The sequence below is a fragment of the Vibrio sp. C8 genome (assembly GCF_054051265.1).
Genome location: NZ_JBPAOE010000011.1, coordinates 1 through 57,671, shown reverse-complemented (window position 1 = coordinate 57,671; position 57,671 = coordinate 1). Strand labels below are relative to the sequence as shown.

General features: G+C 43.9%; 54 protein-coding genes (1 of these 54 running past the window's edge). 3 read left to right on the top strand and 51 right to left on the bottom strand.

All coding sequences use genetic code 11. From position 1 onward, the window contains the following. From ACRQQK_RS06300 to ACRQQK_RS06285, 4 genes are all read right to left on the bottom strand, one after another. Positions 1-190: the start of a hypothetical protein gene (locus ACRQQK_RS06300; protein ID WP_457510483.1), read on the bottom strand. 1,415 nt of this gene lie to the left of the window's left edge; the window shows 190 of its 1,605 coding nt (coding positions 1-190); the start codon lies at positions 188-190; its stop codon lies beyond the left edge, outside the window. After that, the gene (locus tag ACRQQK_RS06295; protein ID WP_457510482.1) at positions 180-980 is read right to left on the bottom strand and encodes a DUF4123 domain-containing protein; all 801 of its coding nucleotides are present in this window, start codon (positions 978-980) and stop codon (positions 180-182) included. The genes ACRQQK_RS06300 and ACRQQK_RS06295 overlap by 11 nt, the downstream gene beginning before the upstream one ends. Positions 981-989: 9 nt before the next feature. Further along, the gene (locus ACRQQK_RS06290; protein ID WP_457510481.1) at positions 990-2,963 is read right to left on the bottom strand and encodes a type VI secretion system Vgr family protein; all 1,974 of its coding nucleotides are present in this window, start codon (positions 2,961-2,963) and stop codon (positions 990-992) included. 123 nt (positions 2,964-3,086) lie between these two features. Then, positions 3,087-3,605: an Hcp family type VI secretion system effector gene (locus ACRQQK_RS06285; protein ID WP_457510480.1), complete on the bottom strand. Its 519-nt coding sequence runs from the start codon at positions 3,603-3,605 to the stop codon at positions 3,087-3,089. A 265-nt stretch (positions 3,606-3,870) separates the two neighbouring features. On the opposite strand from ACRQQK_RS06285, the gene ACRQQK_RS06280 reads away from it, so the two are divergent. Further along, positions 3,871-4,851, top strand: a complete 981-nt coding sequence (locus ACRQQK_RS06280) for a hypothetical protein (RefSeq protein ID WP_457510479.1) — start codon at positions 3,871-3,873, stop codon at positions 4,849-4,851. Between the two features lie 40 nt (positions 4,852-4,891). On the opposite strand, the gene ACRQQK_RS06275 is transcribed toward ACRQQK_RS06280, so the two are convergent. From ACRQQK_RS06275 to prmB, 20 genes are all read right to left on the bottom strand, one after another. After that, entirely contained in the window at positions 4,892-6,160 is a 1,269-nt protein-coding gene (locus ACRQQK_RS06275; protein WP_457510478.1) for a type VI secretion system ImpA family N-terminal domain-containing protein, read from the bottom strand. A gap of 53 nt (positions 6,161-6,213) precedes the next feature. After that, positions 6,214-9,762, bottom strand: coding sequence for a type VI secretion system membrane subunit TssM (gene tssM, locus ACRQQK_RS06270; protein WP_457510477.1), 3,549 nt, complete (start codon positions 9,760-9,762; stop codon positions 6,214-6,216). 15 nt (positions 9,763-9,777) lie between these two features. Then, the gene (tssA, locus tag ACRQQK_RS06265) at positions 9,778-11,181 is read right to left on the bottom strand and encodes a type VI secretion system protein TssA (RefSeq protein ID WP_457510476.1); all 1,404 of its coding nucleotides are present in this window, start codon (positions 11,179-11,181) and stop codon (positions 9,778-9,780) included. Between the two features lie 2 nt (positions 11,182-11,183). Next, positions 11,184-11,828: a type VI secretion system-associated protein VasI gene (gene vasI / locus ACRQQK_RS06260; RefSeq protein WP_457510475.1), complete on the bottom strand. Its 645-nt coding sequence runs from the start codon at positions 11,826-11,828 to the stop codon at positions 11,184-11,186. Next, positions 11,825-13,414: a sigma-54 interaction domain-containing protein gene (locus ACRQQK_RS06255; protein ID WP_457510474.1), complete on the bottom strand. Its 1,590-nt coding sequence runs from the start codon at positions 13,412-13,414 to the stop codon at positions 11,825-11,827. The genes vasI and ACRQQK_RS06255 overlap by 4 nt, the downstream gene beginning before the upstream one ends. Positions 13,415-13,416: 2 nt before the next feature. Continuing rightward, positions 13,417-16,026, bottom strand: a complete 2,610-nt coding sequence (gene tssH, locus ACRQQK_RS06250; protein WP_457510473.1) for a type VI secretion system ATPase TssH — start codon at positions 16,024-16,026, stop codon at positions 13,417-13,419. A gap of 25 nt (positions 16,027-16,051) precedes the next feature. Further along, positions 16,052-16,825 carry a type IVB secretion system protein IcmH/DotU gene (gene icmH / locus ACRQQK_RS06245; protein ID WP_457510472.1) on the bottom strand — a complete coding sequence of 258 codons (774 nt, stop codon included), beginning with the start codon at positions 16,823-16,825 and terminating at the stop codon, positions 16,052-16,054. A gap of 2 nt (positions 16,826-16,827) precedes the next feature. Further along, positions 16,828-18,162: a type VI secretion system baseplate subunit TssK gene (gene tssK, locus ACRQQK_RS06240; RefSeq protein ID WP_457510471.1), complete on the bottom strand. Its 1,335-nt coding sequence runs from the start codon at positions 18,160-18,162 to the stop codon at positions 16,828-16,830. A gap of 5 nt (positions 18,163-18,167) precedes the next feature. Further along, complete coding sequence (gene tssJ / locus ACRQQK_RS06235) at positions 18,168-18,647, bottom strand: type VI secretion system lipoprotein TssJ (protein ID WP_457510470.1); 480 nt, start codon at positions 18,645-18,647, stop codon at positions 18,168-18,170. A 2-nt stretch (positions 18,648-18,649) separates the two neighbouring features. Then, positions 18,650-20,122, bottom strand: a complete 1,473-nt coding sequence (gene tagH / locus ACRQQK_RS06230; RefSeq protein ID WP_457510469.1) for a type VI secretion system-associated FHA domain protein TagH — start codon at positions 20,120-20,122, stop codon at positions 18,650-18,652. Between the two features lie 2 nt (positions 20,123-20,124). Beyond that, the gene (gene tssG / locus ACRQQK_RS06225) at positions 20,125-21,141 is read right to left on the bottom strand and encodes a type VI secretion system baseplate subunit TssG (protein ID WP_457510468.1); all 1,017 of its coding nucleotides are present in this window, start codon (positions 21,139-21,141) and stop codon (positions 20,125-20,127) included. Next, positions 21,105-22,874, bottom strand: coding sequence for a type VI secretion system baseplate subunit TssF (gene tssF / locus ACRQQK_RS06220; protein WP_457510467.1), 1,770 nt, complete (start codon positions 22,872-22,874; stop codon positions 21,105-21,107). Before tssF ends, tssG begins: the two co-directional genes overlap by 37 nt. A gap of 5 nt (positions 22,875-22,879) precedes the next feature. Beyond that, on the bottom strand, positions 22,880-23,317 hold the full coding sequence (gene tssE, locus ACRQQK_RS06215; RefSeq protein WP_457510466.1) for a type VI secretion system baseplate subunit TssE: 438 nt from the start codon (positions 23,315-23,317) through the stop codon (positions 22,880-22,882). A 6-nt stretch (positions 23,318-23,323) separates the two neighbouring features. Then, complete coding sequence (gene tssC, locus ACRQQK_RS06210; RefSeq protein ID WP_457511092.1) at positions 23,324-24,799, bottom strand: type VI secretion system contractile sheath large subunit; 1,476 nt, start codon at positions 24,797-24,799, stop codon at positions 23,324-23,326. 45 nt (positions 24,800-24,844) lie between these two features. Next, positions 24,845-25,342 carry a type VI secretion system contractile sheath small subunit gene (tssB, locus tag ACRQQK_RS06205; RefSeq protein ID WP_457510465.1) on the bottom strand — a complete coding sequence of 166 codons (498 nt, stop codon included), beginning with the start codon at positions 25,340-25,342 and terminating at the stop codon, positions 24,845-24,847. 424 nt (positions 25,343-25,766) lie between these two features. Then, entirely contained in the window at positions 25,767-26,294 is a 528-nt protein-coding gene (locus tag ACRQQK_RS06200; RefSeq protein ID WP_112403863.1) for an NADPH-dependent FMN reductase, read from the bottom strand. Between the two features lie 219 nt (positions 26,295-26,513). Continuing rightward, entirely contained in the window at positions 26,514-26,777 is a 264-nt protein-coding gene (locus tag ACRQQK_RS06195) for a YfcL family protein (RefSeq protein ID WP_042483970.1), read from the bottom strand. A gap of 47 nt (positions 26,778-26,824) precedes the next feature. Further along, positions 26,825-27,355 (bottom strand): elongation factor P hydroxylase, encoded by a 531-nt coding sequence (locus tag ACRQQK_RS06190; RefSeq protein ID WP_457511091.1) that lies wholly within the window; start codon positions 27,353-27,355, stop codon positions 26,825-26,827. 186 nt (positions 27,356-27,541) lie between these two features. Continuing rightward, a complete protein-coding gene (gene aroC, locus ACRQQK_RS06185) occupies positions 27,542-28,627 on the bottom strand; it encodes a chorismate synthase (RefSeq protein WP_102952720.1) in 1,086 nt (361 codons plus the stop codon). Positions 28,628-28,819: 192 nt separating this feature from the next. Beyond that, a complete protein-coding gene (gene prmB, locus ACRQQK_RS06180) occupies positions 28,820-29,752 on the bottom strand; it encodes a 50S ribosomal protein L3 N(5)-glutamine methyltransferase (RefSeq protein WP_457510464.1) in 933 nt (310 codons plus the stop codon). A 63-nt stretch (positions 29,753-29,815) separates the two neighbouring features. On the opposite strand from prmB, the gene smrB reads away from it, so the two are divergent. After that, complete coding sequence (gene smrB, locus ACRQQK_RS06175; protein ID WP_457510463.1) at positions 29,816-30,370, top strand: endonuclease SmrB; 555 nt, start codon at positions 29,816-29,818, stop codon at positions 30,368-30,370. Between the two features lie 135 nt (positions 30,371-30,505). Here smrB and flhB read toward each other — a convergent pair whose 3' ends face one another. The 27 genes from flhB to ACRQQK_RS06040 form a co-directional block, all read right to left on the bottom strand. After that, positions 30,506-31,636: a flagellar biosynthesis protein FlhB gene (gene flhB, locus ACRQQK_RS06170; protein WP_457510462.1), complete on the bottom strand. Its 1,131-nt coding sequence runs from the start codon at positions 31,634-31,636 to the stop codon at positions 30,506-30,508. Positions 31,637-31,651: 15 nt separating this feature from the next. Beyond that, positions 31,652-32,434 carry a flagellar biosynthetic protein FliR gene (gene fliR / locus ACRQQK_RS06165; RefSeq protein ID WP_042483988.1) on the bottom strand — a complete coding sequence of 261 codons (783 nt, stop codon included), beginning with the start codon at positions 32,432-32,434 and terminating at the stop codon, positions 31,652-31,654. 8 nt (positions 32,435-32,442) lie between these two features. Then, positions 32,443-32,712, bottom strand: coding sequence for a flagellar biosynthesis protein FliQ (gene fliQ / locus ACRQQK_RS06160; RefSeq protein ID WP_042483989.1), 270 nt, complete (start codon positions 32,710-32,712; stop codon positions 32,443-32,445). Between the two features lie 12 nt (positions 32,713-32,724). Then, complete coding sequence (gene fliP / locus ACRQQK_RS06155) at positions 32,725-33,624, bottom strand: flagellar type III secretion system pore protein FliP (protein WP_102940846.1); 900 nt, start codon at positions 33,622-33,624, stop codon at positions 32,725-32,727. Continuing rightward, entirely contained in the window at positions 33,602-33,991 is a 390-nt protein-coding gene (gene fliO, locus ACRQQK_RS06150) for a flagellar biosynthetic protein FliO (RefSeq protein ID WP_102952718.1), read from the bottom strand. The genes fliP and fliO overlap by 23 nt, the downstream gene beginning before the upstream one ends. A 4-nt stretch (positions 33,992-33,995) precedes the next feature. Further along, a complete protein-coding gene (fliN, locus tag ACRQQK_RS06145) occupies positions 33,996-34,406 on the bottom strand; it encodes a flagellar motor switch protein FliN (RefSeq protein WP_102963102.1) in 411 nt (136 codons plus the stop codon). A 17-nt stretch (positions 34,407-34,423) separates the two neighbouring features. Beyond that, positions 34,424-35,485 carry a flagellar motor switch protein FliM gene (gene fliM, locus ACRQQK_RS06140; RefSeq protein WP_042484000.1) on the bottom strand — a complete coding sequence of 354 codons (1,062 nt, stop codon included), beginning with the start codon at positions 35,483-35,485 and terminating at the stop codon, positions 34,424-34,426. A 7-nt stretch (positions 35,486-35,492) separates the two neighbouring features. After that, complete coding sequence (fliL, locus tag ACRQQK_RS06135) at positions 35,493-35,987, bottom strand: flagellar basal body-associated protein FliL (RefSeq protein ID WP_457510461.1); 495 nt, start codon at positions 35,985-35,987, stop codon at positions 35,493-35,495. 43 nt (positions 35,988-36,030) lie between these two features. Then, positions 36,031-37,842 (bottom strand): flagellar hook-length control protein FliK, encoded by a 1,812-nt coding sequence (locus ACRQQK_RS06130; RefSeq protein WP_457510460.1) that lies wholly within the window; start codon positions 37,840-37,842, stop codon positions 36,031-36,033. 156 nt (positions 37,843-37,998) lie between these two features. Beyond that, positions 37,999-38,445, bottom strand: a complete 447-nt coding sequence (gene fliJ / locus ACRQQK_RS06125) for a flagellar export protein FliJ (protein WP_457510459.1) — start codon at positions 38,443-38,445, stop codon at positions 37,999-38,001. Positions 38,446-38,452: 7 nt separating this feature from the next. Next, the gene (gene fliI, locus ACRQQK_RS06120; protein WP_457510458.1) at positions 38,453-39,775 is read right to left on the bottom strand and encodes a flagellar protein export ATPase FliI; all 1,323 of its coding nucleotides are present in this window, start codon (positions 39,773-39,775) and stop codon (positions 38,453-38,455) included. After that, complete coding sequence (gene fliH / locus ACRQQK_RS06115; protein WP_457510457.1) at positions 39,775-40,578, bottom strand: flagellar assembly protein FliH; 804 nt, start codon at positions 40,576-40,578, stop codon at positions 39,775-39,777. Before fliH ends, fliI begins: the two co-directional genes overlap by 1 nt. 147 nt (positions 40,579-40,725) lie before the next feature. Then, complete coding sequence (gene fliG / locus ACRQQK_RS06110) at positions 40,726-41,778, bottom strand: flagellar motor switch protein FliG (protein ID WP_457510456.1); 1,053 nt, start codon at positions 41,776-41,778, stop codon at positions 40,726-40,728. Next, entirely contained in the window at positions 41,771-43,519 is a 1,749-nt protein-coding gene (fliF, locus tag ACRQQK_RS06105) for a flagellar basal-body MS-ring/collar protein FliF (RefSeq protein WP_457510455.1), read from the bottom strand. Before fliF ends, fliG begins: the two co-directional genes overlap by 8 nt. A 14-nt stretch (positions 43,520-43,533) precedes the next feature. Next, positions 43,534-43,845: a flagellar hook-basal body complex protein FliE gene (fliE, locus tag ACRQQK_RS06100; RefSeq protein ID WP_042484016.1), complete on the bottom strand. Its 312-nt coding sequence runs from the start codon at positions 43,843-43,845 to the stop codon at positions 43,534-43,536. A gap of 87 nt (positions 43,846-43,932) precedes the next feature. Continuing rightward, on the bottom strand, positions 43,933-45,342 hold the full coding sequence (locus tag ACRQQK_RS06095) for a sigma-54-dependent transcriptional regulator (RefSeq protein ID WP_457510454.1): 1,410 nt from the start codon (positions 45,340-45,342) through the stop codon (positions 43,933-43,935). A gap of 2 nt (positions 45,343-45,344) precedes the next feature. Further along, a complete protein-coding gene (locus ACRQQK_RS06090; protein WP_457510453.1) occupies positions 45,345-46,397 on the bottom strand; it encodes a sensor histidine kinase in 1,053 nt (350 codons plus the stop codon). A gap of 124 nt (positions 46,398-46,521) precedes the next feature. Next, entirely contained in the window at positions 46,522-47,985 is a 1,464-nt protein-coding gene (locus ACRQQK_RS06085) for a sigma-54 dependent transcriptional regulator (protein ID WP_457510452.1), read from the bottom strand. Positions 47,986-48,219: 234 nt separating this feature from the next. Continuing rightward, complete coding sequence (gene fliS / locus ACRQQK_RS06080; protein ID WP_457510451.1) at positions 48,220-48,630, bottom strand: flagellar export chaperone FliS; 411 nt, start codon at positions 48,628-48,630, stop codon at positions 48,220-48,222. An 11-nt stretch (positions 48,631-48,641) separates the two neighbouring features. Then, positions 48,642-48,947, bottom strand: a complete 306-nt coding sequence (locus ACRQQK_RS06075) for a flagellar protein FliT (RefSeq protein ID WP_457510450.1) — start codon at positions 48,945-48,947, stop codon at positions 48,642-48,644. 4 nt (positions 48,948-48,951) lie between these two features. Then, a complete protein-coding gene (gene fliD / locus ACRQQK_RS06070; protein ID WP_102967646.1) occupies positions 48,952-50,940 on the bottom strand; it encodes a flagellar filament capping protein FliD in 1,989 nt (662 codons plus the stop codon). Between the two features lie 21 nt (positions 50,941-50,961). Further along, positions 50,962-51,423: a flagellar protein FlaG gene (gene flaG, locus ACRQQK_RS06065; RefSeq protein WP_102963097.1), complete on the bottom strand. Its 462-nt coding sequence runs from the start codon at positions 51,421-51,423 to the stop codon at positions 50,962-50,964. A gap of 74 nt (positions 51,424-51,497) precedes the next feature. Further along, on the bottom strand, positions 51,498-52,628 hold the full coding sequence (locus ACRQQK_RS06060; RefSeq protein ID WP_102967645.1) for a flagellin: 1,131 nt from the start codon (positions 52,626-52,628) through the stop codon (positions 51,498-51,500). A gap of 226 nt (positions 52,629-52,854) precedes the next feature. Then, the gene (locus ACRQQK_RS06055; RefSeq protein ID WP_102963095.1) at positions 52,855-53,991 is read right to left on the bottom strand and encodes a flagellin; all 1,137 of its coding nucleotides are present in this window, start codon (positions 53,989-53,991) and stop codon (positions 52,855-52,857) included. A 261-nt stretch (positions 53,992-54,252) separates the two neighbouring features. Next, positions 54,253-55,386 (bottom strand): flagellin, encoded by a 1,134-nt coding sequence (locus ACRQQK_RS06050; protein ID WP_102963094.1) that lies wholly within the window; start codon positions 55,384-55,386, stop codon positions 54,253-54,255. A 143-nt stretch (positions 55,387-55,529) separates the two neighbouring features. Next, on the bottom strand, positions 55,530-56,435 hold the full coding sequence (locus tag ACRQQK_RS06045) for a Dyp-type peroxidase (RefSeq protein ID WP_457510449.1): 906 nt from the start codon (positions 56,433-56,435) through the stop codon (positions 55,530-55,532). 97 nt (positions 56,436-56,532) lie between these two features. Further along, positions 56,533-56,997, bottom strand: coding sequence for a DUF2919 domain-containing protein (locus tag ACRQQK_RS06040; RefSeq protein ID WP_457510448.1), 465 nt, complete (start codon positions 56,995-56,997; stop codon positions 56,533-56,535). Between the two features lie 255 nt (positions 56,998-57,252). On the opposite strand from ACRQQK_RS06040, the gene ACRQQK_RS06035 reads away from it, so the two are divergent. Next, positions 57,253-57,597, top strand: coding sequence for a DUF2956 domain-containing protein (locus tag ACRQQK_RS06035; RefSeq protein ID WP_457510447.1), 345 nt, complete (start codon positions 57,253-57,255; stop codon positions 57,595-57,597). Positions 57,598-57,671: the final 74 nt, after the last annotated feature.

Here is a 57,671-nt window from a genome sequence, read left to right as displayed (position 1 = left end):
AACTGCCTTCAACAGAAACCGTAACGTCCACGCCTTTTCCTTCATCCACTAGGTTGAGTTGGCGACTGCGCATCGACTGCCCAGACAAAAAAGAGAGACTTCCCGCATCACTGTCGACTTGATAGCTCATCAGGCAAGGTTCACCACGGTTACAATGACAGGTTTCGCCCGGCAAATGGTTACAACTCATTTGAGCCTCCCAAGTTCATTATCAATGCCTTTACTCGATATGGCGCTGGATAGTACTGATTGGACAACAGGGTTTTCCATGTCGCAGGGACACGCTCCCATTCGGTAATTTGACTATCGACACAGTATTGTGCGACCGATTTTATATCTAAGGCGACGGATATACCCCAATCAGATAAATGTTCGATTAATTGTTTAGCGAATACTTCAGCCACAGAGTTATCTTTCTTCCCCTGCACTTGATGTTGGTAAAAAAGAAACGCCAAATCCTGCTCTAAGTTTTTGTAACACTGAGCTAAGATAGCCGAGTACTGTTCACGATTGAGCGTGATGTGCTTTGGCGGCTGATGCATCAGAGGGTAAGATTCAAACTCAATCCCCCTTTTCTTAGGGTAAGACGTTTGAATCCGTGCCATTGGGCCCGCAAAAAAATACTGCTGTGATGGCGTCAAGCAATCCAATACACTCCAAAGTACTCGCGGATCATAAAAGCGAAAAAATGTTGGTACATCATTGTCTTCAATATAGACCGACAACAACCCTCGCAGGTGCTTAGTGAGAGCTTTGTTGTCAGCGCTTGAAGTGAAGATAAATCCCCATGGTCGCTCTAACTTAATCAAATATTGATTGAGCTCTGGAGTCAGCTTAACTAAGTAAGGAGCAACAAGTGCAAACTCCTCATCGACGGGTGCAGTAAATAAACACCAAGCATCACCATCATAGTGCTCAACTAAATCTAAAATATTGGGCTGTATTGCTCTGTCAACCAGCGCATAATCTTGTTCTTTCACACATAATCCTTACTGAGCGGGACAATTGCCTACAAATGCACTACCTTCCGCGGCGGCTGTATTCAATATTTCTGGACTCGATGGCATAAGTACCGAACCTGGGGAGCCACCAGATTTTATAAGAATTTTTGCACCATCAATCGCTACGCCACTGCTGTCTATCACAACAAAGCTTCCACCGACTTGCAGGGTGATTTTATTACCACTTTTGAGCGTAATATCTCCATCAGCATTAATGCCTACAGCTCCGGCTACTTTTTTGGCCCAATCACCCAGAACAGACTCGTGTTCATCGCCTTCAATTTTATTAAGGTAATCACCTACGGTTGTATGCTGTTGCTTTCCTTCGACTTTTAACGAACGATCTTGAGCAATCGTCCGTTGTTCATTGTGACCAATGCTGACAACATGATCATAATTGACGCGCGTATCAGAAGAATTTTCAACTTCGATCTGCATGTTTTTCTGCGCGTGGAAATAGATAAGTTCTTGGTCGGCTTGGTCTTCAAAGCTCAACTCGTTATATCCCTCCCCCTGATGAGTTTGGCTCCTCAATACTGTTTTTGTTTTGTGCTCTGGAAGTGAATAAGCAGGAGTATTCGTTACATGGTGTGTTCGACCCGTAATGATAGGTTGGTCAGGGTCACCATTTAAAAACGAGACTATCACCTCATGCCCAATGCGAGGTATAGCCATCATGCCATATTGATTTCCTGCCCACACTTGAGAAACACGAACCCAACAAGAACGATGCTCTGGATTGATATCGTTACGATCCCAGTGAAAATGTACTTTCACTCGGCCATACTCATCACAGAAAATTTCTTCACCTTTAGGACCAACAACCGTGGCTATCATCGGTCCATCTACCGTCGGTTTGGACTCCGGTACCGCCTGCCAATTAAGGTGGCCGGGGATGGCCATCCATTCATTCGAATAGGTTGTTACACCATGCCCCCCCTCTTCTTCCAGAGCTTGAAATTGCTCACCTTGATGATTCACTGTGACCAACAGCCAATCTCGATTGAAGTCCTTGTTCAGGTGTTCATGCAAATCAAATTTATATCCGGCACGGAGTAAAGGCTCATTGCTCTTGCCGTAGGCGACCTGCGCTTCACGTCTTAAGTAACCAAGCCGGGCTTGAGTAAATTCAGCACCACTCTTATCATCTTTATAGCGACCCGGAGCATCAAAATGAGAATAAGTCGGCTGTTGATAGGCAATTTCTGAACCTTGAGCAGTCTGAGTAAACGAATAGGACGGTTTTTTGAAACTATAATCTTTCAGCTCCACGTCACTAACCTGGACCTGAGACTGATAACTAAAGTTATTGATATAAGGGGTATCGTTCACACCACCAGCCAAGGCATTATAAGGCACTGGCTGCTCTAATTTCACAAAGGCGGCGCCTGAATCACTAAACACTAATGTATGCTTTCCGGCTTCGTGGACAAAGCTGTACACCATGCCCTCTTCAGCGGCCAAGCGATGAAGAAAGTCAATATCGCTTTCACGATATTGAACACAAAACTCACGTTGTGTCTTTTCACGATCCAAAGAGAAAGCGTAATCATGAATGCCCATTTCTTGTAAAAGTGTCGCTAGAATATCAGGGACCGATTGGTACTGGAAAATGCGGCTATTATGACGAAGAGACAAACGCTCAAGAGCTGGCACTAAGATCAATGAATAGAAGGTATGGTGATGACCAATATCCTTTTGAGTGAAAGCTCGAACAATCCCATGCACTCGTTGAACTAGTTTTTGGTTGCGGTACATTCTTAACTCAGCGTTACGATCCACCACTTGTTCAGCGTTTAAGTGAGAGAGACGGCTTGCTAAGTCAATATGGTAACGAAAACCGTAGCAAGAGCGATGTTTAAAACCACTGACAGAAAGGGATTCTTGCCCTTCAAATTTTGTTACGACCAGTGCGTCTTCACTCAGTCCTTCTACGTGAATGGTGTACGCCAATGTTGCCACGATACTCCTCCTTTCCTTACGTCAAACGAAAAACCTTAACGACAAGTGATCACCTAGAGGATAACTTGTCATTAAGGCTTTCAGGGGCTCACCCGCAGATGAGCCACAGAAAACGAAGCTGAATTATGCTTCAATAGGTTTACGCCAGTCGTCAGAACCTGACGTACCTGCGTTAACGTGGTCCCAAGTAATCTTACGGTAAGACATTGACACTGTTAGGTTTTGAGTAAAGTCTGACATTGATGGATCTTGGCAGTGTGGCATTTCACAACGAATATCTATGATAGACGCGTTTTCCAGCTTAGTGGTGAAGAAGTTCTCTTGTTTTCCTTCGATAGAAGTACGGTACCATTTTAGTTCAACCGTCTTCATCTTCTCTCCCGATGAAAGTGCGTTGTATAAAAGTGGTACTGCTTTGTTTAGAGAAACCGTGAATTGAAATGGTTTGTGGACGCGTTGACCAGAAGGCTGACCTGATTGTGGATCAGTAGGAACAGTCACAATGTGGTCAAACTTTTGAACCAGCATTTCGTCTTCATGACCTTCGACAAATGAATCACCGATAGAGTCTGCAGTACATGCACCAGCAGTGATAAGGCCCTGAGTTTCACCGTCAATGGAGATATAACATGGAGTTGGCATTGAAATTTCCTTCATTTATGTAGATGACAGTGACGATATAACAATATCCATGCCAACCACTAAGTGTTGAAAAATAAAGGGCTGCCAGTTAATCCCCCATCGGACCGAGCAATAAGTTGCCTAAATCGAGCAATAAGTTGCCCAATCCGGGCAACTTATTGCTCGAATGCCAAAAACGTGTTTACAAAGCGCATAAACACACGAACTGTAAATTGGAATGCTTTTTGCTTTAGCCATTATAAATAGAATAACTAGGACGTTTAATGTGAGTAAAATCCTCCTCCCGCTCTCTTTATGGTGCGTATTTACGCCTTTTTATCTACAGGCGAAAAATAATGAGCCTTTTAACCAAGGGTCAGTGGATGATGCTTTCCACAAAGGTTGTTTGCTCTACGCACAATATAAATTCACCGAAGCCGAAGAATGGCTCACCTACGCAGCAGATCAAGGAAATCAAGATGCGGCCTATCTAAGCGCAAGACTACTTGCCTTTCAAACACAGCCGAAAAACTTTCCTGAGCAAAGCAAAAAGTACCTAGAAAATGTTGCTAATCAAGGCCATTTAGAGTCAATGAGGTTTCTCTATGAAAAGGGCGAGTGGTTAACGAGACAGGAACGCTTACAATGGCAGCAGCACTACTACAACCAATTGATAAACTTAGGGGCTGAAAAACCAGCGCAAGCGTATTTTAGACTATCGCAGTATCACAACAGCATCGAACACAAAGCGTTGTCAGACTACGAATTGCAACAAGCAGTGAAACTTGAACTGCCAAATGCATATTTAGCGTACGCAGACCAGCTTCCTATAAAAGAAGCCAAGGCAATATATTTAACCGAAGCAAAAAAGGGCGTTATTCCTGCTATTAGGCACGTCATCACAATACTCGAACAAGAAGGAAAGTTTGACCAAGCTTTATACTGGCGTGAGACAAATGCAAAACTTGGAGATTTACCTTCGGTTGCAAGCTTGGGGCTCATTTATCAAGGCAATAGCGAAAGATACAACTTTGTGCCACAAGATTTAGCCAAAGCGTACGCCTATTACCTTAACTATCTTGAAAATGCTGGTACCGCGCGTTTCAGTCGTCTTTATAAAAAGATAGATCAAAACCTCAATACATTGTCCAGTGTTCTTTCTCCGGAGTTACTTACCGATGCTAATACTCTGGCTCAATCATGGAATTCAACCCAATACTATTACTACGATGCACTATGGGAACAGGCAAATTGCTCTACGAAATAATGGTTAGGTCCTATTAGGGATGCCTAATAGGACCTTAAGCTTAGTCCTGTAATGTAGATAGTTTAGAATCTAAAGCTGCCACCTTCCAACTAAGATTGTTCAGACGCCATTTTAGTTCTGCTAACTCTTGTTGTGCTTGTTGATAGTGTTGATCATCTATCAAACTTTCAATATAGCCAACACGACCGTAGATTGGCGATAAACTGACAGCAAACTGCTCTAAAGATTTCGTCTCATCTGATATCTGAGACCAACGGTGCTTTTTAGCTAACAAGGCAATATTGGCCATCTTCGTTCGTATTTCACCGAATTTGGCTACGAACTGATCCGTCTGTTCAAGAGCTAATTTCTGATCTTGATAAAGAATCTGACTGATCTGATTGACTTGCTCATTTCCAGCATAGAGCCTCTGTAAAACTTCGTGCTGCTCTATCGCCTTCAAGTACGGTTGCTCAATCGATGCTTGTATTTTCTCTTCAATAGAAGACTGATACATAGAAACCATCTCAGATTGAACCGAATCTATTCTATTCGGAGTGGTGTTTGTAACATAGCTATCAAGATTACTTGTCGTCAGAACGGGGACTTCAAGCGATTGCTTGAACGGATATTTGTTCCACAAGTTCGGATGGTAATAAAGCCATAAACCAGTAAGACTTAAGGCTGCGGTAACCAAACATGTTGTAGCTAAAGTATAGTAATGGCGTTTACGCGAAACACGATCTGCATTTTCATTAAGTTGCTTATCTTGGCGTTTTAACGCGGTGTAATAGCGAGTTTCAATCTTATCAATATGTTCAAAGAGTACAAAACCCACCCCTTCAAAATCGACACTAATGTCAGGTTGTTGAATAGACATCCAATGATGAATTGTTCCACACATCCTTTCACTACGATAAAGGTCACGTAGCTGATCTTGAGCTGGTTTCATCTTGTTTAGCTCAATAATCGCCTTACTATTAACCCAATCCAACACTTCCTTGCGCATTTTGGCTGACTTGGAATCCGGCTTAGGTAGCAAGCTTAAACAATGCATCAATAGCTCTAATCCATTTGCGTAGCCGGAAAGACCTTCGATTTTAAGCTTAGCAATTGTGAGATAACTACTCATCAGTAAATCAACACCAGCCCCTTGGGCTAGTTGCTCACTCGAGTGATAAACCTCTTGCCAATTGGTGCCTCCAGACAAAGGATTAAAACGACTATTAATTTCATCCCTCACCTTTTGGTAACTATCTAGATGTCTGATTGAGTCTGAATCAGACGTTATATGATAAATCACTTGATCCAGTAAAACTGTATTGGACATAGATACTGCGTCCTGATAAGAAAGGAGCGAGCCACCTCGCTCCTTAACATGTTTTAGTAAAGAGTCTTAGATAACTTAAACGACTTAAATAATCGTTCCGTAAATGGATTGGCATCAGATTCCGCATTGATTCGGTACACCATATCTCCACCATCAACGACAAATCGGTAATCAACCGAAGTTTTACTCGCTGACATAACATTACCTTTGTCCAGTAATCGGAAAAATGCCCAAGGCCCTTTCATGTTGATGCTTCTCGGAGACAAATTCGATTTAGTTGGCACTAATGTGACTTTCGATACCGCAGAATTACGCAGTGTGTTTGGCCAAATCAGCTCCACCCCTTCTCGAGTACCATGACTATAAGTCAGGTACTGTCCATCAACGTTGAGAACACTTCTGCGCTTGTTGCCACTCAACTGCAACGGTTCAACAGAAAAGTCTACATCTAGAATTCCTTTACGGTTGAAAAAAGCTTGGCGAATTCTCTGTGCTTGCTCAATTTGCGCCAAAACTTCAGGGCGAATAAGCGACTGTGCCGTATCGTATTCATCAACCGCAATGTTCTCTTCAATAAAGACTTTCAACTGATTATTATAGAAATTGTCCAATGTTCCTTTTGGTGCAAAGAAGGATTCAAAATCTTCCAATGCGACATCTTTTCCCGATTCCGCATTGAACGGATAACGACTCGCTAGCTTGGTGTAATAAGGCTGGTAAACGTCCTCATACCAGCGAACTTCCAAATGTTTAATTGCTTCTTGCTTGACCACATACCAACTTTCATCAGCAAGCTTGGCGATCATGCTATCAAGAGGTCTTGGCAAACCAGACGAAATACGCTTTAGAGTGTAAATAGGATCGGCACTCACCAATTTGACACGCGCTTTGGTCGCATCCAATGCAGCCATTCCTACATCAGGTGATTCTTGAATTGACTTAAGGTAATTTTTCAATTCATCGACGGAAGACAAAACTTCATTGATATATGCTGGTTGATCACCCACTGGTTTAAGCATCAAATTCAGCTCAGCAAAAGGAGACTGAATGTTAGACGCCACCTTGTACTTAGCACTTTTCAATAGTTCTTCACCAGCTTCACTATCTGGGTTTAGTCCAGAGATGACTTGAGTGTTGTTCTCTAGCGTTCTTAGCAGTCTTTGGAGTGGCTCAACGTGTCCAGTTAAATTCTCTAAAACCATCACGCCTTCATTGATATCGCTAAAATATTTCATATCGATTTCATTCAACGCCGTACGCCAAGTATTTACGTAATCGGCAACATAGAGATTACGTATTTTCTCTCGCAACACTTGTTTGTCAGCTTCACTGAACTGTGCCGTTTTTGACTGGCCGAGAACCCAACTGTCGATAAGAGCAAGCTCAGAAACCGACTCAGAACGTGGCATAAAATAGTTCTCAAAACCTTCCTTCGTCAGCATTTGTGGGATATACATAGATAAGTTTTTGTTAGACACTCGTTCTTCGAATACGATATCAAAGATGGGCCCGACTAAATTACGAATACTGATAGAAGGCCCAAGTACCGTTTGCGCATTCAGTTTTAAATTTCGATAAACACGCTGATCATTTGGCATACTACTAAGTTCAGCTTGAACACGAGCAATCGTTTGGTCATACGGTTTCATTGCACGCTCTGCGAACTGATCTCCTTTCGCTCTCTCTCCAGCCAAATCAGTATGTCTCATGGCATAATCTAAGTGGTCAAGCAGTTCACCTTGAACTTGCTTTTGTCCTGCATATGCGCTTTGCCAATACTTACCAAAGTAGTCAAGAACATAATCCTTATAACGACCACTTTTATCAACCATCATCCTATAAACTCGCAGAACCGCCAGTTTTTCTTCTTCAGTTTCAGCTTTCTCAAGTGCTACAACAACATCGGCCATTAATAACGGTAAAAAGCGGCTCTCTAGCAAATTCAAGTACGTATTTTCAACCATTGGCCCAATGGTATGACCTTGATAGAGACCTAGATCCGAGATGTAGTGTGGTTTATCGCGAAAGAAGCCAAACTCCAACGTCGCTTGACGGATCTTGTTCAGCGGTCCCAATATATCCTTTTGCGATGCCAATTCTAGGTTTGAGGGATACTTCGCTTTATATTCATTTACCTTCGCTAACACCGCGTCGGAATGATTGACGTTAATAATGTAGTTACGATGCCAAGCTCCCAACAGCAGTACTAATGCAACCAAACAAGCGGTAAACGACAATCCCATTAAACGGCGTTTATGTTTTGCAACGCGGAAATTGTCCGATGCAAGTCCTGCTTCAGGGTAAATGATGTTACTAAATAACTGCTGAGTAAAATAAACCGTTGAATTTTTGGCATTTTGAGCTTTGTTAACAGCATGAGATAGACCATACCGGCGTGAAGCTGAATCACCAAAAGCATTACACGGTACACCTTGTTGATAAACAGACGTAAAGTATGCACCACGGACCAGTGCTGATGTTGAAAATTGATCACTAGAAAGTGCATCTTGGAAGAACTGTTTCAAGATACTTTGTAAACCCGACATTTGACGCGTAAAGCTATAAATAGCATCACGCTCTTCTTGTTCGATGGATTCAGCGACAGCGTGAGGAAAGAGCTCATTAATGCTTAAAACAAATTGACTGTAATCACGAGAAAACTCTTCCAACCAATGATCGAGGTTATCGACCGACTCAAGTGAAAAGGTAAAGCCCAGTACCTCATCTCGTTGCGATTTCGAATAATGCTTAAAGAAGGGTTCAAAACCATAAAGAAGATCAAGTTTAGTTAAAGTAATGTACACGGGTAAACGGGTAGCCAGCGTTTCCGTTAGTTCGCGAATACGCGCACGCAATAAATTGGCGTAAGCTTTGCGTTCAGTCACCGTAGAAGTTGCCAAATGTGACACGTCTAATGCGAGAACCACTCCATTTAATGGCCTACGACTACGGGTTTTCTCTAACCAGTTAACAAAGTGAAGCCACAAACGGCGCTCAAGTTCACTATCATCATCTTCGTTGCGATTACCTTGGGTCAACAATTCACCATCAGGATCAATAAGTACTGATTCATTACCAATCCACCAGTCAAATGAATATGGATTTTCACTCTTTTGGCCAGAAGCGCGCATGACGGAAGATAAAGCAAAATTCTGCCCAGAACGGTTAATCAAACTGGTTTTACCTGCATTTTCCAAGCCAAGCACTAAGTACCAAGGTAACGCATAAAGATAATTACGAGTGTTGAGACTTTGTTTCATCTCCTTCATTACGCCATTAAGTTCTGCTTCTTGGCGTTTTTCATATATCTGTATCGGGTCTTGTCTTAATTGCTCTTCGTGCTTTTGCTGATTTTTAAAACTTTGCAGCCTACGCGATTGCAAAAGCCCCCAACCGGATAAGGAAAAAAGAATAAACAACGCGCTCGCTAAACCTCGAGCAAATACAGTCTCTAATGGTTTATTGCCTTGAATCTCTAACCAAGGACCGGCCCACCAAATAGCGACATTTAATAAAATAAAGAGTGTAAACAACAGAATTGGAAGCGCTGCTGCTATACCCGGCTTACATTTTTTAACGATCCCAATGATACTTTTCCACATGGATAGTCCCTTAGCTTAATCTGACGCAGTGTTTCGTTCTAGTTGCTCAATAAGTGACGGCTCCCATTCGGTAACGCTCGTCTGTGTAATTTCTTGTTTTAAAGTTTGATATTGTTCTTTAGCCATAGCATCTAGGTGATTGTGTTTAAGTAGATCAGCACTCAATAAGCGCCAGTAAAAGCGATCGCGAGGCTCCGTTGCAGCCACTAAACCATCATTGAGCATTGACATCGCCACGGCGATGCCCCCTTCTTTCGCCAGAGTGAACGCTTCTTCGCGTTGATCCTGCCAACAACCCGAATTGGACGCGGTAGCATCGCCGCCTTGACGAGTCATTAACCACTCTCGAGCCGCATCAGTGACAAATGGCGCTCCTCCTTTAAACTTTAGATCTAGCACTGTGGGGAAACGTTCAATAAACGATTGATTTTCTTCTAGAATAGCTTTACACCATCCATCTTGACCTAACGCCTTAGCAATATCATGACTCATTAACTGACCTTCAAACCAATAAGGTGAGATAGTTAAGCTGTTTTCAACGCGCCGCCACAACGCCAGATCAGGGGAATGCAACTGATCTTGATACTCTTTGACTCGCTCGATTTGCATTCCTCTTAGTAAGGTTTGACCTAAATGGTCGTGATCAGGAAGCGTGGCAATCGCTCCCCATAACGCATGACGTCGCACACGAATAGCCAACGCGCCAGAAGATTCTTGTTCCGACAGATATTCAGCGACTTTGAGCAATGTTTGTTTCGCCGCTTTGTCACTCGAGTTATCGATCGCTAAAGAAGGCGCCAGACTTGAAGATATACTGGCCGAATCAGCTGGCTTTTGATCTGCAGCTTGCGCCACTTTCTCACGTTCTTGCGCTTTCTTAAGTTGACTAAAAGTCGCCATCGCGACTGACTCTGCTACATCAGACGATAATTCATTCGCCTCTATCACGGCTTGCCATTCTTGCACCACTTGCTGCAGTTCATCTCGGTCTTGGCTATCGAGCACCGAAAAATCAAACTTATTAACTGCCAGTGCAAAGCGTTGACAGATTTGGCTGAAAAACTTTCGTCTAGGAAGGTTGCCGCGCTTACCTGGCGCGGGAAAACTGTCTTGCCAATAGTGCGCAATAAAATCACTCATAACGCCAAAAGAAGTAATCAAACGTTTGGCAGTCAATTGATGATGTAAGCACTGCAAAAGATAAACCAATAACTTGATATCTTTACTTTTTTCATTCAACAAAGTGACAACGCTATGCTCAACCTCCTGCCACTGCACAGCCGCATGAGATAGCGAGCCTACCTTCATCATTTGATCTTCAATAAAGTCAAATAACGGCTCATCTAACAGTCGTTCACCAGTTGGTGACGCTGCACAAATTGGACGAACGATACTCGTTCGATATTGAGTAATATCCATCGTTACCATCCACACCGTTGCCGTAATGGGACTAAAGCTTTACTTAACTGTCCCGCGTCAAATTGTAATCCATCAATCTGAGGCGAGTTTGAGCGTAGAATTAACCGAGAGTTTTTCGTCATGGCTTTCATCATTGAAATAGCAGGCAACCCTCTTGCTGAAGAGAACAGCACTCCAACATCGTCACTACGCCAATATTGTTTAGGGCCATAAGCGACAGAGACGTTAATGCGCGCATCTTCCAACGGAACGGGTAGCGCTAATTCAATACGGCTAATATTATTAATACAGCTCATCATCAACACTGGTGAGGGCTGCTCTTGTGTTTGCGGCACGGATAGCGTTAGCCATGCATCGCCATTCTCTTTGTCGCCCTGCTCAATAACATTGATTGGCTGAGCTTTCAGAGCCGTAGCAAACGCGGTATACCACGCTTGAGGTTTATCATCATTCATCGTTGAAGACGACAATAGGGCTGGCGTATCCATCACTTGATCAAAGCAACTTAGCCGATCTAAGCGCTCAAGAATTAAGGTGCACTGCTGCGCACGATCCAGCTGTGACACTACAGAATCATTCGCCATAGTCTGAATGCTGAACAGTATGCCGCTCATCAATACGGGCAGTATGTAAGTTGAAGTATTCATAACAATTTGATTTCCAGCTTCCGACATTTATAGGCGAAAGTGCGCTTTGGGATGCCTAAACTCACCGCAGCCTTACTACGATCACCTGAAAATAACGCCAAGCGTTCACGAATAATCTGCTCTTCATATTCATTAAGCGCTTGTTTCAAATCATTGATGGTCGATAGATTACCTTGTGAGAGTGCAGGAGGATGCTCACTTATCAACGTGGATACAGCCTTTTGCTGAATTGCGGGCTCGGCACTTTTAAGCTCAAGATTCAAACAAGCAATGCGATTCTTAAAACAGCTTTCATCGATTTCAGATTCATTGCGGCATTGGGCACAACCAAATTCCACTAAATGCTTCAATTCACGGACATTGCCAGGGAAGGTATACTGCTTTAAACAATCCAAAGCACGATAATGTAAACCGCGTATTTGAGTACCATGCTGTTGATTGAACTCACTAACAAAGTGTTGGCTTAGTTGAGCGATATCTTCAAGACGTTCAGATAAGCGCGGCAGTGTTAGGGGATATTGAAACAGGCGGTAATATAAATCCTGACGAAATTGATTTTTACGTACTTGCTCAAGTAAGTTGACATGAGTGGCCGAAACCAAACGAAAATCAGAGCTCAATTCCTGCTTTCCCCCAATAGGGCGAAATTGTTTGGTTTCTAAAACGCGCAGCAACTTTGCCTGTAAAGAGAGTGGCATATCACCAATTTCGTCAAGAAATAGAGTCCCACCATTCGCTTGAGCAATCAGACCTTTACGGTCAGATTCTGCACCAGAAAATGCCCCTTTACAGTATCCAAATAACTCACTTTCAAGCAGGTTTTCTGGAATGGCGGCGCAATTTATAGCAACCAATGGCTCTGCATTGCAATTGGATAGTTGATGAATAGCCTGAGCAACTAACTCTTTACCAGTTCCTGTGTCACCTTGAACCATCACCGACAATTTTGACTCTGCTGCACTAACAATTTGTTGGCGAAGCTTTTGCATAGCATTACTTTTTCCTATCAAGGATAGAGAAAGTTTATCCGCCATATCTCGTTGCTTTGTATCTCGTTGAATGTCGCTGAGAGATTCAGACAACGCCTTGATATCCCGCTGTTCACGTTCCATTTTCTCAAGTAAGTGCCATTGTTTAGTAAATACATCAACAAACTTAATACATACCTGACTTGTAAAAGCTCGACTTACTGCGTGCTCGTCGCCCAACATGAATAATATTAACTGTACTTGTTTCGAGTTAATCGGCAGAGGATAAATACAAACGCTTTCAAACATACCAACACCAGCAACTAACTCATTAAACGCACGGTCAGATTGCCAAAACAGCAACTCATCCGAAGAAAGCGTCATTGGTAATGAACTCTGCAAAACATGACTAAATGGATGGTTAAGGTCATCTACCTGCCAGGAAAAGTTATTATTTCCATTGTAAGGAATGAGACGACGTCCCTCTGCGTTAGGCATGAGCACCATGCAATTAGACAGGTTCAACTCAGCAACAATAATTTCTACAAACCGATCTATCAATTCACTCTTGATCTTGATTCCAATAAGATCAGTGATTCGCTCTAACCAGTTAGACATCACTACTCAACCTCTCCAATAAACTCTCCTTCTTGTGCCGCCAGATAGATGCGAACCACAGGCTGCTGTTCAGAAAGTTTGTTCAATAACGCCAAGGAAATTGGAGGAAGTAATTGACCGTCAATAATCGCTTCCAGCATACGTGCACCATTTTCAGAACGAGTCGCACGCGACAAGATTTCATCAATTAACGAATCGTCAATCACAACTTCAGCTGCGTAACGCTCATGGAAGAGTGTTTCTAAACGTGAAAGCTTGAAGCGGACGATAGACTCAAGCACTTCCGGATTCAGTGGCATATAAGGAACAATTTCTATCCTTGCCAGTAGCGCAGGTTTGAAGAAAGCAGCCAACTGTGGATAGAGAGCATCATCCAATTGTTCAACTCGATCGGCGTAATCAACTATCGTTTCGAAGCCTAAATTTGAAGTTAAGAAAAACACAATATTCTGACAATCGATGACTCGACCTTCACCATCCGCAATCTCCCCCTTATCAAACGCTTGATAAAAAAGATTCAATACTTCTGGGTGTGCTTTTTCTACTTCATCAAGCAAAACCACTGAATATGGCATCTTACGAATAGCTTCCGTCAATATGCCGCCTTCACCGTAGCCAACATAACCCGGAGGCGAACCAATCAAACGCGATACTGTATGTTTTTCTTGATACTCAGACATATTGATCGTGGTTAGGAATTGTTTGCCGCCATATAGGTGATTAGCAAGTTGAACCACGGTTTCTGTTTTACCTACACCACTTGGTCCTACAAGCAAAAAAGCGCCTTTGGGACGACCAGGCCGACGTAAGTCTGCGCGAGCGGTCAGAAGGTGCTTATGGATACGTTCAATCGCAACCCCCTGTCCCTTAATTGACCGACTTAAAATGCTCGTTAGATGAGTGATCTTATGCAACTCATCACTGTTCATTTGATCAACGGGTACCCCCGTCCAATCCGCTATCACCTCCGCAACTTGCTGAGCATCCACTTGGGGGTGAATCAAACGTTCAGAATGCGGTATGATTTCTAGCTGCTGATATTTTTCTCGGATAGTAGCCAGCGCTTGCTCACGCTGCTCGGAAGAAAGTGGCTCTTGTTGAGCCGAAGTGAGTGATGCTCTTAGATCTATAATGTCTTCAACCAGCAATTTTTGCTGCTGCCACTGAGCGGTCAATCTATCTCTCTCTTGCTCATCTTTCGCTTCTTGAGCTGTTAGCTCTTCAAGGCGTTCATGATCAACATTTTTACCCAATAGCTGGGCGCGCTCTAACATATCAATTTCAAGTTGTCGTTGATGACAAGCCGTTTCGATAAACGCTATCCGTTTCGGTGGTGCCGTCAGGTTAATCGCAATGCGAGCACAAGCAGTATCAAGTACATCTATCGCTTTATCCGGTAGTTGTCTGCCCGATATGTAGCGCACCGACAATTCGGCCGCCGCTTTCAGCGCGTCATCGGTGATCAGAACGTTATGATTTTTTTCATACACAGAATTCAATCCACGCAGAATATCAACGGCCTGCTCAACACTCGGCTCATCCAATTTTACAAGTTGAAAACGGCGCGTTAATGCCGGATCTTTCTCGAAGTATTTTTTGTACTCTTTCCAAGTCGTCGCGGCAATAGTGCTTAATTCACCACGAGCAAGAGCAGGTTTTAACAAGTTAGCCGCATCTCCGCCGCCTTCTTGATTACCAGCCCCAATCAAGGTATGCGCTTCATCAATAAACAGAATGATTGGTTTGGGTGAGTGTTTAATCGCATCTATCACACCTTTGAGGCGTTTCTCAAACTCACCTTTCACAGATGCGCCAGCTTGAAGTAGGCCTAAATCGAGTGAATAAAGTTCAACACCTTGCAATTTTAATGGCACTGAGCAAGCAACCACACGAAGCGCCAAACCTTCAATCATGGCACTTTTACCGACACCTGCATCACCGACGACAATAGGATTGTTCTTACGTCGACGACATAAGATATCAATCATAAGATTGATTTCGTTCTCACGGCACAGAACGGGGTCGAGTTCATTTTTTCGTGCCTGCTGGGTAACATTGGTACAATATTTATCCAAAATAGACGTATCACTGCCGTCTTTTGTTAACGCCTTTCCCCCTTGTAAGGCTGACTCGATTTGAGTTTCTGACGAGTCCGCAAGAATAATATCGAAATGCTTTTTCAAACTCTCTCGATTGATGGTATCGACAATACGTACCAGCTTGTGGTCCATGTATCGATCCGCGCGGGTTAGAGCAGTCAATAAAATAGCCCCTGAACGAAGTTCACTTTGATTCAGTTCAGTGGTCGACAACAGCCAAGCTTCTTGAAGTAGTTCGACCAACAAAGGTGAAAATGCAGGGTAACTATCAAGTACTTGCTCGCGAGAAAAATGAATCATTATCGCTTGCTTAATGTCATTAATAGATACATCTGACTGTTTAAAAATAACGCGGACATCCGAAAGAGGATTGTCTAGCAACACTTCAAGATAGTGTTCAAAAGTAATTTCACTCTGCTGACGTTCAATACACAGAGAAGCAGCCTGCTCTAGGGCAAGTTTGCTTTGTTGATTTAATTTGGCAATAAGAATTGGTAGTTCAATACGTATCACGACAAGTACCTAGCCTTAATTATATTTATAGAATTTGATTGAGTTGTTCAATTACGTCACTGGTTTTGACATGCAGCAAATAGCTGTAGCCAATAAACACGCCAATCGATATCACGATAAAGCCTGCAAATATCGACCACAAAGGTAGTTGCTTACTTAATTGATATTTGGATCGCACGACATGCTCAGTCGCACTGGTAAGTTGGACGATATCCGCCTCATGATCTCGATTCAGTAGTTTGTGCAACTGGCTAATGACTTTTTCGCGCTCGATTTTTCCTGATTCAATCACGCGATATTTACCTTCAAAACCCAGAACCAGACATTGGTAGATAAATTCGAGCAACGACTTGTATTGTTTGGGTTCAGATTCAAGGCGTTTAAGGATGGTAAACACTTTTTCCCCACCCCAAGTTTCGTTATGAAAACGTGATAACATCGAATGTTCCGCCCAAACCGTTGAAGCGCCCCATGAAGTCCCCATCACGGATTCATCCAAAAAGGTACACAGAATATAACGATAAGCCATTAGAACAGCGTGCTCATAACCTAGCTCCGTTAATTCGATTTCAATGGTTTTAATCTCTTCAACCGCTTGCTCGTAAATGGCTTCAATGTTTTCACATTCCGTCAACTGTCGAACTCGTAGCGCCAAACCAAGCAATGGCGTCGCAGCATCAATCAATGGATTATTCAAACTACCACGCAATTGGAACCAGTAATCTTGGTCATGATTTATCTTCTCGGCTCCATCAAATAACAAGCTACTGAGTTTGCTTTCTTTTTTATTGATATCCATGCTTAACTCCTAATCGCCCAGAATTGCAGATCCAGCTCTTGAAATGCCGCGGCAACGTGGAAAGCAAAACCACTAGAGTGCTGAAGCATGCTCCAGGCACTGCTGGTTTTATCCAATTGGTAATAGATATAGCCTGCGTGGTAAGGAAGTTGACGAGGTGCAACAGGTAGCACGACCAAAGGGATACCTGGCAATTGCAGAGAAATAAGTTCCCGAATTTTCTCAACCGATGAAACTTTGGTTTGCTGAGTAAATTGACGTCGTAGCTCATCCATCGGCATGCGAGCTTTAACAGCGACAATGAAGTCAGCACTTTCCATCAACTGCGGGTCTTGAATTGGCGCAACCATCAAGCCATATTTACGCTTATCCAGTTGAATGGAAACGGCTCTTGGTTCAAGCACAACACTCAGCGATTGACGTAAATTACGAATCAAAGGCCAGAAAGACTCCGTCGGCATATCATGGTTATAACTGAGGATTTTGGGCGGTAAGCGACTTTCATCAGTGAAGGTCGCTAGCTCGCCAGCAACCGTCGATAAACACTCAAACAAGCGCTCTGGATGCAGGCTACGTAGTTTCGCCAAATGTTGGAGTTGGGGCTGCAAACGGTTGAGAGCTTGAAGTAACATAAAATCGGAAACATCCGCGACGCCACCTTGTGATGGCGAACTAATCCTCTGAGCAATATTCTTGGCACGCTCATGCATCAGCCCCGAAATTTCATTAACAAAACGGTGCAGGGCCAAATTACCGACCACGTTGAGGTGACACGGAATAAATTCCGCATCCATCACCACACTCCCGTCAGGACGTTTTTCTAAAATTCGACCAATAGCCATCGAGGCGTAAGCACTACGGTCTTCTTTCTCTAGCATCAACTGAACCCGCACAGGAGACACATCAATAGTCGTCATATCACCCTGTACAGTATGCACATCACGGACTTCGAGACGGCGGTTTTCATAACGCCCCGTACCTTGAGCTTCTGGCCAGTTAACCTCCATCAAAGACTCACTGCGTAACGGAATCGCCAGGTACACCAATTGATTCGCTAGCGATGCATCGTCGATCTCTAGCGCGTCAGGTACTGCATCTTCTTGAGGAATGCGGAACGCGGTTCCATCAGGCATAATGCCAACAGCACGTTCAATCGCGATACGACCGAACGATAGGTACTCTGGATTTAAGGAAAACTCTGAAACACCATATAGATAACGGCTGATAGAACTCATTCGTTCGTCAATATAGTATTCGGTGTACCTTTGTTGTTGCTGGAAGTGTTGCGGCTTAATAAATAAACCTTCATTCCAAATAACACGATTGCGTGAAAACATCTTGTTTATTCCACCTTTTCCAACTTCACGTCGTATTCATCGAGAAGCATCAAAAGGTGATACTCCCTTCCTTTATTTAATACTTTGACGGCTTTCTTCCACTCACTGAGCTCGATGTCAGAAAAGTTAGCCATAATGCCGATATAATTCGTCTCTTCATCCACTTCCATCTGGGTGACAAACTTGAACTGTCCCGGCATCAATACGTAATCGTAACTTCTGACGAAATTGCTTTTCAGTGCTTTCTCGTAATCGGCTTTTAACTGGTCATAACTTGATGACATAAACATCGAATCATCCGTCAGCTCAAAGACCTGAATCTCGACAGGCGAGGCCTGTCCCCAAAGGCTCGGGTTAACGCCATCACCAGCGACAATACTGAACGTCACTTTAGTAGGTAACTCGGTAGGATCGTACCGTTCAGGCTCACTACTACATGCAGTGAGGATTAGTACAAAAAGGCTAATCCACAACAGATTCCTCACGACTAAAACTCCAGTTGTTTCTCTCGAATTTTCTTGTCATACGTTTGCTCGAAAATCTCCCAGAACAGTTTTTCAAAACCTTTTTGACGATGTGACGTTAACTCTTGGTAGTAATTGCAGTACATATTCCATGCCCAAGCGTCCGTGTTATGAGCTGTTTCTTGATGAGAGCGTTTATAATTTTGGAAACGACGTTGCAGCACTTGCGGCGAAAAGGCGCCGAGAATTTGTCTTAAGGCTTCACTGGTGGCGTATTGCATCGCTTCGTTATGCGCTTGAACATTACGCAAGCTTTCTGCGATGGCGGCGGGTGCCGATAAATGAACAGCACTTTTCTCAGCATCATATAAAGTTTTAATCGTTTCTTGATATGACAGTCCTAAACGTAGCGGGTTATCTTCTATCGGCTGCAAATTACGGTTCAACGTGCCAAATCGGCCGTCACAAACCTGTTGATGCAAGTCAAGCAAACCTTGAATACAAGCTTGCAGCGACTCGCCCATTTCTTGAGAGAGCATATGCATACGCTCGATGTCATCGGTCTGATCAACTTGTACGCCTAAACCAGTAAGCATTGGCCCAGTCAATAGATGACCACCAGTTGCTGATTGGGTTTTGGTCACACTTGCTTCTGGTTTAATACTTTTTGCTACTTCTTCCTCTAGCAAATCTAATGTCTGCTCGTCCATATGGAGGCCCTCTGAAACGTTGTCATGAGTTGTCTTTTGGTTTGGTTCAAGCTCATTAGCTTGATAAATATTTTGTTGATGCGTTGATTTGCTCTGAACTGCTGCTTTCTTACCAAAGCCAAAGCTAAGAATGCGTTTCAGCGTCATTGATGAGCCAATTTCATTGTCACTATCGGCTTGCACGGTAAAATTTGGTGTACGCAGCGTTAAGTCTTCATTAGGAACGATAGAGAGCTGGTTTTCCTCAGCCGTGACTTCAAGTTCATCATGAATGAAAGACTCTTCATCATTTACTTTCATAAGAACGTCTAAAGCACCCAACGGATCTGTGCTGACTTCATGTTCTTGTTTGACGACAGTGTCGATATCTATCTCATTATCCGCGAGTAAGTCTTCAGTAGTATCTTCAAACAGTTGGCTTAAAGGACCAGAAGTATGGTCATCTTCATAGTCACCCAGCATCACTCTAAGTTCGTAAGGACCAATTTTGATATGGTCTTTGTGGGCAAGTTTGGCTAGCTGTCCTGTACCTAGCGGCATTTCCGTTGCATTGATATATGTATCCCCACTTAAATCGCGGATACAAAATGCGCCATCCACCATCAGCACTTCGCAGTGCTCACTTTTGACTTGACCATCTGAGTCCTTGAGAACCCATTGGTTGCGATGTCCTGAACCGATGATGCCACCAGAACTTTGCCACTGAGTTACAGCAGAAAGACCAGATTCCAGTTGCTGTGCGTTGATCACCAACAGGGTTAAATTAGGTTGAGCCGAAGAACCCATTGTTATTGCCTCACTTGTATTAATACACTTTTCTCTCGTGAACTGGTGCCAAGAAAAGATGTCCAACCGAGTGCGATACCTGACTGTTCGCCCAAAACGAAATCGGGAGCCTCATCTTCATCCATCGTCAACTCCAAGTCGTAAGCCATTTGCTCGCGCAATATGAATTCAACCAGTTTGCATAGTGGTTCAAACTCTTGTCCTGAAGGTAAAAAGTCAGAAAATTTACTACGCGACAATTGGCGAATACAAATCGTAAACTTACCATTGCAGTCAACGATGGATTCTCCTATCAGAGAGGTTATACCCAATTGTGAATTTGGCCCCCCCAACATGGTTTGCTGAGCAACATCAATTAGCACTTTACGTCGAGTCCATTGACTAATTTCAACCTCTTCCAAGTCAAAACAATGGGCAATAATCCCTGACACCACTTGCGGTGAACGGCTACGTCCTGCCAAAGTGCCAGAGTAAGCCAACATCTTGCACCAATTGATCGGAGTCTCACCACGTAGATCCGGAGAGCCTAGGCCAACTAACGACAACAATTGAGCAGAAAAATCGTCTTGTGCATCAGGTTGAAAGCGTATGAAGTAGCGATACTTACGCCAAATTCGATACACAAGGTTGATTAATCGATTGTTAAAAAAATCGAAGAATGGCTGTTTCATCCCACCACGATCTTCATTCAACAACTGCTCGACCACAAATCCAGGCAATGGCGATTGGGCACCAGACAAGCCAAAGAAATTAGTCATCATTACCAAACGCTCGTCATCGCGCTTCTCTAACTGACTAACGTCACAAGGCGAGAAACCTAGGCTAGGGTTACCACTGAATACTAATTTACACTGACGCTCCCAATCATCGTTTTCTGGGTTTAGTTCGAATAACTTTTGTAGCAACTCAACAAGTTGATAAAAGTTGTAGTCATGAACGTCTTGTGGCAACACAGACTCAACGGTTTGCCTCAAGTCACCCATTAAATGAGTGGCTGCATCCCCGCCTGTGTACCCCATGTATATCTTTCCTGATTAGTAATATTGACTACATTAAGTTCATGAAATGAATTAATGCTTGCGTATAAAGCAAAGAAATGACTGAGCACAGTGCCAAATAGGAACAAGTCCCCCTCAGAACCAAAGCCAGACTGTTCAACATACAAGGTTGACTGTAACCCTCTCACTGGCAATCCCCGCAGTACCTTATCAACAGGTTTTGATTCTATTTTTTGAATCGCAGCGAGACGTTGCCGAGAGACTCGCTCAGCTTGGCGATCAACCAATGCTCGAAAATCATAAGCTCGTAGCACACTGCTAAGCGCATCTTTGGACAACAGCGATAAATAATTGAGTGATAAGTTAGAGATCAACGTCCACAGTAAACTTCCGTCCAAAACGGGGCGAAGTGATTGTGAAGGTACTGATACGTTAGCAAAGGTTGCAAATGGAGGAGAGGTATCTGTCGGCTGACAAATATCTCCAATCCCAAGCTCTAACGGCAATAGTCTATTGGTACAGTTGAGCTTAATCGAAACCGCTTCATCAACATCGAATGAGACCGTTTCATCACTTCGGACAAACGAGATAAAGGAATCAAATCCATCACCACGAATACTCTCTTTAACGCGAGTGCGGTAGTAAAGAGCATTTCGATTGCGTACCCGTTCGACTTCGTGCTGAAAACTTTCAAACGAGGAATAAACGCGTTTTGCACCACGAACTCGTCTACCTTCATTAGCTGAATTTTGCCAACCCGTTACCGACTCAACATTGAAAACTTCATAATGAGATGGATAACGACTAGATGGAGTAATACGATATTCAGATTGACGGCCGGATAACGCTATAGGGTCTGCATCGTGTTCGAATAAATTGATAATCGGAGTGCAATACAGCTGAAAATTATCTTTTCGGACCCTAACGTCAGCTGGTAGAGTCTTTGAAAAATACAACTGAATTGTAAATGCCCCGGTGACATTTTTTGGTATTGCTTTATCAAATCCGACCAAGTCAAAAAAATGAAATGCTTCAGGAAATGACAGGTATTCTTGAAGAACTCGATACCCTTCATAAACATTGGTTGGATAAGGAAGTAGAGCGTCATCACTGTTGAAACCAACCGTTTTAAAGCAACCTTCACCAAGTGAAAATTGAGTACCATTAACGTCGATGGTGACCTTTTCTAAGTAATGATTGAGCCACAAATAGATCATCTGTGAGCTGTATTTATCACCTCCCAGATAAAAGCGCAGGTTATCAAGTAGCGCACTGCCTACCGTGGTATCGCCCAACATCTCAAGTGACAGTTCAATCGTTGTTGCTTCGCGTGTATGTTGCGCTTTTACATCCTTACACGTTAATGGATAGAGATCGACAACACGACAAGTGCTGAAGTGACATTTAGTGCCAAATACTTGCTTGCTATCTACTTGAGTTCCTTTGCCAATCACCTGCTTTTCACTGACACTTTTATCTGGTGTGAACGCTAAGATCGTCATACTTGGGATTGGCCTTAAGTAGTTGGGCCAGAGCATATTGATCATTGAATGGGTAAGCTCAGGGAATTCATCCTCAACTTTTTCGCGTAAGCGCGCAGTAAGAAACGCAAAACCCTCCAGCAGCCTTTCTACATCGGGGTCCATCGTTCTTCCATGCAAGAATCGAGAGAGCTGAGGATGAATTTCAGTAAATTCACGCCCTTGCTCTTTGAGAAAAGCGAGCTCCTCTCTGAAGTATTTGTCTTGGGTCATAATCCCTAAATCACTCGATATTTTCTATTTTGATCCAGAAGCAAGCTGATTTGAACGCGGTCATGAATAGCATCACTGTTAATTTCTGCAGTAATTCTGAACTGTAACGACAGCGGATTGAAACTGTCCGTCTCGGCGATCACTTCAATGTTCTTTAGTCTCGGCTCAAAATTATGTAAACAGTCTTGAATCGCTAATTTAACCTTCAGCGATAGATCTAAGGTATCTAGCGTAGCGTCGTTGAAATCAATCAACCCTAGGCTTGGTGAACTTTGGGCACCACCGACACGTGTATTTAAAATCTTAGAGACGTTACTTTTAATTGAGTTGAGAACATCATTTGGCTCTGGACCTTGCGTTAAAGAAACGTTCTTAGTATTGGCTTCTAAGCGTTCAAAGAAGCCAACACCGAACGTACTTTCTTCTGGAGCAAAGTACGTCATGAATGGTTATGCCTGATCTAATCGGCCGACCAATGACAATTCAAAGTTTGCCCCCATGTACTTGAAATGAGGACGAACAGAAAGAGATACCTGGTACCAACCTGGATTACCGTCTACATCTGCCACTTCGATCTTCGCTGCACGCAATGGACGGCGACTACGCACGTCTGCTGGTGGGTTTTCTTGATCCGCCACAAATTGTTTTATCCAAGTATTCAATTCACGCTCTAAATCTTGACGCTCTTTCCATGAACCAATCTGTTCGCGCTGCAACACTTTAATATAATGAGCTAAGCGGTTAATGATCATCATGTAAGGTAATTGAGTACCCAACTTGTAATTAGTTTCCGCTTCTTTACCTTCTTTGGTATTTGGGAAAATCTTGGGTTTTTGGATTGAATTTGCTGAAAAGAACGCAGCATTATCACTGCCTTTACGCATTGTTAAGGCGATGAAGCCTTCTTCTGCTAATTCAAACTCTTTACGGTCAGTAATAAGGACTTCTGTAGGGATCTTCGCTTGAAGCGCTCCCATAGCCTCAAACACGTGGACTGGTAGGTCTTCAACGGCGCCACCACTTTGTGGACCGATGATGTTAGGGCACCAGCGGTATTTAGCAAAACTGTCTGTTAAACGTGTCGCAAACGCAAAAGCAGTATTACCCCAAAGATAATGTTCGTGAGATTGGGCGACACTCTCTTCGTAGTTAAATGACTTAATTGGGTTTTCGGTAGGGTCATAAGGAACACGCAATAGGAAACGAGGGGCTGTTAACCCTAGGTAACGAGCATCTTCAGACTCACGAAGTGAACGCCATTTGGTGTACTTCGGACTTTCAAAAATCGATTTTACATCTTTAATATTTGGTAGTTCTTCAAACGAATCAATACCGAAGAACTCAGGGCCAACGCTTGAAATAAATGGCGCATGAGCCATCGCACCTAATGCCCCCATATACTGAAGCAGTTTCATGTCAGGCGTCGATGGTGTAAAACAAAAATTACCGATAATCGCACCAGTAGGTTCACCACCAAACTGGCCATAACCTGATGAATATACGTGCTTGTACAAACCAGATTGTGTCGTTTCTGGCGCAAATTCGAAGTCGTCAAGTAACTCTTCTTTAGTAACATGAAGAAGATCAATTTTATTGTTTTCACCAAAATCGGTGCGATCGACCAACAGTTTTAGCCCACGCCATGAGGATTCCATTTGTTGAAACTTTTCGTTGTGAAGTATTTCATCCATTTGGGCACTAATTTTTTTATCTAACTCAACCAACATTTGGTCAACGAGAGATTTATTCACCGCTTCTCCCATTTGCTGAGAGCCGATGAGATTCTCAATAAACGCAGCAACACCTTTTTTGGCAATATCATAGCCTTCTTCACTTGGAGCTATTTTTGTTTGTGCCATGATTTGATCGAGTAAGCCGCCTTCAGCTAGCTGGGGTCTTTCTAGTACCGTTTCTGTAGACATCAGGTATTTCCTAATCCATTAAATGACGAATGTTTTAAGTCTATTATTTTATTTAGCTTCTTCACTAACTAAACTGAGCTCTTCAAGCAGTTTGTCGCGAGATTCCTGAGAGTGCAGTAATTCTTGCAAACGATCGCGAAAGGCTGGAATGTTGCCGAGAGGACCTTTCAATGCAACAAGAGCTTCACGAAGCTCAATCAACTTGTTTAACTCAGGAACTTGATTCGCAATAGAATCTGGTGAGAAATCAGCGAGTGAACTAAAACGCAGTTCAATAGGTAGATCTACATTTTCATCATCACTTAACTTGCTTCGTACAGACGTCGATAAACTAAGTTCACTTTCACGCATCACCGACTCGAAGTTATTTTTATCTACTGAAACGGTACTACGTTCCTCGACAAGGGTTTCTTCGGGATGACCTTTAAAGTCACCAACGACTAATGTTTTGAGTGGCAATTCAACTTCAGCCTGAGCATCACCTGTCGCAGGTACATACTTAATATTGATTCGCTCTTTAGGCGCGACACTTCCTTCTTTAGACATATCTATATCTCTCACTATCTATCTAAGTCACCAAATTATCACCGCATATATGCATCAAAACACTGTAAAATCAAAATTATATTCACCCGCGTGAATAAGAGTCACATTTTTTTACATTAAAATGGTGCAATAAATACTAATTGATGAGTTTTTAACCGCATAATGAAAGGTAATATCAATATAAATATTGACTTATCGTCAGTATCCTAATTTATAGTGATGAAAATATTACTATCTAGGTAAATCGTCATAATCTACACGCGCTGAGATGAGTTATTTTTCAGCCAAGTGATAGTAAGATGGGCCGGTAACCTTGTTATCTAAATCAACGCCATACATATACAAACTCAAGGCTTAATTAATTTCCCTCAGAAACAACAAAGCCTCGCAATAGCGAGGCTTTTATATCAATGCGATTTAAAGTTTAAGCAGCCAGTTTTGCTACCGCTTCTTTAAGTTGAGCCGCAATGCTTTCATTCGTCACGACACCGCTTTCCAAATCGAAGTTGTCGTAGAAGCTTGGTACTGAAACCGTCGCTTTCACATTACCGCCAAAGTAACCAGCAGAGCCGGAAGCTGCTGCTAATACAGATGTTGCACCACCAGGGCCTGGAGAAGTTGCTAGGTATACCGCTGGTTTGTTTTTAAATACTTCGCGGTCGATACGAGTCGCCCAATCAAACAAGTTTTTGTATGCTGCTGGGTAGTGACCGTTGTGCTCAGCAAAAGAGATCACAAATGCATCTGCCTGTGCTAGATCACGTAGAAAGCCTAACGCGCCTTCAGCCTGACCAATCTCTTTTTCAAGATCTTCACTGAACATAGGTACGTTGTAGTTGTTGATGTCCAGCACTTGAACTTCAGCACCATCAATCAAATTTGCTGTATAAGTTGCCAATGCTTTGTTAATAGAGGTTGAACTGGTGCTTGCACCGAATGCGATAACTTTCATGACGATAATCCTGTGTGCTGTTTCGATGTAATTAGATTAATCTTTGAACACCTTACCAACAAGCCGAATTATTGTATTAGGTCATTCAAAAATTTTGAATGACGCATTATTCGAGCAACTCGCGCCTCACCTATCGATGTTTCTAAATGAACAATCAACGCATAAAAAAATAGCAGCCTAATTGCTGCCATCTTTTATATTTTGTTCTACGCACCGTGACTAAGCTTGGTTCGATAACTCGTTCCACAAATCAGACACAATAATACGGTCTGCTGGCGTCAACTCAGAGCGAGCCTCTTCCAAACTTTTTTCAATACGTACTTTTAGCTCAGCGATGTCTTCAATGCCTTCTTCTTCACACGATGCTGCGGATAGTGAGATGTGCCCTCGTAAATAACCACCAGCAAACAGTTCATCATCCGATGCAGTGGCAATACGTGTATCAATCAGCTCTAAAAGTTTTTCTTCAAATTCAATAATCATGTTCTATGAATACCTAGTTTTATCAAGACTGTGCAGTTGCGTATGAGTTACTTAATCGCAAACTGATCAGCCGTTAGTTCTGGTGTCTGATAAAACGACTGCAATGCCTGAGAAAGCATTCTCACTCGTTCAGGTAATCCATGTTGCAAAATACTCAAGACTTCTTGATGGACTTTCGCCATGAATGACAGACGGTCTGGTTCAAAATCGCCGCTAAGGTTGTCACAACTTACCGTAAAAGGAAACCCTGCACTGAGCGACAATATCCACTCATAAGCTTGCGGACGAATTTCGACTTTCTCGAACTCTGCCTGCACTTGCTCAGAACGACCATCGGGATGATACCAGTAACCAAAATCTTCCAATAAACGACGCTCAGGACCAGCCACACACCAGTGCGCAATTTCATGCAAAGCAGAAGCATAGAAACCGCGAGCAAAGATAATTCGGTGATAATCCACCTTATCATCAGCAGGTAAGTAGACAGGCTCATCACAACCTAACTCCAACTTAGTGTTAAACGAGCTGAAGAAAGTTTGGTTAAAGATGTCGATCAAATCGGTGTATTGGTGAGACATAACAGCAAGTTCTTGGGTATGCGACATATGAAGTTAACAACGAGCTGCATTTTCGCGGCTTTTTGCTCTGAGGTAAAGCGTTGCGAGCTGTAGCTTGTCAATTTTAAAAGCATCCTTACACCAGAGTTTGAGTACGCAAAACAAAACGCCCTCAAGTGAGGGCGTTTTTCATTCATAAATCCGAGATTAGATGTGTGGTGTCTCTGTTGTTACACCGTGGTTTTGACCACGATGACGTAACAAATGATCCATCAACACAATCGCCAGCATAGCTTCAGCAATTGGTACCGCGCGAATACCAACACACGGATCATGACGACCTTTCGTAATCAGTTGCGTTGGTTCACCAGCACGAGTGATTGTGTCACCCGGAACCGTAATGCTTGATGTTGGTTTAAGTGCAATGTTCGCGACAATGTCCTGCCCCGTAGAAATGCCACCTAAGATACCGCCAGCGTGGTTGCTCTTAAAACCTTCTGGAGAAAGTGGGTCACGGTGCTCACTGCCACGTTGATTGACCACATCAAAACCATCACCGATTTCAACACCTTTCACCGCGTTAATGCTCATCAACGCATGTGCGATGTCTGCATCTAAGCGATCAAATACCGGCTCACCTAAACCGACAGGCAGATTGGTTGCAACCACCTGTATTTTGGCACCGATAGAATCACCTTCTTTTTTCAGGTCACGAATCAGTTGGTCGAATGCTTCCACTTTATCGACATCTGGACAGAAGAAAGCGTTGTTTTCGATTTCATTCCAATCCACTTTATCAATCGAAATATCACCCATTTGTGATAAGTAAGCACGGATTTCAACACCAAACTCTTGCTTCAGATATTTCTTCGCAATACCACCAGCAGCAACTCGCATTGCCGTTTCACGAGCAGACGAACGGCCACCGCCACGATAATCACGAATGCCGTATTTCTGATGGTAGGTGTAGTCAGCGTGCCCAGGGCGGAATTTATCTTTGATTTCTGAATAGTCTTTTGAACGCTGATCAGTGTTTTCAATCAGTAATCCAATCGACGTTCCTGTGGTTTTTCCTTCAAAAACCCCAGAAAGAATTTTCACTTCATCCGGTTCACGGCGCTGAGTGGTATAACGAGATGTGCCCGGGCGACGACGGTCTAGGTCGAGTTGTAAATCCGCTTCGCTAATCTCTAGTCCCGGAGGGCATCCGTCTACGATACATCCAAGTGCGATACCGTGACTTTCTCCGAATGTGGTTACTCGGAAATGTTGTCCGATACTGTTTCCTGCCATTACTTCCTCAAATTAGTGCGTTGAAAGTAGGAACGAACCACTTCCAACATACTGATAGCTATTCTTCGTGGATTCATAGTGGCTTTATTACGTTTTGATGTAAAGCCCTTAACCGCATCAAATTGGACAAAAATAGTTGGCCCAAAAATGAAAACGCCGACACTAAAGTCGGCGCTTTGCGAGAGTTCGAAATTAATCGATATAAAGTGAGAAATCTTCAGCACAGTCGATCAGTTGCTGACGTGTAAGCATAAACACACCGTGACCGCCATTTTCAAACTCTAACCAAGTGAATGGAATGTGTGGGTACTGATCCATCATATGAATCATCGAGTTGCCCACTTCACAAATCAAGATACCGTTTTCTGATAAGTAACGTGGTGCATTGGCAAGAATACGACGAACCAGTTTCAAGCCATCGGTACCCGCAGCAAGGCCTAGAGCAGGTTCATGTTTGAACTCCGCTGGCAAGCTATCCATATCTTCCTGATCCACATACGGTGGGTTAGAAACGATAATGTCGTATTGTGATTCTGGTAAATCACGGAACAGATCAGAACGAATCGGGAACACTTGCTGTTCAAGACCATGATCTTGAATGTTTTGCTCTGCAACCGCTAAGGCGTCTGTCGAAATATCAATCGCATCAACTTCCGCTTCTGGGAATGCATACGCACAGGCAATCGCAATACAACCACTACCAGTACACAGATCCATAATGCGAGTTGGTTCTTCAACCAGCCAAGGTGAGAATTGCGCTTGAATCAGTTCACCAATTGGCGAACGAGGTACAAGTACACGTTCATCAACAAAGAACTCTAACCCACAGAACCACGCTTTATTGGTTAAATAAGCGGTTGGAGTGCGGTCTTTAATACGTGTGATAACACGTTCAACAATACGTAAACGCTCGCTAGATGTTAAGCGAGAGTTCAAAGCATGAGGAGGCACGTCGATCGGCAGATATAGGGTTGGCAGCACAAGTTGCACCGCTTCATCCCACGCATTATCCGTTCCATGACCATAAAATAAATTGGCTGCATTAAAACGGCTAACCGTCCAACGAATCATGTCCTGAAGGGTGTGAAGTTCCGAAACGGCTTCTTCTACAAAAATCTTATCCAAAATTGCCTCCGAAAAGCGCTACAATACTGCGAATATTGATTAGTAACTGATTAACCAATTCTAATGAGCAAAAAAGACACCGATTACAACGACAATGATTATTTAGACGCTGACGATGATTTTGCAATGTTTCGCGATGCAGTAAAGGGCGTAAAAAAGTTAACGCAGGATACCATAGTCCAGCAGCCAAACAGAAATGCTAAACAAAAAGAAATCATCAGGGGTTCACGTGAAGCAAGCGACAGTAACTTTTACTTCTCTGACGAGTTTGTACCACTACTCAGCGAAGAAGGTCCAACGCGCTACGCTCGTGATGATGTATCTAAATATGAAGTAAAAAAACTGCGTCGTGGTGTCTACGTACCGGATGTGTTCTTAGATATGCACGGCATGACTCAACAGGAAGCCAAACGTGAGCTTGGCGCTATGATCGCTTACTGCGTAAAAGAGAGTGTGCATACTGCTTGTGTTCAGCACGGCATAGGTAAACATATCCTGAAGCAAAAAGTGCCGTTATGGTTAGCCCAGCACCCTGACGTGATGGCATTTCATCAGGCGCCATTAGAGTTTGGTGGCGATGGCGCACTGTTGGTTTTGATTTCTATCCCAGAAAAGTAATCACCTAAAAACGTAATCACATTGAGTCTCTAAGGATAAAGTGCAAAAAAGATACTAGGGCATAAATGCCCTAGTTTAAGCGTATTGGTATGTTGAGCGCTTTGTGTTGCTTTACCCATTGAGGTTTCCATCCCGCTAATAACGCATATCCGGCGGAATTGGCATCTTCTCTTCTTGCAGTATCGGACGCTGACCACCTTTACGACGATATTGTTTAAGCTGGAAGATGTACGCCAGAACCTGAGCCACAGCTACGAACAAGCCGTCTGGAATCTCCTGTTCTAATTCAGTGGTATGGTATAAGGCACGCGCCAATGGCGGAGCCGGAACAATCATGATGTTGTGCTCTCTCGCCACTTCCCGAATTTTCATAGCCATATGGTCAACACCTTTAGCGACCACGACAGGTGCTCTATCGGAATTTTGCTTGTATCGCAATGCAACGGAGAAGTGATCCGGGTTGGTGATGATAACGTCGGCTTGTGGGACTTCTGCCATCATGCGGCGCTGAGCAGCTTCGCGTTGCAGCATTCGGATACGGCCCTTAACTTCAGGTTTACCTTCCGTATCTTTGTACTCATCTTTAACTTCTTGCTTGGTCATTTTCAGCTGGTTAGCGTGTTGCCAGATCTGAAAAGGAATATCAATCGCGACAACCACCAGTAGTGAGCAGCTAATCAGCAGGACGAAGTTAAGCAAGATATCCAACGCATGAAAAATGTTCTGCGGGAACACATCTAGGCTCAATTGAAACAGGTCATGCTTCGAGCGGTCAATTAAAGTAAACGCCACTCCGGCTACTAAAGACACCTTCAATATCGACTTGAGCAGCTCAACCCAGCTTTGCAAACCGAACATTCGCTTGAAGCCACTGAGTGGATTCAGTTTCGAAAATTTCGGCATTGCCGCTTCCATAGAGAAATTCACACCGCCTACTCCAGCAGCGCCAATAAAAGCAGCAATAAACAGTGTAATAAGCACCAGCAAAAGCGGGAGAAGAAGATTAACCAGAGCCGATGACGCGATATCAAACAGTTTTCCGAGATCGAAAATCTCCTCTCGGCTCAAACTGAACAAACGTCGCATTGAGGCAAAAAGTCCGCCTGCTAATGCATCTCCGAACCACATCAGAGACACTGCGCCAACCACTAATACCGATACAGAAGCCAGCTCCTTCGAACGCGCAACCTGACCTTTTTCTTTGGCCTGTTGCAGCCGTCTGGGCGTGGCGTCTTCGGTCCTTTCTTGACCGTCTGATTCTGCCAACTCAGCCTCCTAAAGCTAACAATCTAATCGGATGAGGCTGCAAACCTGTTGTTCGCCTTGCAGCCAATAGAGTTCATAATGAGTGTAAAGACCACTGATGATAAACCAACAAAGCAGCAAGCCGACCATCAAGGCAAACGCAAACCCCAAAGAGAAAATGTTCAGCTGCGGTGCAGCACGGGTCATAACACCAAATGACAAATTCACCGTCAGCAACGCGATGATGCCCGACAGCGACATACTTAACGCAACTTTAAATATAGTCCCGAACCATAGTGCCATCTGCTGGAAATCCAAATTGTTCAGCCCCGGTTCTCCAATGGGTAAGCTTTTAAAGCTAAACGCCAACAGTTGAATCATCTTTAAATGCCCATCACTGGCAAGAAAGAACATCGTGGCTAAGAACATGAACAACTGACCAAGCAACGGCGTATTCTGACCGTTGGCTGGGTCCACCATGGATGCGAAACCTAAGCTCGATTGCATACCAAGAATCTGGCCGAGCATAACGAAAGTTTGAATAATAAACTGCGTTACCATCCCCATGGAGACACCAATGACCAACTGCTCCAAAGTAATCATAAACCCTTGAAGAGAAAGCAGTTGAATGTTGTCCGGTACCGCTGGAATAGCTGGCATAAGCGCTAAAGTTAAGGCTAAGCCGAAATAGAGACGAATTCGTGCAGAAACAAATCGAGCACCCGTTACCGTCATTACCATCAGCATCGCGGAGATGCGCGTATATGGCCAAAAATAATTGGCGATAAAATCAAGGACAACGGTGGCTGGATACTCCATGCTTGCTCCTAGTAGAGAACCTGAGGCAAACGCTCAATCATGGAATAAAAGAAATCCATCTGCATTTGCACCATCCAATGGGCAAACGCCATCAAAGCCAGCAGTGTGACGATCAAACGCGGCAAAAAACTCAGCGTCTGTTCGTTGATTGAAGTAGCGGCCTGAAAAATTGCGACAACCAGACCCACCAGCAGACTCGGAATGATGATGGCGCACACCATAATGAGTACCATCCATAACGCGTCACGAAAGAGTTCAACAAATATTTCAGGTGTCATGCTTTTCTCCCGCTACAACGCAAAACTGCCGGCGAGAGTGGAGAGAATCAAGTTCCACCCATCAACCAACACAAACAACATCAATTTAAATGGCAGCGATACGATCATCGGTGAAAGCATCATCATACCCATTGCCATCAGTACCGATGCCACAACAAGGTCGATAATCAGAAATGGCAAAAACAGCATAAAGCCAATCTGGAAAGCGGTTTTTAGCTCAGAGGTGATAAACGCTGGAATCAATACCGCCATAGAGACATCTTCTGGGTTTTGCGCATCTGAGCCCGATATGTTGACGAAGGTTTCCAAATCTTTCACGCGAGTCTGCTTAAGCATGAAATCCTTCATCGGGATTTGGGCGGTATCAAACGCCTGTCTCGCCGTCATCTGTTCATTCAAATAAGGCTGTACTGCCTCTTCGTTAATCTTATTAATTACCGGAGACATGATGAAGAAGGTCAAAAATATCGCGATACCAATGATAACTTGGTTTGATGGCGTTTGTTGCAAACCCATCGCCTGACGAAGAATCGACATCACCACCACAATTCGGGTAAAGGAAGTCATCAAAATGACCATGGCAGGCAAAAAGCCCAGCATGGTCATTAAGGCTAAAATTTGTAAGTTTATCGAGTAATCTTCGCTGCCATCCGGATTGGTGGTCATGGTAAAAGCGGGAATTCCCGCACCGCCACTGCTGCTACCCATAGCGATAGTACGCGAAGCACCTTGGTCTTTTTGCATCGCAGTCACAGTAACATTCTGTGCGCCCGCAGCCGTTGAAGGGATCGGTGTTTCCAGCTCTTGTTGCGCGTAAGCTAGCGGCGTAAATACCAAAGCGCTCACCCAGACAATAAGCGCCAAGCGAGCCCATAGATTGCGCAACACATCAAACAGGTGTGTTTTTATCATTCTTTTTTAGTAGCTGAGTCAAAGTGTTAGAAAATGGTACCGACTCTAGCTCCTCCTGAGTCAATGGAGTTTCCAATTTAGAGATCAACTGAACTGACTGAGATGTAACGCCAATCAGAAATTGCTCCTCTCCCGCTTGTACTATCATCAAACGCTCTTTGGTGCCAATCGGTAACTGGCGAACGACGCTCAAGCCCTTTTGCTGACCAAATGCAGGGACTCTCATCCGTTTGAGTAACCAGGCCATACCAATGATGATGGCTATAACGAACAATAGCGACCCTAATGTAGTCGCTATATCGAACTGGTCGCTTTGAGCTGCCAAAGCTGGGCTGGCAACCAAAGATAACACTATGAATTTGCGCATAATGTTATCTCAATTTCTTAATACGTTCTGTTTGACTAATAACGTCAGTTAAACGAATACCAAACTTATCGTTGACCACAACCACTTCGCCGTGAGCAATCAGGGTGCCGTTAACCATCACATCTAATGACTCACCCGCAATACGATCTAGCTCCACAACAGAACCTTGGTTAAGTTGCAGTAAGTTACGGATACTGATTTTAGAGCGCCCAACTTCCATTGAAATGGTCACGGGAATATCCATGATGGTATCAAGTTTACGACGCTCATCATCCGTAATTGGTGAAGTGGTGTCTTTTAACTCATCCAAAGGTGCCGCTAAAATTTCATCAACATCTATATCTGGCGCGCTTGGATCTTCGCCAAGGGCTGCTGCCCACTCATCTGCAAGCTTTTGATCATCTGACTTTGACATCTAGGCTACCTATTTCCTTAATCAATCAACTCTTCGTCGTCTTCATCTTCCTCGTCATCTAACTCGGCGATAATGTCTTTGCCAAGAAATGCGAGGTCAGTTTTGACAACATCAGGACGTCTAATTTTTTCTGAAATCTGAACTGCCATTTTTTCACCAGAGCGTCCCATTTTGACGCGATAGGTTGGCAGTTCCTCAACAAACATAACGGCGTGTTCAGGCATCTTAATTGGGATGATATCCCCTGCCTGTAGCTCCATAAGATCACGTAACGCAATATCTTGTTCTAATAAGTTCACTCGGAAGTTAACAGGCACATCCATGATCTCTTCGCGAAGTGCAGAGCTCCAACGAACGTCTGTTTCCATCTTGTCTGACTGAACACCCGCATCAAGAAGTTCTCGGATAGGTTCAACCATCGAATAAGGCATAACAACGTGAAAATCACCGCCGCCGCCATCCACTTCAATATGGAATGAGCTCACGACAATCACTTCTGTCGGGCTGACAATGTTCGCCATACTTGGGTTAACTTCTGAATCCAAGTATTCAAATTCAACCCCCATCACAGGAGACCAAGCTTCTTTGTAATCGCCAAACACGATTTTAAGCAGTAGCTGAGTAACGCGACGCTCAGTCGGCGTGAACTCACGACCTTCGATACGCGCGTGATAGCGCCCATCACCACCAAAGAAGTTTTCTACCAAGATAAAAACAAGACGAGCTTCCATGGTCACAAGCGCCGTACCTTTAAGCGGACGGAAACGAACCATGTTCAAACTGGTAGGAACGTAAAGGGTGTTTTGATATTCGCCGAACTTCATCATTTGCACGCCGTTAATCGAAACTTCGGCGGTTTTTCGCAACATGTTGAATAAACTGATCCGCATATGACGAGCAAAACGCTCGTTGATAAGTTCGAGCGTTGGCATTCGACCACGAACAATACGATCTTGTGACGAGAAGTCGAACGAGATGGCACTTTCATCCGCAGTGTCGAGATTTTCTTCTACTTCGTCAACGCTATCTACCCCGTGGAGTAGCGCATCAATTTCGTCTTGGCTTAATAGATCGGTCACACTTCACCTACTGCATTACAAAATCAGTAAACAACACACGTTCAATGACTGGTTTACCAACCACTTTCGTCATTACGGCTTTAATGTCGTCGGTCGCTTTATCACGTAACTCAATACGGCCAGTTACTTCTCGCAATTGCTCAACCGTTGCAGAGGCAAATGTTGCAAGCAATGTACTTTCAATCAGAGGTGAGTGATAACGAGCAAGATTGTCGTTTTCGCTGCCTCTAACCATTAACTGGACTTTAATCTGTACCACGCGATTACGGGTATCACTGGTTACGTTAAATACAAACGGCTGAGCAATGTTTACATAAGAAACCGGCTCAACCTGAGCGGAAGTTTGGCTAGCACTCATCTCACTATCTTGGCTTGAATCGTCAGAGCCCATAAGGAAGAAGGCTGCGGCGCCGCCGACTAACAACACAACGACAGCAATAATGATGATCAGTAGTTTCTTTTTACCTTTCGGAGCTTCTGCTGGGAGTTCTTCAACAGCCATAACGTTCTCTATGTTGTTATTTTTTAATTAAGATTTACTTAGTTTAAGCGTAATAACTGATTCCATCACGCTTTGCAGCCACATTCAAATCAAGTTTGACGTTTGTATCAAGGTTTTCTTCACTTTGTCGGCTATCACCGCTCGCAGATTGACCACCTGAACCATCTCCACTTGCTGCATAGCGCTGTTGCTGACCAGAACTTTGTTGCTGAACGGAGGTATCGCCCAACTGAACGCCTTGGTTATTCAACATTTCACGCAGTCTTGGCATAGATTGCTCAAGAGCATCACGAGCTTGTTGGTTAGCTACGGTAAAATGCACTGTGGCGCCGTCGCCATTCATGTTCATACGAATATGCATACGACCCAGCTCTGGCGGATCAAGGCGAATATCAATGTTCTTGAGGTTTTTAGACAGCATCACTTGAACACGCTCTGCCATCTGCTCTGCTGCCATATCACCTCTGGACAACTGCAAAGGTACGTTTTGTTGGGCGGCTTGCAGAGGCTCACTACGTAAACTTTGAGGACTGTTTAATCCTTGCTGTCCCGCTGCAGCTGAAAGTTGCTGTGCCAAATGTGAATCGGCACCGTCGCTGTGTTTATTTCCTTCCATCAAGGCATTTAAAGCTTTGGCTCCCAAGCCAGCTTTAAGAGCAGCTTGATTAACCGTCGGGTCAATTTGATTCGCCATCGCGCCAGCCAACATTGGATTAGCCTGTGCGTTAGCTTGTGGTAACTGTACTTGAGCTTCAGCATGGATAGGCACTTGAGATTGCGCCATCATTGCTTTATCAGCTTGGTTTAACATGGCTTGCGGATTCTGTACGCCTTGAGACAAAGCTTGTGATACTGCTGCATGCGCTACGGATTTCGCCGCCACTTTACCTTCAGCGAGATTGTTTATCTCTGCAGCTACACTTGCAGCTTCAGTATTACTGTTCCCCCAAGGAATCGCCGCAGGTGCGACCGATGCTAACGCTTCTTTTGAAACCAAAGTATCTTGCGACGCTGAAGGATCCTGAGCGTCTACAACTTGTTGTGAAACGTTAGTGCCTTGAGCGACCATCATATCTTGATTTGCAGCATTTGCCCCAGTGAGCTTAGATTGTTTAGCCAAGATAGCGGCTTGTTCACTGTCACTCAGAGCTTTGATGTCCTTTGCGTTTGTTTCTGGCGAGATCAACACATCACCTTCAAGCTCGGAATGTTTCAGCGGCTGCTCTTGTTGTAATGACTTTGCTTGAGGCTGAGTCGAATTCAACTGAGCAACCAACTCTGGATCGAGTTCTGAATCAGCACCGCTTTGCATTTTTTCAGATTGCACAGATTTCTCAGAAAACTCGGTCTCTTTTTCATGTGGCAAAGCCTTGCCATCATTTTTTACCAGCGTCTGATTTGCCTCTTGCAAGCGGCCTAGTATCTTGTCACCTTCATCCATAGCCTTAGCTGTTTTCGCTTTTAACTCAGCATGTTCAGGCTCTTCAGAAGCGATGAAACGCTTGAGGTTTTCTGGAACCTCAACACTCTCTTCATCCGCCACTAACGTTGATTCAACGGAAACGTCAGAACCGTTGTCAGCTTTAACTGCAACGTCATCATCACCTTGGCTCAAGAGCTCATCAGTACTGGTTGCTTTCACTTCTGAGCCTTCTACAGATTTCGCTTCTTTTGCCTCTGAAGCGCTATCATTGGAAGTTGGTGCATCATTTTTACCAAGCAGCAGTGAAGCCAGTCTTTCCAAAAAACCTTTTGATTCTCCATTGTCACCGCTAACTAAATCCTGCGCAGGCGCAGACTTAGTCACATTGGTAACTTTAGAAGTCTCTACTGAAGGAGTTAAATTGACATTCATACACAGCTCACTCGCATTAATCACTGCAAACCTTTGCCGCTCTATACGGGAATAGCCCGCCAGCAAAGGGTTGCTAATCTGTTCGCGTTAAAATTGTATAAATAACTGCAAAAAACGAGCCAACCGTCAGATATGCTCAATGATTAAAAATGAACGCTACAGAGTGTTGGTACGACGACGATTGAAGTTGATAGTCGAAAACTCATCCATCATTTTCTGATCTCGTTTCTCTTGTAAGCGCTGATGTTCAGTCTTCTTTTTCTCAATCAGCCATTCGTAAGAACGGCGTTGCTTACGGACATCCAACCAATAAGACTCGCAGCTCTCTACTTGCGTTTTGAAGTGCTGCTCAGCTTGACGCTGCTTGGATAAGGTTTCATCTAATTGTGTTAAGAAACGATTTAAGTGTCCATACTGACTAGCAGTTAATCCTGCTTGACCTCGAGAGACAAGCTGCTGACAGTAATCCAAGCGATATTGCTCAATCTGTTTAAGCTGTTGATAATAGTCTTCAAGTTCACTACGAGCTTTGCCCAGCGCCATTACCGCTTTATCTTCTTTACTTTTCGCCTGTTCAAGCAGGAATTCCAGAGCATTATCCATTCAACCGTTATCCCACACTGAGCACATTTTTAAGCATGCTGATACACATGTCATAAGGCACAGACTCTTTCATGGTTTGCTGCAAGAAACCGTCCAGCTTTGGTTTCAACGTGAAAGCGCTATCTATTGCGGAGTCTGTACCTGGCTTATAGGCACCAATTGAAACAAGATCTTGGTTTTTACGACAGGTCGACAATATCTGACGTACCGCTTTCGACATCAATATGTGCTCATCGGTAGTGATTTGCGGCATAACACGACTGACCGATTTCTCCACATCAATCGCCGGATAATGACCAGCATCGGCCATTTCACGCGATAAAACGATGTGACCATCGAGAATAGCGCGAGAAGCGTCGGCAATAGGGTCTTGCAAATCATCCCCTTCGGTTAAAACTGTAAAGAATGCAGTGATAGACCCCTGATGAGGACCACCGTTACCCGCTCGTTCAACTAATGCAGGCAACTTAGCAAATACGGAAGGCGGATAGCCTTTGGTTGCCGGCGGTTCTCCCACTGACAAAGCAATTTCACGTTGAGCTTGAGCAAAACGAGTTAATGAATCCATAAGTAACAATACGTCCAGACCTTGGTCACGGAAGTATTCCGCTATAGTCAGCGCGGTTTGGCACCCTTTTAAGCGCATCAACGGTGATGAATCCGCAGGCGCAGCGACAACCACAGAGCGTTGTCTGCCATCGACGCCTAAAATTTCTTCAATAAATTCTTTTACTTCGCGTCCACGTTCACCGATGAGCCCTACCACTACGACTTGCGCGGTTGTGCCTCGGGTCATCATGCCCAAGGTCACCGATTTACCAACACCAGAACCAGCAAATAGACCGATACGCTGGCCTTTCCCGACCGTCAAAAGACCATTAATCGCTTTGATGCCGACATCCAGAGGTTCACTGATCGGCTTACGTGCTAATGGGTTGATTGGGTCGGCATTAAATGAAGCTTTTTGATCGGTGTAGATCGCGCCGAGTCCATCGAGAGGATTTCCCACACCGTCAATGACGCGACCAAGTAATTCCATTCCAACGGGTAAACCCGCTTCTACCGTCAGAGGAGTAACTTTCGCCCCCGGAAGAACACCAGTAATTTGTTCGCTGGGCATTAAAAACAATCGATCACCCGAGAAACCGACGACCTCAGCTTCCATAGAGCCAGACATAGTTTCAACGCTGCACAAACTACCAATCGGTGCACGACACCCCGTCGCTTCCAGAGTTAAACCAACGACTCTCACCAACTTCCCAGAGGCAATCGGGCGACTTGTAAGTCCTTGGACTTTATATTGTGAGAGTCTGTCAGCCAGTTGAAGCATTATTCGTTGCCCTGTTGATGTCGGTTCGTGCCACAGAAGCTCTGCAATACACTGCGAACTCTGTCTTCCATTCGGTAATTAACGCTTGATTCTCCCGCTTCAATTTGTACATCTCCACGACTTAAAGCAGGTTCGCTGACGAGCGTCCAGTTACGAGTATCCAATTCATTTTCACCATAAGCCTGCTTGATGATTTCGCAGTCTTCAGGATGTAATTTCAGCGTGATGGCATGGCCAGCAATCGGCAAAGCTTCAACAGACCCTTTCACTGTATCGAGAATAATTTGAGAGTTGGTCTGCACTTCTACGTGCACCACTTCTTTCACCAGTGACAGCACCATATCCACCAGCTGTTTTTCAACCTGTGCATTCATCAGTTCAAGGGGTTGGGCAAACTGGTTTGCAAGACTCATAAAGATTTGAACATGCTCTTGGACAATTTGTTGCCCTGCTTCCAATCCTTCCGCGCTACCCGCTTGAAAGCCCTCTTCCAACCCCACTTTATGGCCAGCTTCTTGACCCAGTTGGAAACCTTCCTGATAACCTTCTGCTTTCCCTTGCTCAATACCTTCCTGATAGGCGGCTTGTTTAATTAATTCAATTTCTTCTTCAGTAAGAACTGCAGGCACTTCTGCTTCAGGTTCATCGAAACTCGGAATCCAGCTCGGATCATAATTAAGCGCCGTTTCCTTTGCTTTCTTGTGAGCCTCAGACGTGTAGTCCGGTAGACCCCACTTTTTCGCCTGTTCAACAGTTTCATCAGAATCGAGGCGGATAAAACCGCGCTTTCTTTCACCTGACATCATATTTCCTATCTAAAGATAAAAAAGGCCGGCTGATTAAGCTGGCCTTATGGGCTGTTATCTTGTCTTAACAACAGTCCTAAATTAAGAAGACCTGTTTTTACACAACCGATATTTTCGTCAATGGTATTCCAGCAGCCATTCGTTTTATAAGAACTCGTCTGCACCACCACCCAGTATCAGCTCACCGTTGTCAGCCATACGTCGGGCAATAGCAAGAATCTCTTTCTGCGCCGTTTCCACATCTGAAACTTTGATTGGTGGCATTGCCTCCAAGTCATCTTTCATTAGTTCAGCAGCGCGTTTAGACATATTCTTGAAGATCTTATCTCGTAACGTGTCGTCAGCACCTTTAAGTGCTTTCTGTAGAACGTCTTGAGGAACGTCACGCAGCAATTTCTGAATACCTTGGTCGTCAACTTCGACCAAGTTCTCGAACACAAACATAAGGTCTTGAATTTGAGTAGCCAAATCTTCGTCTTGGTCGCGCATCTGATCCATCAGTGCTCCCTCGATATTGTTGTCGAGGTAGTTCATGATATCTGCCGCTGCTTTCAGACCGCCAATCTTCGCAGCTTGTGCACCAGCTTGGCCTGCGAACTGTTTCTCCATGATTTCATTTAACTCAGCCAGAGCTGAAGGTTGAACTTCTTCAAGGTTAGCAATACGCATCATCAAGTCTAGACGATCACGTTCGGCAAACTGCGCCAAAATTTCCGCAGATTGGTCTGGGTCTAAGTAAGACAATACGATAGTCTGAATTTGTGGGTGCTCGTTAACAATGATGCTTGCAACCTGACGAGGGTCCATCCATTTCAAGGAATCTAGACCTTTCGAACCAGTACCCAGTAGAATTTGGTCAACCAAGTTGTTCGCTTTATCTTCACCCAGTGCAGCAACCAGCGCTTTGCGCATAAAGTCTTCGCTGCCCATACCGATATTGGTATATTTCTGTATATCTTCCAAAAACAAGCGGTGTACGGCGGTTACTTTACCTTGGCTCAGATCTTTTGCCCGAGCCATAGCACTACCTACACGCTGAACCTGTTTAGGTTCAAGGTGACGGATGATTGCCGCTGCATCTGCCTCATTAAGACTCAGTAGCAAAATTGCTGCACGCTCTTCACCTGGAATATCAGCAATTTCTTTTTCTAACTCAGTCAACTCTCGGTTGTCTTGCTTTACTATTTCATTAGGCATCGTTAGCCACCCAGTTCTTAACTACTTGAGCTGCAAGCTCAGGTTCGTTGGCGACCAGAGCACGTACTGCTTTGAGTACATCCTCATCTTTATGTAGATTCGGTAAGTCTATGCCAGAGCCAAACTCAAACAATTCACCACCTTCAATATCACTGCCAATCAAGCTGGTTTCACCATCAATACCGATAGGCATACCATCTGGACCATATAGTTGGTCGTCATCATCCGCAGATGGATTGAGAAGTTTCTTCATCGCAGGACGAACAAGCACGAGTACGATAACCATGATAACCAAAGCACTTGCGAGCCAACGAATCCAGTCGTTGAAGTTCGGATGTTCCCAGATTGGTACATCGGCAATAGTCTCAATTTCTGGTTCTGCGAAGTTCATGCTTAATACATTCAGTAAGTCACCACGATTTTCGCTGAAACCAACCGCACCAACCAATACCTGACGAATCGCTTGTAGCTCACTATCACTCACTGGGGTATAAGTAACTTCACCAGTTTCCGTATTGACACTGCTTCGATTCTTAACCGCAACAGCAACAGTTTGACGGTTAACCACGCCTGTTTGACGGCGCTCGTGACTAATTGTCGTATCCAATTCAAAGTTGCGAGTCGCTTCTTTGTGAACAGAGCCCTGTCCCATCAGCGAACCATCTTTCATCTGTGCCACATCTTGTGGAATGGACGCATCTGCAGGAGGCTGGTTACTCAATGCTCCCGGTACACCGGCAATCACATTACCGTTGTTATAATCTTCTAAGGTGTATTCACTACGTGTCGCAGGTGTATTTGGGTCAAAACGTTTACGAGTCTGCTCTACCGCGCTGAAATCCAGTTCAACGTCTACCTGAGCGGTATAGTTACCCAAACCTAAAATCGGAATTAATACTGAATCGATTTTTTCACGTAAATCTTGTTCTTTCTTACGCTCTGCTTCCTGCTCTTTACGACGAGCAGCGGTTACTGGATCCTGTGAACCAGAGCTAAGTAGGCGACCATGTTGATCAGTTACGGTGACACGTGTCGGTTTCATTCCCGGAACAGCGCTCGCGACCATATCAACAATAGAATCAACTTCGCCTTGTTTAAGGTCGGTACCCGTGCGCAGTGTCAAAAACACCGACGCAGACGCTTCTTGGTTTTGACGAACGAATACACTCTGTTTAGGCAAGGCAAGAAGTACGCGCGCTTTGTTAACTTGGCGCATCTCTTCAATACCTTTGGCAAGCTGACGCTCACGGCTGAGTTTCAGACGCTCTTGCTCCAAGCGTTGTGAAACACCGAAACCCATGTCTTGCAGCAGAATTTCATCACCTTCGTGGCGTTCCTGATTCATACCAGCTCGAACCATATTTAATTTCAGACTGTTGTAGTCTGAAGTCGGCACCAAAATGGTGTTACCGTCTAACTTATAGTCTTGTTTTTGCTGGTCGAGGTAATCAAGAACAGGGATCAGTTCTTGTGTGTCATAAGCACCTAAAGGACGCATTTCTGGCTCTTTAACCCAGAAGAACAGCATCACAATTAAGGCCACACAGATAGAGATAGAGAGGACAAGGACAACTTGGCGTAGTAAGTCCAAGTCACCCATAGAGAAATCCATTTTTGAGGAGCTTTTTTCTTCAGCGTCTACGTTTTGCGTGCCCATGTCCATGTCGGAGCTCGACATCAAGCTATGGTCACCGCCGCTATCGCTTAAAGTAAGATCAGTTGTTTGCTTATTCTCAGCCACAATTCACACCTTTACTAAACTGGCATGTTCATCAGTTCTTTGTACGCTTCAACAAGCTTGTTGCGTACCTGAATAGTGGCTTCAAATGCCACGCTCGATTTGTTGCGGGCGATCATAACATCAGAAAGAGAAACACCTTCATCGCCACGATCAAAGCGCATTTGAAGGTCGCTTGAGGTTTTCTGTAAACCATTTACGTTATTGATAGCGTTTGAAAGCATATCACCAAAATCAGCGCCAATTTTTTGTCCTGTTGGAGCTGGGCGTGAATTGGTAGCTTCTACCATCATCGCCTGCATTTCGCTTTGTAAACCGTTTATATTCATTACTACCTCAAAAGCCAGAACTTTGACTAAACTTCATCTCTGTTCAGTAATGCAGCAATTTATGTGCCACTCTGAAATGTGGCTAATTTAGCCCGGAATATCCATACCTGCATCACGCATTTTTGCTAGTTTGTAGCGTAATGTGCGCGGACTAATACCAAGTTTTTCCGCCATCTCTTTACGACGACCATTGCATTCAATCAAGGTCTCCATAATGATCGCGAATTCTTGATCACGCAGCTCACCGCCTAAGCCTGCACTGCTGTTCGAAATCTTAGCGACATCAACCTGAGCAATAGGTTTGATATCTGGTGTTGCAACCGTTTCGCTACCTTCAACCAACTTCTGAAGGCTAGAAGCATCCTGCCAATCCAAACCTTCAAGTAAGATATGTTCCTGATCGATGTTCCCATTTTCACAGAGGATCAGAGCGCGCTGTACCACGTTGTCTAACTCACGCACGTTACCCGGCCAAGAATAGGCATGGAGCTTAGTCACGGCGGACGTAGAAAGATTCGGTACAGGCATCCCCAATTTCTTACAGTTCCGCTCCACTAAGTGATTTGCGAGCGGTTCAATATCCGCTTTACGATCTTTCAGAGCTGGCCAAGAGATTGGGAAAACGTTCAAACGGTAATACAAGTCTTCACGGAAGTTGCCTTCTTGTACGTATAGCTTCAAGTCTCGGTTACTTGTCGCAAGCACACGAACATCGAGTTTAATGCTCTTACGGCTACCCAAGCGTTCCACTTCACGCTCTTGAAGAACACGTAATAACTTGGCCTGAAGGTTTAAATCCATCTCACTAATTTCATCCAGCAAGATAGTGCCGCCCTGAGCTTGTTCAAATTTACCCGGACACGCTTGCACGGCACCAGTAAACGCACCTTTCTCGTAACCAAACAAGGTTGCTTCCAACATATTGTCAGGAATCGCCGCGCAGTTGATGGCAATGAAAGGACCATCTTTGCGTAATGAAGCATTGTGAATGTAACGAGACATCACTTCTTTACCGGAACCGCTAGGTCCTAAAATCATCACGTTAGCGTCGGTTTTCGCGACTTTGTCAGCCAGAGCCAGCAGTTTTAAACTTTTCTCGTCAGCAACAACCGCATCACCATTATCGTCTGATTTTACAGGCGCATATCGGCTTACCATGTTCAACAATACTTCTGGCGCGAATGGCTTAGCCATGTAGTCGATAGCACCATCTTTCATTGCCGAAACCGCATCTTCAATATTGGCATAGGCTGTCATCAACAATACTGGCAAATTAGGCCAGTGTTGTTTGATATTGCGTAGCAGTGCAAGGCCACCCATACCACCCATTTGTACATCCGAAACCACAATATCCACAGAATTGTTTTTGAGTTTCACCAAAGCGTCTTCAGCACTGTCAGCTTCCAGCCATTCATAACCAGCCAGTGCTAAGGTGTCTACCAAGGCTTCGCGTAGGCCTTCATCATCTTCAACGATTAAGACTTTGCTTTGTGCCATCATCATTCTCCAGTTTCTGTGTGAGTGGAATCAGTGTGATTTTGCAAGGGAATACAAACGGTAAAACACGCACCGTCTCCCTCTTCAGATATCAGTTCTAGTCGTCCGTCGTGTGCACGACAAACCATCTGTACAACCGCAAGACCTAAACCCGTTCCCTGCGAGCGAGTGGTAAAGAAAGGTTCCATAATCTTACTTTGCAACTCAAGGGGTACGCCGGGGCCGCTGTCTTGAACGGATATTTTTAGCTCACCATTCACAGGGCGGAAAAACACATCAATTTGTGATTCTTTACCAGCTATCTGAATCGCATTCATCACTAAATTACTTAATGCGGAGGCGATAGCATTCGCATTGCCCAACAACATTGTCTCTTTTTCTTCCACTTCGAGACAAAAATCAATTTGGTTGTTTTTCAACGCCGTTTCGACCATTGGAGAAAACTCCCCAACCAGATCAGCGATTGAAAATGGTTTTACTACTTTATTGTCACCACCTTTGGCAAACAGCAACATATCATTGACTTGCTTTTCCAAATCATACAAACGATCCATCAATTTATTTTGAAAGCGCTCACGGGTTGTTGTAGGTAAATTTGGAGCGCCCAGATTAGAAGCATAGAGCATGGCACTCGATAGCGGCGTTCTCACCTGATGCGCCAGTGAAGCGACCATTCGCCCTAAAGATGATAATCGTTGTAAATCACTGACCCGAGCCTGCAATAAGCGGGTTTCTGTCAAATCAGTGATCAAAATGAGCTGACCTGTATTGGAAGCTGAAATTGCCAAGCGTACTTTCCGGCCATTGCGTAATGAAATTTCGTGGCCATCATCTTCACGAGGAGCAAACGCTATCTGAATTATCGCGTACCAGCGCTCACCCAAAAGAGGAACGTCCAAGATTCGCTGTGCTTCAGGGTTAGCTTCTCGCACAACCCCTTGAGTATCCAACAAAATCACGCCTGCTGGCATGACATCAAGAACCTGTTTATAGCGTTCTACTTGGTCTTCTAAAGAATCTAAATGTGAATGCTGCTCTTGCACTTGGTCTACCATCGTCGAGAATCTGCCTTCCAATACAACAATAGCCTGTCACGCAAAATGCATGCCAGGCTATTTTGTATATTTTTCAATAAGTTAATTCAATGACAATAAATTGACTCACTCGAAATATGGCTTTTTAGCGTTGCATATTGTACTTACGCATCTTCTCAACCAAGGTAGTTCGACGCATGCCCAGCATATCTGCAGCACGAGCAACGACACCGCCCTGAGCTTCTAAAGCTTGATTGATAAGGCTAACTTCTAAATCAGCGAGAAGTTCCTTCAGGTTTACACCTTCTGGTGGCAAAGCTTGTGGCACATCAACATCATTGAAATTGTCAGTGCTGTCTAAACTGAAGTTTTCTGAGAAGATGCTGTCCAGAGCGTCACGCTCTTGCTCTTCCACTGAACTGAATCGGCTAGGCTCAGGCTGGAACTCAGGGATATCACTGTAACGGTACTTGGTTGGTAGATGATTAACATCAACCAGACTGTTTGGATACAGGATAACCATACGCTCAACTAGGTTTGCTAGCTCACGAACATTTCCCGGCCAATCATGCTCCATTAGAGAGTTAATCGCTCTAGGTGTGTAACAGATAGGTTGAGCACCTTCTGCTTCCATTCGCGTCATCAGTTCACGAAGTAGCAAAGGAATATCTTCTTTGCGCTCTTTTAGCGAAGGCATTTCAATTGGGAAAACATTAAGACGATAGTACAGATCTTCGCGGAAACGCTGATCTTCTATCATGCTCTCCAAATTACGGTGTGTTGCAGCTATAATTCGAACGTTGGCTTTAATAGTGGTGTTGCCACCAACCCTTTCAAAGCAACGCTCTTGCAATACACGCAGTAATTTAACCTGCATGGTCATCGGCATATCACCGATTTCGTCTAAGAATAACGTGCCGCCTTCCGCCAGTTCAAAACGCCCTTTACGAGCGGTAATCGCTCCAGTAAATGCGCCTTTTTCATGACCAAAGAGTTCACTTTCCAATAGATCTGCAGGAATTGCGCCACAGTTAATTGGCACAAAAGGGCCACCACGACGCGGTGAATGGTAGTGAACGTTTCTTGCGACTACCTCTTTACCTGTACCAGATTCGCCTAAGATCAATACGTTAGCTTCTGTTCCAGAAACTTGTTCAATCAAATGGCGAACTTCTTGGATACCATTGCTTTGGCCGACCAAACTGCGAAATAGAGTGTTCTTGCGGTCTGACGCGACAACATTAATGCCCTGACGACCTAAAAATGCTTTGCAGTGGCGGAGTGCTTCACTCAGTTGTTGATAGTTAAGAGGGAACTCCAATTCACCAACAAATTGAGGAAATTCTTCCAAAGAATATGGCTGCTTATCAGCCAATAAAAGAGGAATGTGATTTGCACTTGCGAGTGATGAGGCTAATGATTCTGATAGTTTATTATCTTTCAACGATCCAAGAATGCATCCTGTCCACGTTGCCGACCAATTGATTTGATCAGCGAGCGAAGACTCAATTACCTCACACTGCTCTCCTACAAATTCTAATATGATACTGAGATTAAGACGAATAGACGGATCGTCTTCAATCACAAGCAATTTTGCTAAACCTTGCATAGGTGAGAATATTTGCCTTCAATCTGGAAAGTTGGGTGTATCTACACAATAAAAATCGTTATTCGGCTGAATTAGTCTTTTAAGTAGCACTAAATATACGATAGTCAATCTGTGAAAATCAGCAACAAAAAAAAGCCATTAGGCTATCTAATGGCTTCTATTCTATGTGATAAAAAAAATAAGGCAACCAAGCAATTAGCTGGTGTGAGCTCTGTTAAAACTTTCAGAGATAACTTACAGACCTACGTCATTTGATGTCAGATTGTGATATTCAGCCGGAATTTGATCCCAAGCCGATTTAATTTCACGAATAATATCGATCACATCGTCCACTATCTGCGGATCATTCTGATGATTAGCAGCAGCAATTTGAGTGATCATAAATTCGTATAGCTGATCTAGGTTTTGTGCGATTTCACCGCCATCATCCATAGATAAACAGCTACGTAAGCTGATTATGATGTCTAAAGCTTTGCCAAAACGCTCGCCTTTTACAGGAATGTTGCCCTGTAGCATTGCGGCTTTAGCTTGAATCAAACGTTCAATAGCGCCAGCCATTAACATCTGTACAATCTTATGCGGTGAGGCCGCACTTAGCTGGCTATCCACTGATACTTTTTTGTACGCCTGCAAAGAACCACGCATAGTCTTCCTCTTTATAAAAACTTTTTGTATTGCTGAACCGATTTATTACCGTGACGGAATTTTTGTAAATCTTTCCCGATTAACAGGGTTTTTGACTGCATCAGTTCAACAAGTTGTTGTGTATCTCGAACAGCATCTCGCCAACATTGGGATTTGCCTAGTGCTGGATTTTCTGACACTTCAGTCAGTAATCTTTGCAATAACTGTTCCCTTATATCGACAAGTTGAATAATTTCTTCAACATTTATATCGTCAACTGCCAATAAATCTTTAATTTGATTATCGACACTGTTCAACTCTTTCAGCTGTTCATCCATCATATTAGCCTAGTGCATTCATCATACCGGCTAACTGAGACTGCATTTTACCAGTGGCATCCTGCATGGCCGAAAACTTGTCGAACGTCCTTTTCTCTAGGCTATCCATTCGACGGTCAAGTGCAGCTTGGTCATCATTAAGACGGTAATTTCGCTCTGTGAGTGTCTTTTCACGATTACGAATAACGCCTGTCACACCAGTCATACCTTGGATGGCATCTTCGACTTTTTTTGCAAAGCCCTGATTACCACCAAAAAATTCGCCCAGCTTGGTGAAATTGTTATTTAATTGACGATCGAGCATATCATAGTTGATCTCCATCGTCCCTTGGCGCGTGGTCGTGATACCAAATTCAGTTAAGCTTTGTAGCGTCTCAGGTGCTTGTTCAATTTTACTGGAGAAGATTGATTTTAGACGGGAGTCTGCACTGCGCACCACACTGTCACCCGCAAGAGGCCCAGCTTGTCCGGTACGAGGATCAACGCCAGACAGTTCTTTTGATACTTGATAAAACTGGTTATACGCATTGACGAACTGCTCAATATCTTCGCGTACACTATTGCGATCGTATTCAATGTCAATTTCGGCAGGCTGCTGACTGCGTTCTGTCTTGCCTTTTAACGTTAAATCAACGCCTTCAATCGCGTTTTCAATCACATTATTTTTACTAGAAAGCTTAGCAACACCGTCCAACACGACTAAAGAATCTTGCGCAGATTGAACTTCCGTCATACCAGTATAGGCATCAAAGGAGGCTTGAGCCGCTTTTAGTTGCTCATTGACTGCTTCTACTTTTTCTAGCAGTCCACGTTCTTCTGGAGTCAGTTTCGCTCGTGCAATCGCTTTGGCTTCATCAGGTGTCATGTTGCCGTTTTTTACGGCAGCACGAATATCGGCTTTCTCTTGCGCCAATTGGCGTTCAAGTTTTTCCTGCGCTTCTTTTGGCGTGACATAAGAGTCTACCAAGGTTCCTGAAGCCGTATTTGTCCAACCCGGAACATCTTTTGATTTGTCTATCGCTTTATCATCAAGTTCAGGTTCTGGCTCATAATAGGAATCCAGCAAAGTACCTGATGCTGTTTCTGTCCAACCAGGAATGCGTTCTTCTGGTTTTAAGTACTTGTTGACATCAGCCCCAACTTTGGCGGCGGCTTTAACGGCTGAGTCAGACAGTTCGGTGCTATCGCTGTCAACACCGTTGCTGTCTTTTGCCACTTTCTGAACTTGAGCGGCAACAGACTCATCAATTTCTCTAGCGGCATTTCCGATTTTTTCTGCCACTTTAGCGGCAACCTTTTGCTGCTCTGGTGTCAAAGGGGCAATCAGTTGCTGCGCGGAAGCTCGTGCTTTTTCAAGATCTTTAACGCGGTCTTCTAATGTTTTGTATTCAAGAGACTTTAGAGGATCACCTGCTTGCGCTTGTGCCGAAATAGTTACTCGATTTTCTTCACCGGAAATATTTGAGGCGACGATTAAACGAGGTCCGTCAACGTCATTGATCACCGAAGCTCGTACACCAGGGTTACTCTTTTCACCATTGATGCTACGAACAATATCGATAAGTTTAGATTGGGGCTCTACTTCTATATTGAAGCTTTTCTTGCCAAGTGAAATTTGCAGCTTACCCGGGCCAAACTTTGCGTCTTGAGGAAGTACATCAGACGCAATTTTATGGCTCTGAGCAAGCTGCAACACATCTACTGAGTATTTACCAGCAATGGCATCAGTGGTTGCTGTCGCGACGACGGAGTTATCATCAGAGGTGTCCACAGAACGAACTGCGAACGCCTTTTCCTGACGAAAATTCGCCATCAGATTTTTCATCGTATCCAGCGACTCTCTGAGTCGGCCATAGGCACTAATACTGGTATCAATACCAACGCGCTCATTGTCAATCCGTTGCTGTTTGGGAACACGCTCCGAATTGACAATTTTGCTGACCATTGAATTTATATCAAAGCCAGTGTTCATCCCCATTGGGCCTAAACTCATTCAACCACCTCAAAAATATATTTACACCTTAGCCGACAATAAGCCCGATTTATGGTCCTGTTGTCGGGAAAGACGTCGTAATACTTCAAGCATTTCTTCTTCAGGAATTTGGCGGATAATGTCACCCGTTGAGGCTTCATACACCGTTACTACGTCCCGACCGGATTCTTCATCAATTCTGAAAGATAACCCTTTGTTGATAGATTTAACGAAATCGCTAACTTGTTCTACCATTTTAGCTCGTCGTTCGTCATTCAGCTTTTCCCGTTCACGAGAACGTTCAATTGCTGCGTCGACCGACTCTTGCTTAGTCTTCTCCAGTTGTTGTGAAATGTGCTCATAAATCTTATCTGAGCGCTCTACCGGTCGTTCCTCCTTTTTCGCCGTCGAAATGTTATTTACGTTTTCATTTTCTGAAGCAAATTTGATGCCACTTTGTGAGCCGAAAGGCTGGACGTTCGATGTGTGTAATGGTACTTCCATAACAATCTCCCTTCCACCTTAGAGGTAACTTTTCTCCAACTGTGCTACCTATAAAGCTCAGTTAGCTTTATCAGTTAACCCAACAAGCTAAGAGCCGCGGTTGGTGACTGCTTCGCTTGAGCCAACACAGACGCACTCGCTTGTTGCAGAATTTGCGATTTCGTCATTGCAGTGGTTTCACGAGCGTAATCCGTATCTTTAATACGGCTACGAGAGGCATTCACGTTCTCGTTGATGTTCTCTAGGTTGCTGATTGCATGACCAAAACGGTTTTGGAAAGCACCCAGTGACGCTCGTTGGCTATCTACGGCTTTAAGCGCACCGTCGATTACCGCAATCGCTTCTTGAGAACCACCCACTGTTGATACGTTAATATCTTTTACAGTCAGCTCTTCACCTTGACCAAAGCCAATCTCAGCACCAAGATCACCACCGATAGTGACATCACCTTGCACTTTTTGAGTTGCTGCGAAAAGTTGTAGCTTACCACCTTCGCCAACTGACGCTTTAATGTCGTCGTTTTGGCCGTTGATGTAAGTAGCAACTTCTTCTAAGTCATCACCTGCTTTTGCAGAAATAGTGACTTCACGAGCTTCACCCTGTTTGTCGGTGTAGTTCAGTGTTAGATCTTTCGCTTCGCCGACTTTCCAATCCGATCCTTTACCTTCTTGGGCACGGTAAGCTTTACCACCCATATCAGTGGTATCCGAACGCATGTTGCTCATAGATAAAGCAACCGCCTCACCTGAGTCAGCACCGATTTGGAAAGATTTACTGCCGAAAGAACCATTCAGTAGTTTGTTACCACCAAACGATGTGGTTTCCGCAATACGGTTCAATTCGTCATTAAGTGCAGACACTTCTTCTTGAATCGCTAAACGCTCAGAACGTGAGTTCGAACCGTTAGAAGATTGCAATGAAAGGTCACGCATACGTTGAAGGATGTTGGTAGTTTCATTCATTGCACCTTCAGCTGTTTGTGCAATAGAGATACCATCGTTCGCATTTCTCACGGCCATATCTAAACCACGGCTTTGAGAAGTTAAACGGTTTGAAATTTGTAGACCTGCTGCATCATCTTTCGCGCTGTTGATTCGGTAACCCGAAGACAAACGTTCCATAGATTTTTGCGTGCCGTCCGCTGCATTGTTCAAATACCGCTGAGCAGTCATCCCCGCGACATTCGTGTTCACACTTATTGCCATATTGATCTCCTTAGGCAGATTGTTGATGTACCTTCGAGTCTCTCACCTCTCTCCGGCACACCTCATTTCTCTCGTTATCTGTAACGGCGAAGAATTAACAACCTTTAGAGAAAAAATATTACTTTTTCGCAAAATAATTGAACATTTGAAGAATTAATAAGCAAATCAAGATATTAATCGCAAAAAAAAATCCAGCCGAAGCTGGATTTTTTCATCTGGAAGCGGATTAACCTAGTAGGCTAAGCGCTGCGTTTGGAGCTTGTTTAGCTTGCGCCAACACTGTGCTTGATGCTTGAGAAAGAATTTGCGACTTAGTTAGTGCAGTTGTTTCTTTCGCGAAGTCAGTGTCTTTGATGCGGCCCTTAGAAGCATTTACGTTTTCGTTGATGTTGTCTAAGTTACTGATTGCATGGTTGAAACGGTTTTGGAAAGCACCAAGTTCTGCACGGTGGCTATCTACAAATTTCAACGCTGAGTCGATGATAGCAACAGATTCTTGAGCGCCACCTACTGATGTTACGTCAATAGAGTTCACAGTTACTGCTTTACCTTCACCACCTAGACCCAATTCACCAGCAAGAGAACCACCAAATGCTACTTCACCTTGCATTTTGTCAGTACCAGCGAACACTTGTAGCTTGCCATCTTCGCTTACAGACGCTTTAACTGTGTCTGTTTGACCGTTGATGTAAGTGGCTAGCTCTTCGATGTCATCGCCAGTTTTTGCTGAGATGCTGATAGTTTGCTCTTGACCAGCTTTGTCAGTGAAAGACATGGTTAGGTCGTTTGCACCTGATTGCACACCCCAGTTTTTATCTTTACTTTCAGTTGCTTGGTAGCTAACACCACCCATCTTAGAGTTATCGCTGCGCATGTTATTTAGGCTTAACATTACTGCTTCACCTGAGTCAGCACCGATTTGGAATGACTTAGTTGAGAATGTGCCGTTTAGTAGCTTGTTACCACCGAAAGAAGTGGTTTCTGCGATACGGTTTAGCTCGTCGTTAAGTGCAGATACTTCTTCTTGAAGTGCTACGCGCTCAGACTTAGAGTTTGAACCGTTAGTTGATTGTAGTGACAAGTCACGCATACGTTGCAGAATGTTAGTCGTTTCATTCATCGCACCTTCAGCAGTTTGAGCAATCGAAATACCATCATTCGCGTTGCGCACTGCTACGTCTAAGCCACGGCTTTGAACGTTCAAACGGTTAGAGATTTGAAGACCAGCTGCATCATCTTTTGCGCTGTTGATTTTTGAACCAGACGATAGACGCTCCATTGACGTTTGTTGTGCGTTAGTTGCACTGTTTAGGTAACGTTGAGCTGTCATTGCTGATACGTTGGTATTTACATTTACTGCCATGGTGATTTCTCCAATTGATTTTCCGGTAGTTCAGGTTTCCGACGTCTCGGAAAACCAAGTAGTTCTCTCAAAGTTACTTTCTATAACGGCTCCTATTCGGGAACCTTTAGAAAATTTTTTCGATTTTTTTAAAAAAACTTCGTTTGGCGTATTAAACGTGACGAAAGCATTAAAAGTTTTAAAAAGTCGATTTTTTTATTAAAGGTTTACAGCACAGCGTCGATAAACCTTGATTTTCTTTTTACCCAGTGCGTTTTCTTTTTAACCAAGTAAAGATAGAGCCACGTTTGGCTGTTTCTTAGCTTGAGCCAAAATAGAGGTACTCACTTGTTGAAGTATTTGCTGCTTAATCATTTGCGTCGTTTCTTTCGCATAGTCAGCGTCTTTAATACGACTATTAGAAGCAGCCAAGTTTTCGTGCACGTTATCCAGATTGTTGATCGCGTGCGAAAAACGGTTTTGTAATGCGCCCAACTCGGCACGGTGACTGTCTACATATTGCAGCGCAGTATCTAACACCGACACAGCACGTTGAGCACCACCAGCGGAACGGATATCCAGGTCATTTACAGATTCATAGCCTTTGAGATCCATTTGAAGCTCATCGGCTAAACTTCCACTGAATGACAAAGTTCCGGAAGTCTCTTTACCCGCCATAAAGACCTGTAATTGACCATCTTCATTGACGGATGCTGATAGTTCATCCGTTTGTCCGTTTATGTAAGTAGCAAGCTCTTCTACATCATCACCTTCTTTAGCGTGAATATTGATTGAAGACTCTTTACCACTCGCATCCACATACTGAATCATCAGCTGGTTATTACCTTTTGATACCTGCCATTGTTCATCTAACGAGCGACGACCGACATAGCTGAATCCGCCCATATCGATACTGTCTGAACGCATGTTCTTCAGCGACAGCTGAACCGCCTCTCCAGAGCTTGCGCCTATCTGGAAAGAAGATTGTCCAAAAGTGCCATTGAGCAGTTTTCGCCCACCAAAAGAGGTAGTTTCAGCGATTCGGTTCAATTCATCATTTAAAGCCGCCATTTCTTCCTGCAAAGCAACTCTTTCTGCTTTGCTGTTGGAACCATTTGCTGACTGAAGTGATAAATCTCGCATGCGTTGCAGCAAGTTAGTACTTTCCTGCATCGCCCCTTCAGCGGTTTGCATGATGGACACACCGTCATTGGCATTACGCACAGCGACATCTAGTCCGCGCATCTGAGTTTCTAAGCGATTCGATATTTGCAGACCTGCCGCATCATCTTTAGCACTATTAATCTTCTTACCTGAAGACAAACGCTCTAAAGATTGATTAAGCATTTCTGTAGCTGAGTTCAAATGGCGTTGAGCCACAAGAGCAGAGACATTTGTGTTTACCGTTATCGCCATACAGACGCAATCACCTACTTCTGGTTAATTCTGTTAGCTATATCGGTGGTGTGCAGATTTTCTTTAGTAAGAGTTTTATCTAAATCAAAAAGCCGGACATTCAGTCCGGCTTTCATCTATAGGATTATTTTCTGTTTATCGAACTATGCCTTTAAAGCAAGGCTCGCTAGCATCTCTTGAGAAGGCGCGAAGAAGTAAGCACCAGTCACAGCGTGAGTAAAGCGAAGCAGTTGGTCTGTTTTACCATCTGTCACGCCATACATACTTTCTAACATCACTTTCATGTTATGCAGTGTGTAGCAGTAAGAGATAAACAGCAGGCCATGTTCACCACTTGCGGTACCATACGGTAAGCTGTGACGAACTATCTTCAAACCTTTACCTTCTTCTTTAATATCAACACGGCCTACGTGTGAAGCGGCTGGAACGTCATCTAACTCGATCGAATCTGGCTTAGTACGGCCTACTACTTTTTCTTGAGCAGCTATGTTTAAACGGTTCCAAGCAGGAAGATCATGCACAAAGCGTTGCAGCATTACGTAGCTACCACCCGCAAACTCGCCATCCTGAATCAGTGCAACTTCTTGACGTTTTTCATCTTTAGGGTTTTCTGTTCCATCGATGAATCCTGTCATATCACGAGCATCTAGGTAGCGGAAACCGTAAGTCTCATCTACGACGGTCACATCTTCAGCCGTTTCGGCTAAGAATGTACGTAAAACATAAAACAGCAAATCGTGACGAGTTGAATGGCAGTGAATCAGTACATCAACATCTGTGCTAGGTGCTACAACTTTACCTTCACCCAGCGGTTGAAAATCGATCAGCTCTTCAGGCATCTCCACATCAAGCTTTTGCCAAAAAGCTTTAGTAAACGAAACGGATACCGTTAAAGCCGCCCCCGGTTGATTCGCATTAATATCCGCAATATGTACTGGCAACGCTTGAAGCTGCTGTAAAACATGAGCGTGGTTTTGACGAATTTTCAAAAGGCTATAGAGTGCAAATGGACCTGCTTCAGGCAGAATTGCAGTCTGTGACATTGACATAAAAAATCCTCACTATTCATTTATGCTCATTGGCTATGGACTGAGTGTAATTAAAAACTATATCTTTATGTTGACCGTGATCATGAGTTCACGACGATCATGTGCGATACAAAACAGGGACTTGAAAGCAATCTCTGACACTGCGGCTGTTATAAACATACAGAGCAAACCACAATAAAAGCAACATACTCAAGGCAGATATCCAGTTAAAAGAGCCGTTCTGAAGATAAACGTGGTATCCGGTTTGAACAAATTGCGCCAGTGCCGTTAATAACGTCACCTCACGGCCCCATTTAGCGGATAATATCGCCCAACGCCTGTCAGGATGCCTTAACCCGACCAACCACATCATAGCAATACTCGGTACACCCATCGCTAAACCCAAATACAACATTGAGTGATCAGGATAAATCAAACCTAGGATTTTCGGCCCACTGTCGCGACTGGCTCCAGCCATCACAAATACAATCCAAGCTTTCGACAAGAAAAACCAGCCTAGCCATAACCATTTCGGAGCCTTAAGAAAGCCGTTAGCATCGTATTGTTCTATTGAATAACGCACAGTGTTCCATCTGAATTTGCTACTTTTGTTACACAACCACTTTAACCGAATGGTTTCAAATAGCTATACGTAATCTCTGATTGAAGCGGTAGATATGATAATCAGAATGTAAGAAAAACACTGAAGTCCCTTCCTGACCAACACCATGACAGATAGAGAAATTAAACCGCAGAGTTGAACTAGAGCCCTTCATCAAATATGTCAGTTCGTGATAGGGTTTAGCCCTATTCACTACCAAGACTAAATTCTGCATTTATGAACAAGAAGATCGTTCCTTCGGAACAAACTCAGCAAGAGGCATTGGCGGTCGCTAGAGCAATTCAAAAACCGGGACAAACAAAAGAACAAACCAAATTAATTGCTCAAGGAATAGAGAAAGGCATAGCGCTGTACAAAAAACAGCAAAAAGAGAAAAACCGCCAAGCAGACAAAGCGCGCAAGAAAGCGTTAAAGACAAAGCAAACCAGTGCAGAAATTCAAGAGAACGAAGAGTTTAATGAATTCGACACAACAAGCACATCAAGCTTTTTACCTTGGATTTTACTGGGCTTAAGCTGGGCAGGCTTTATTGCGTATTGGTTTATACAAAACCAACAATGACCCGTCCTGATATGGGTTGACACATTTTAGTTAAAACGCTCGGTGTACTTCATCGGGCGTTTTGTATTTTAAGG

Bases quoted from the DNA above. Each gene is read 5' to 3' on its own strand.
- ACRQQK_RS06285 (WP_457510480.1), bottom strand. From the start codon at position 3,605: ATGCCAACTCCATGTTATATCTCCATTGACGGTGAAACTCAGGGCCTT.
- ACRQQK_RS06275 (WP_457510478.1), bottom strand. From the start codon at position 6,160: ATGTCCAATACAGTTTTACTGGATCAAGTGATTTATCATATAACGTCT.
- tssM (WP_457510477.1), bottom strand. From the start codon at position 9,762: ATGTGGAAAAGTATCATTGGGATCGTTAAAAAATGTAAGCCGGGTATA.
- tssA (WP_457510476.1), bottom strand. From the start codon at position 11,181: ATGGATATTACTCAATATCGAACGAGTATCGTTCGTCCAATTTGTGCA.
- vasI (WP_457510475.1), bottom strand. From the start codon at position 11,828: ATGAATACTTCAACTTACATACTGCCCGTATTGATGAGCGGCATACTG.
- ACRQQK_RS06255 (WP_457510474.1), bottom strand. From the start codon at position 13,414: ATGTCTAACTGGTTAGAGCGAATCACTGATCTTATTGGAATCAAGATC.
- icmH (WP_457510472.1), bottom strand. From the start codon at position 16,825: ATGGATATCAATAAAAAAGAAAGCAAACTCAGTAGCTTGTTATTTGAT.
- tssK (WP_457510471.1), bottom strand. From the start codon at position 18,162: ATGTTTTCACGCAATCGTGTTATTTGGAATGAAGGTTTATTTATTAAG.
- tagH (WP_457510469.1), bottom strand. From the start codon at position 20,122: ATGGGTTCTTCGGCTCAACCTAATTTAACCCTGTTGGTGATCAACGCA.
- tssG (WP_457510468.1), bottom strand. From the start codon at position 21,141: ATGGGGTACACAGGCGGGGATGCAGCCACTCATTTAATGGGTGACTTG.
- tssF (WP_457510467.1), bottom strand. From the start codon at position 22,874: ATGACCCAAGACAAATACTTCAGAGAGGAGCTCGCTTTTCTCAAAGAG.
- tssE (WP_457510466.1), bottom strand. From the start codon at position 23,317: ATGACGTACTTTGCTCCAGAAGAAAGTACGTTCGGTGTTGGCTTCTTT.
- tssB (WP_457510465.1), bottom strand. From the start codon at position 25,342: ATGTCTAAAGAAGGAAGTGTCGCGCCTAAAGAGCGAATCAATATTAAG.
- ACRQQK_RS06200 (WP_112403863.1), bottom strand. From the start codon at position 26,294: ATGAAAGTTATCGCATTCGGTGCAAGCACCAGTTCAACCTCTATTAAC.
- ACRQQK_RS06195 (WP_042483970.1), bottom strand. From the start codon at position 26,777: ATGATTATTGAATTTGAAGAAAAACTTTTAGAGCTGATTGATACACGT.
- ACRQQK_RS06190 (WP_457511091.1), bottom strand. From the start codon at position 27,355: ATGTCTCACCAATACACCGATTTGATCGACATCTTTAACCAAACTTTC.
- aroC (WP_102952720.1), bottom strand. From the start codon at position 28,627: ATGGCAGGAAACAGTATCGGACAACATTTCCGAGTAACCACATTCGGA.
- smrB (WP_457510463.1), top strand. From the start codon at position 29,816: ATGAGCAAAAAAGACACCGATTACAACGACAATGATTATTTAGACGCT.
- fliR (WP_042483988.1), bottom strand. From the start codon at position 32,434: ATGGAGTATCCAGCCACCGTTGTCCTTGATTTTATCGCCAATTATTTT.
- fliQ (WP_042483989.1), bottom strand. From the start codon at position 32,712: ATGACACCTGAAATATTTGTTGAACTCTTTCGTGACGCGTTATGGATG.
- fliP (WP_102940846.1), bottom strand. From the start codon at position 33,624: ATGATAAAAACACACCTGTTTGATGTGTTGCGCAATCTATGGGCTCGC.
- fliO (WP_102952718.1), bottom strand. From the start codon at position 33,991: ATGCGCAAATTCATAGTGTTATCTTTGGTTGCCAGCCCAGCTTTGGCA.
- fliN (WP_102963102.1), bottom strand. From the start codon at position 34,406: ATGTCAAAGTCAGATGATCAAAAGCTTGCAGATGAGTGGGCAGCAGCC.
- fliL (WP_457510461.1), bottom strand. From the start codon at position 35,987: ATGGCTGTTGAAGAACTCCCAGCAGAAGCTCCGAAAGGTAAAAAGAAA.
- ACRQQK_RS06130 (WP_457510460.1), bottom strand. From the start codon at position 37,842: ATGAATGTCAATTTAACTCCTTCAGTAGAGACTTCTAAAGTTACCAAT.
- fliJ (WP_457510459.1), bottom strand. From the start codon at position 38,445: ATGGATAATGCTCTGGAATTCCTGCTTGAACAGGCGAAAAGTAAAGAA.
- fliI (WP_457510458.1), bottom strand. From the start codon at position 39,775: ATGCTTCAACTGGCTGACAGACTCTCACAATATAAAGTCCAAGGACTT.
- fliH (WP_457510457.1), bottom strand. From the start codon at position 40,578: ATGTCAGGTGAAAGAAAGCGCGGTTTTATCCGCCTCGATTCTGATGAA.
- fliG (WP_457510456.1), bottom strand. From the start codon at position 41,778: ATGCCTAATGAAATAGTAAAGCAAGACAACCGAGAGTTGACTGAGTTA.
- fliE (WP_042484016.1), bottom strand. From the start codon at position 43,845: ATGAATATAAACGGTTTACAAAGCGAAATGCAGGCGATGATGGTAGAA.
- ACRQQK_RS06095 (WP_457510454.1), bottom strand. From the start codon at position 45,342: ATGGCACAAAGCAAAGTCTTAATCGTTGAAGATGATGAAGGCCTACGC.
- ACRQQK_RS06090 (WP_457510453.1), bottom strand. From the start codon at position 46,397: ATGGTAGACCAAGTGCAAGAGCAGCATTCACATTTAGATTCTTTAGAA.
- ACRQQK_RS06085 (WP_457510452.1), bottom strand. From the start codon at position 47,985: ATGCAAGGTTTAGCAAAATTGCTTGTGATTGAAGACGATCCGTCTATT.
- fliS (WP_457510451.1), bottom strand. From the start codon at position 48,630: ATGCGTGGTTCTTTGCAGGCGTACAAAAAAGTATCAGTGGATAGCCAG.
- ACRQQK_RS06075 (WP_457510450.1), bottom strand. From the start codon at position 48,947: ATGGATGAACAGCTGAAAGAGTTGAACAGTGTCGATAATCAAATTAAA.
- fliD (WP_102967646.1), bottom strand. From the start codon at position 50,940: ATGAGTTTAGGCCCAATGGGGATGAACACTGGCTTTGATATAAATTCA.
- flaG (WP_102963097.1), bottom strand. From the start codon at position 51,423: ATGGAAGTACCATTACACACATCGAACGTCCAGCCTTTCGGCTCACAA.
- ACRQQK_RS06060 (WP_102967645.1), bottom strand. From the start codon at position 52,628: ATGGCAATAAGTGTGAACACGAATGTCGCGGGGATGACTGCTCAGCGG.
- ACRQQK_RS06055 (WP_102963095.1), bottom strand. From the start codon at position 53,991: ATGGCAGTAAATGTAAATACCAACGTATCAGCAATGACAGCTCAACGT.
- ACRQQK_RS06050 (WP_102963094.1), bottom strand. From the start codon at position 55,386: ATGGCGATAACGGTAAACACAAATGTCTCTGCTCTTGTGGCTCAACGC.
- ACRQQK_RS06045 (WP_457510449.1), bottom strand. From the start codon at position 56,435: ATGTCAATGTCACAGACTGCAATTCTGCCTGAAGCAGGTCCATTTGCA.
- ACRQQK_RS06035 (WP_457510447.1), top strand. From the start codon at position 57,253: ATGAACAAGAAGATCGTTCCTTCGGAACAAACTCAGCAAGAGGCATTG.